The sequence below is a fragment of the Cupriavidus sp. 05T313 genome, from assembly GCF_056396665.1.
The window spans coordinates 1-55,687 of the sequence record NZ_JBFTLX010000038.1 but is presented as its reverse complement, the minus strand read 5'-3'; the positions used below and the strand labels follow the sequence as shown (position 1 = coordinate 55,687).

43 protein-coding genes, 2 tRNA genes and 3 pseudogenes are annotated in these 55,687 nt (G+C 67.5%); 20 read left to right on the top strand and 28 right to left on the bottom strand.

Annotation, left to right across the window (positions count from 1 at the left end):
- The first annotated feature begins 512 nt into the window (after positions 1-512).
- Positions 513-1,919 (top strand): class II fumarate hydratase, encoded by a 1,407-nt coding sequence (locus tag AC1DKD_RS11810; protein WP_441636579.1) that lies wholly within the window; start codon positions 513-515, stop codon positions 1,917-1,919.
- Positions 1,920-1,995: 76 nt separating this feature from the next.
- On the opposite strand, the gene AC1DKD_RS11805 is transcribed toward AC1DKD_RS11810, so the two are convergent.
- From AC1DKD_RS11805 to AC1DKD_RS11795, 3 genes and pseudogenes are all read right to left on the bottom strand, one after another.
- Complete coding sequence (locus AC1DKD_RS11805; RefSeq protein ID WP_441636581.1) at positions 1,996-2,286, bottom strand: hypothetical protein; 291 nt, start codon at positions 2,284-2,286, stop codon at positions 1,996-1,998.
- 318 nt (positions 2,287-2,604) lie between these two features.
- A complete protein-coding gene (locus tag AC1DKD_RS11800) occupies positions 2,605-2,994 on the bottom strand; it encodes a YfeK family protein (protein ID WP_441636583.1) in 390 nt (129 codons plus the stop codon).
- Between the two features lie 126 nt (positions 2,995-3,120).
- A pseudogene (locus tag AC1DKD_RS11795) lies at positions 3,121-3,660 on the bottom strand (SDR family oxidoreductase); the annotation flags it as partial.
- Positions 3,661-3,906: 246 nt separating this feature from the next.
- On the opposite strand from AC1DKD_RS11795, the gene AC1DKD_RS11790 reads away from it, so the two are divergent.
- Positions 3,907-4,842: a 2-hydroxyacid dehydrogenase gene (locus AC1DKD_RS11790; RefSeq protein WP_477143307.1), complete on the top strand. Its 936-nt coding sequence runs from the start codon at positions 3,907-3,909 to the stop codon at positions 4,840-4,842.
- 18 nt (positions 4,843-4,860) lie between these two features.
- On the opposite strand, the gene AC1DKD_RS11785 is transcribed toward AC1DKD_RS11790, so the two are convergent.
- From AC1DKD_RS11785 to AC1DKD_RS11760, 6 genes are all read right to left on the bottom strand, one after another.
- Positions 4,861-6,216, bottom strand: coding sequence for an ATP-binding protein (locus AC1DKD_RS11785; RefSeq protein WP_441636589.1), 1,356 nt, complete (start codon positions 6,214-6,216; stop codon positions 4,861-4,863).
- A complete protein-coding gene (locus AC1DKD_RS11780; RefSeq protein ID WP_477143306.1) occupies positions 6,216-6,926 on the bottom strand; it encodes a response regulator transcription factor in 711 nt (236 codons plus the stop codon). Before AC1DKD_RS11780 ends, AC1DKD_RS11785 begins: the two co-directional genes overlap by 1 nt.
- A gap of 22 nt (positions 6,927-6,948) precedes the next feature.
- The gene (gene glk, locus AC1DKD_RS11775; protein ID WP_477101778.1) at positions 6,949-7,962 is read right to left on the bottom strand and encodes a glucokinase; all 1,014 of its coding nucleotides are present in this window, start codon (positions 7,960-7,962) and stop codon (positions 6,949-6,951) included.
- A 4-nt stretch (positions 7,963-7,966) separates the two neighbouring features.
- Positions 7,967-8,647, bottom strand: coding sequence for a 6-phosphogluconolactonase (gene pgl, locus AC1DKD_RS11770; RefSeq protein ID WP_441636595.1), 681 nt, complete (start codon positions 8,645-8,647; stop codon positions 7,967-7,969).
- Positions 8,648-8,708: 61 nt separating this feature from the next.
- Complete coding sequence (gene zwf / locus AC1DKD_RS11765) at positions 8,709-10,157, bottom strand: glucose-6-phosphate dehydrogenase (protein WP_441636601.1); 1,449 nt, start codon at positions 10,155-10,157, stop codon at positions 8,709-8,711.
- A 201-nt stretch (positions 10,158-10,358) separates the two neighbouring features.
- The gene (locus tag AC1DKD_RS11760; RefSeq protein WP_441636597.1) at positions 10,359-11,156 is read right to left on the bottom strand and encodes a PaaX family transcriptional regulator; all 798 of its coding nucleotides are present in this window, start codon (positions 11,154-11,156) and stop codon (positions 10,359-10,361) included.
- A gap of 200 nt (positions 11,157-11,356) precedes the next feature.
- On the opposite strand from AC1DKD_RS11760, the gene AC1DKD_RS11755 reads away from it, so the two are divergent.
- A complete protein-coding gene (locus AC1DKD_RS11755; RefSeq protein WP_441636599.1) occupies positions 11,357-12,148 on the top strand; it encodes a crotonase/enoyl-CoA hydratase family protein in 792 nt (263 codons plus the stop codon).
- 360 nt (positions 12,149-12,508) lie between these two features.
- Here AC1DKD_RS11755 and AC1DKD_RS11750 read toward each other — a convergent pair whose 3' ends face one another.
- Positions 12,509-13,501: a helix-turn-helix domain-containing protein gene (locus AC1DKD_RS11750; protein ID WP_441635501.1), complete on the bottom strand. Its 993-nt coding sequence runs from the start codon at positions 13,499-13,501 to the stop codon at positions 12,509-12,511.
- 241 nt (positions 13,502-13,742) lie between these two features.
- Between AC1DKD_RS11750 and AC1DKD_RS11745 the strand changes: the two genes are divergently transcribed.
- Positions 13,743-13,955 carry a hypothetical protein gene (locus AC1DKD_RS11745; protein ID WP_477143305.1) on the top strand — a complete coding sequence of 71 codons (213 nt, stop codon included), beginning with the start codon at positions 13,743-13,745 and terminating at the stop codon, positions 13,953-13,955.
- Between the two features lie 17 nt (positions 13,956-13,972).
- Here the strand turns inward: AC1DKD_RS11745 and AC1DKD_RS11740 are convergent, their stop codons facing one another.
- From AC1DKD_RS11740 to AC1DKD_RS11695, 10 genes are all read right to left on the bottom strand, one after another.
- Positions 13,973-16,387 (bottom strand): CHASE2 domain-containing protein, encoded by a 2,415-nt coding sequence (locus AC1DKD_RS11740; protein WP_477143304.1) that lies wholly within the window; start codon positions 16,385-16,387, stop codon positions 13,973-13,975.
- On the bottom strand, positions 16,377-18,149 hold the full coding sequence (locus tag AC1DKD_RS11735; RefSeq protein ID WP_441635495.1) for a FecR family protein: 1,773 nt from the start codon (positions 18,147-18,149) through the stop codon (positions 16,377-16,379). Before AC1DKD_RS11735 ends, AC1DKD_RS11740 begins: the two co-directional genes overlap by 11 nt.
- Positions 18,150-18,234: 85 nt before the next feature.
- Positions 18,235-18,981, bottom strand: coding sequence for a response regulator transcription factor (locus tag AC1DKD_RS11730; protein ID WP_441635493.1), 747 nt, complete (start codon positions 18,979-18,981; stop codon positions 18,235-18,237).
- Between the two features lie 249 nt (positions 18,982-19,230).
- Complete coding sequence (gene pelG / locus AC1DKD_RS11725) at positions 19,231-20,601, bottom strand: exopolysaccharide Pel transporter PelG (RefSeq protein WP_035870095.1); 1,371 nt, start codon at positions 20,599-20,601, stop codon at positions 19,231-19,233.
- Between the two features lies 1 nt (position 20,602).
- Positions 20,603-22,204 (bottom strand): GT4 family glycosyltransferase PelF, encoded by a 1,602-nt coding sequence (gene pelF / locus AC1DKD_RS11720; RefSeq protein ID WP_477143303.1) that lies wholly within the window; start codon positions 22,202-22,204, stop codon positions 20,603-20,605.
- The gene (locus tag AC1DKD_RS11715; RefSeq protein WP_441635488.1) at positions 22,201-23,187 is read right to left on the bottom strand and encodes a tetratricopeptide repeat protein; all 987 of its coding nucleotides are present in this window, start codon (positions 23,185-23,187) and stop codon (positions 22,201-22,203) included. Before AC1DKD_RS11715 ends, pelF begins: the two co-directional genes overlap by 4 nt.
- On the bottom strand, positions 23,180-24,625 hold the full coding sequence (locus AC1DKD_RS11710; protein WP_441635486.1) for a PelD GGDEF domain-containing protein: 1,446 nt from the start codon (positions 24,623-24,625) through the stop codon (positions 23,180-23,182). The genes AC1DKD_RS11715 and AC1DKD_RS11710 overlap by 8 nt, the downstream gene beginning before the upstream one ends.
- 13 nt (positions 24,626-24,638) lie before the next feature.
- Positions 24,639-25,196 carry a penicillin-binding protein activator LpoB gene (locus AC1DKD_RS11705; protein ID WP_441635484.1) on the bottom strand — a complete coding sequence of 186 codons (558 nt, stop codon included), beginning with the start codon at positions 25,194-25,196 and terminating at the stop codon, positions 24,639-24,641.
- A 57-nt stretch (positions 25,197-25,253) separates the two neighbouring features.
- Complete coding sequence (locus AC1DKD_RS11700) at positions 25,254-29,417, bottom strand: tetratricopeptide repeat protein (protein ID WP_477103461.1); 4,164 nt, start codon at positions 29,415-29,417, stop codon at positions 25,254-25,256.
- Positions 29,380-32,244 (bottom strand): bifunctional glycoside hydrolase/polysaccharide deacetylase family protein, encoded by a 2,865-nt coding sequence (locus AC1DKD_RS11695; protein WP_477143302.1) that lies wholly within the window; start codon positions 32,242-32,244, stop codon positions 29,380-29,382. The genes AC1DKD_RS11700 and AC1DKD_RS11695 overlap by 38 nt, the downstream gene beginning before the upstream one ends.
- A 969-nt stretch (positions 32,245-33,213) precedes the next feature.
- Here AC1DKD_RS11695 and AC1DKD_RS11690 point away from each other — a divergent pair.
- From AC1DKD_RS11690 to AC1DKD_RS11680, 3 genes are all read left to right on the top strand, one after another.
- Positions 33,214-34,434, top strand: a complete 1,221-nt coding sequence (locus AC1DKD_RS11690; RefSeq protein ID WP_441636696.1) for a GGDEF domain-containing protein — start codon at positions 33,214-33,216, stop codon at positions 34,432-34,434.
- Positions 34,435-34,585: 151 nt separating this feature from the next.
- Positions 34,586-35,503 carry a cysteine synthase A gene (cysK, locus tag AC1DKD_RS11685; RefSeq protein WP_477143301.1) on the top strand — a complete coding sequence of 306 codons (918 nt, stop codon included), beginning with the start codon at positions 34,586-34,588 and terminating at the stop codon, positions 35,501-35,503.
- A 177-nt stretch (positions 35,504-35,680) separates the two neighbouring features.
- Positions 35,681-35,881 (top strand): hypothetical protein, encoded by a 201-nt coding sequence (locus AC1DKD_RS11680; protein ID WP_035871790.1) that lies wholly within the window; start codon positions 35,681-35,683, stop codon positions 35,879-35,881.
- A 72-nt stretch (positions 35,882-35,953) separates the two neighbouring features.
- Here the strand turns inward: AC1DKD_RS11680 and AC1DKD_RS11675 are convergent, their stop codons facing one another.
- Together AC1DKD_RS11675 and AC1DKD_RS11670 are read right to left on the bottom strand one after the other, a co-directional pair.
- Positions 35,954-37,699 carry a M14 family metallopeptidase gene (locus AC1DKD_RS11675; protein WP_441636699.1) on the bottom strand — a complete coding sequence of 582 codons (1,746 nt, stop codon included), beginning with the start codon at positions 37,697-37,699 and terminating at the stop codon, positions 35,954-35,956.
- Positions 37,647-39,251, bottom strand: a complete 1,605-nt coding sequence (locus AC1DKD_RS11670; protein ID WP_441636701.1) for a hypothetical protein — start codon at positions 39,249-39,251, stop codon at positions 37,647-37,649. Before AC1DKD_RS11670 ends, AC1DKD_RS11675 begins: the two co-directional genes overlap by 53 nt.
- Here AC1DKD_RS11670 and AC1DKD_RS11665 point away from each other — a divergent pair.
- Positions 39,250-39,537 (top strand): hypothetical protein, encoded by a 288-nt coding sequence (locus AC1DKD_RS11665; RefSeq protein WP_441636703.1) that lies wholly within the window; start codon positions 39,250-39,252, stop codon positions 39,535-39,537. The genes AC1DKD_RS11670 and AC1DKD_RS11665 overlap by 2 nt on opposite strands.
- A gap of 142 nt (positions 39,538-39,679) precedes the next feature.
- Positions 39,680-40,774, top strand: a pseudogene (locus tag AC1DKD_RS11660) (porin); the annotation flags it as partial.
- 66 nt (positions 40,775-40,840) lie between these two features.
- Here the strand turns inward: AC1DKD_RS11660 and AC1DKD_RS11655 are convergent.
- On the bottom strand, positions 40,841-41,470 hold the full coding sequence (locus AC1DKD_RS11655) for a response regulator (protein WP_441631686.1): 630 nt from the start codon (positions 41,468-41,470) through the stop codon (positions 40,841-40,843).
- 310 nt (positions 41,471-41,780) lie between these two features.
- Here AC1DKD_RS11655 and AC1DKD_RS11650 point away from each other — a divergent pair, with 310 nt between their 5' ends.
- From AC1DKD_RS11650 to AC1DKD_RS11630, 5 genes and pseudogenes are all read left to right on the top strand, one after another.
- Entirely contained in the window at positions 41,781-41,939 is a 159-nt protein-coding gene (locus AC1DKD_RS11650; protein ID WP_441631688.1) for a hypothetical protein, read from the top strand.
- A gap of 164 nt (positions 41,940-42,103) precedes the next feature.
- The gene (locus AC1DKD_RS11645) at positions 42,104-42,385 is read left to right on the top strand and encodes a hypothetical protein (protein WP_441631690.1); all 282 of its coding nucleotides are present in this window, start codon (positions 42,104-42,106) and stop codon (positions 42,383-42,385) included.
- A gap of 313 nt (positions 42,386-42,698) precedes the next feature.
- The gene (pobA, locus tag AC1DKD_RS11640; RefSeq protein ID WP_441631692.1) at positions 42,699-43,868 is read left to right on the top strand and encodes a 4-hydroxybenzoate 3-monooxygenase; all 1,170 of its coding nucleotides are present in this window, start codon (positions 42,699-42,701) and stop codon (positions 43,866-43,868) included.
- 88 nt (positions 43,869-43,956) lie between these two features.
- Positions 43,957-45,234, top strand: a pseudogene (locus tag AC1DKD_RS11635) (MFS transporter); the annotation flags it as partial.
- A 364-nt stretch (positions 45,235-45,598) separates the two neighbouring features.
- Positions 45,599-46,432, top strand: coding sequence for a hypothetical protein (locus AC1DKD_RS11630; RefSeq protein ID WP_477143300.1), 834 nt, complete (start codon positions 45,599-45,601; stop codon positions 46,430-46,432).
- Between the two features lie 173 nt (positions 46,433-46,605).
- Here the strand turns inward: AC1DKD_RS11630 and AC1DKD_RS11625 are convergent, their stop codons facing one another.
- Positions 46,606-47,133, bottom strand: coding sequence for a metal-dependent hydrolase (locus AC1DKD_RS11625; RefSeq protein ID WP_441631698.1), 528 nt, complete (start codon positions 47,131-47,133; stop codon positions 46,606-46,608).
- A 181-nt stretch (positions 47,134-47,314) separates the two neighbouring features.
- Here AC1DKD_RS11625 and AC1DKD_RS11620 point away from each other — a divergent pair, with 181 nt between their 5' ends.
- Complete coding sequence (locus AC1DKD_RS11620; protein ID WP_441631700.1) at positions 47,315-47,737, top strand: hypothetical protein; 423 nt, start codon at positions 47,315-47,317, stop codon at positions 47,735-47,737.
- Positions 47,738-47,752: 15 nt separating this feature from the next.
- Here AC1DKD_RS11620 and AC1DKD_RS11615 read toward each other — a convergent pair whose 3' ends face one another.
- A complete protein-coding gene (locus AC1DKD_RS11615) occupies positions 47,753-48,703 on the bottom strand; it encodes a DMT family transporter (protein WP_441631702.1) in 951 nt (316 codons plus the stop codon).
- Between the two features lie 196 nt (positions 48,704-48,899).
- Here AC1DKD_RS11615 and AC1DKD_RS11610 point away from each other — a divergent pair.
- Together AC1DKD_RS11610 and AC1DKD_RS11605 are read left to right on the top strand one after the other, a co-directional pair.
- A tRNA-Glu gene (locus AC1DKD_RS11610) sits at positions 48,900-48,975 on the top strand.
- Positions 48,976-49,052: 77 nt separating this feature from the next.
- Positions 49,053-49,129 (top strand) — tRNA-Asp (locus AC1DKD_RS11605).
- Positions 49,130-49,269: 140 nt separating this feature from the next.
- Here the strand turns inward: AC1DKD_RS11605 and AC1DKD_RS11600 are convergent.
- Positions 49,270-49,977 (bottom strand): GntR family transcriptional regulator, encoded by a 708-nt coding sequence (locus AC1DKD_RS11600; RefSeq protein ID WP_441631704.1) that lies wholly within the window; start codon positions 49,975-49,977, stop codon positions 49,270-49,272.
- Positions 49,974-51,002: an asparaginase gene (locus AC1DKD_RS11595; protein WP_441631706.1), complete on the bottom strand. Its 1,029-nt coding sequence runs from the start codon at positions 51,000-51,002 to the stop codon at positions 49,974-49,976. The genes AC1DKD_RS11600 and AC1DKD_RS11595 overlap by 4 nt, the downstream gene beginning before the upstream one ends.
- Before the next feature lie 108 nt (positions 51,003-51,110).
- On the opposite strand from AC1DKD_RS11595, the gene AC1DKD_RS11590 reads away from it, so the two are divergent.
- Entirely contained in the window at positions 51,111-52,451 is a 1,341-nt protein-coding gene (locus tag AC1DKD_RS11590; protein ID WP_441631708.1) for an MFS transporter, read from the top strand.
- A 9-nt stretch (positions 52,452-52,460) separates the two neighbouring features.
- Here AC1DKD_RS11590 and AC1DKD_RS11585 read toward each other — a convergent pair whose 3' ends face one another.
- Complete coding sequence (locus AC1DKD_RS11585) at positions 52,461-54,095, bottom strand: sensor histidine kinase (protein ID WP_441631710.1); 1,635 nt, start codon at positions 54,093-54,095, stop codon at positions 52,461-52,463.
- A gap of 101 nt (positions 54,096-54,196) precedes the next feature.
- Here AC1DKD_RS11585 and AC1DKD_RS11580 point away from each other — a divergent pair, with 101 nt between their 5' ends.
- A complete protein-coding gene (locus AC1DKD_RS11580; protein ID WP_441631712.1) occupies positions 54,197-54,802 on the top strand; it encodes a response regulator transcription factor in 606 nt (201 codons plus the stop codon).
- 347 nt (positions 54,803-55,149) lie between these two features.
- Positions 55,150-55,536: a hypothetical protein gene (locus AC1DKD_RS11575; protein WP_477111121.1), complete on the top strand. Its 387-nt coding sequence runs from the start codon at positions 55,150-55,152 to the stop codon at positions 55,534-55,536.
- The last annotated feature ends 151 nt before the right edge of the window (positions 55,537-55,687 follow it).

Sequence of the window (55,687 nt, the reverse complement as noted above, 5' to 3'; positions counted from 1 at the left end):
TTTCATCCGTGCAACATGCAGCTCCGTGAGCTCGCAAAAAAAGATGCCCTACGATCACACCATGCAGGTTGAAATGTGTTATCAGCCACTCCGCCCCAACAGACTGGCCGGCCGGGGCGGACGGGCGTCGACAGACTGACAGCTTCCGGCTTCGGCGTGAACCCTCCCCCTCCACAAGCGGGGATATGCGACAGCTTTCGCCGCGCCGGCCCGCGACGCAGGCCGGCAGGTCCGGGGCGCAACGCGAGTTGTCCCGACATTTAGCGTTTGCATGGAATTTATGCTTGCTTCTATAAAACAAGGAGCGAAATAAGCGGCTCCCTTGTGTATTTTTTCCCCGCATACGGGGATTGACATTCATGCCTGCGGACAACGAACCGCGGCGGCGCGGCGTATTCTAAAGGCCTGAGCCCGCAACCCGCCGCTGCGGCCAGGACGCATTGCACTTCCAGCCGGCGCGGCAAAGCCAGGATCTTTTTCGGAGCCGTCCGCCGACCGAACAGGAGAATGCCATGTCCGAGCGCAAGCCAGCCGCCACCCGGATCGAAAAGGACAGCCTTGGCGACGTGCCGGTGCCGGCCGGGCACCTGTGGGGGGCGCAGACCGAGCGTTCGCGCCAGAACTTCCGCATCGGCACCGAGAAAATGCCGCCGGCGCTGATCGAAGCTTTTGCCATCCTCAAGCTCTGCGCGGCCCGCGCCAACCGCGAACTGGGCGTGCTCAAGCCCGAACTGGCCCATGCCATCGAACAGGCGGCGCAGGAGGTCATCGCCGGCAAATGGCCGGACGAATTCCCGCTCTCGGTCTGGCAGACGGGTTCCGGCACCCAGACCAACATGAACCTGAACGAGGTGATTGCCAACCGTGCGATCCAGCTGCTCGGCGGCGAGCCGGGCTCAAGGAAGCCGGTGCATCCCAACGATCACGTCAACGCCAGCCAGTCTTCCAACGACAGCTTTCCCACCGCGATGCATATCGCCGCCGCCCGCACGATCCAGTTGCTGTTGCTGCCTGCGCTGGAGACCTTGCGGCAGGCTTTCGGGCGCAAGGTGGACGCCTTCGCCGACATCGTCAAAGTGGGCCGCACGCACTTGCAGGACGCCGTGCCGCTGACGCTCGGCCAGGAATTCTCCGGCTACGAGGCCCAGGTGGGCGATGCCCAGTCGCGCCTGCAGCATGCCATGCTGCGCGCCATGCCGGTGCCCCAGGGCGGCACGGCGGTGGGCACCGGACTCAATGCGCCGCATGGCTTTGCCGCCGTGTTCGCGCGCGCGCTGGCCGACTTCACCGGCCTGCCGTTCGAGCCCGCGCCCAACCGGTACGCGTTGCAGGCCTCGCACGATGCGCTGGCCGACCTGTCGGGCGCGCTCAACACCACGGCGTCGTCCTTCCTGAAGATCGCGCGCGATTTCATGCTGCTTGGGTCCGGCCCGCGCGCCGGTCTTGCCGAACTGGTGCTGCCGGCCAACGAACCGGGCTCCTCGATCATGCCGGGGAAGGTCAACCCGACCCAGGCCGAAGCGCTGGCCATGGTGTGCTGCCGGGTGATCGGCAACCATACCGCCATCACGCTGGCCAACGGGCTTGGCACGCTGGAGCTCAACGCCTACAAACCGGTGATTGCGTACAGCCTGCTGCAATCGGTCACGTTGCTGGCCGACGCCACCGCGAGCTTTGCCACGCACATGGTGGAAGGCGTGGAACCGGATCGCGAGCGCATCGCCGAACTGCTGGCGCGCTCGCTGATGCCAGTAACCGCGCTCAATCCGCACATCGGCTACGACCGCGCCGCCGAGATTGCCAGCCTGGCGGTCAGGCGGAACCTGTCGCTGCGCGAGGCGGCACTGGCGTCGGGCCATGTTACCGAGGCCCAGTTCGAAGCATGGATAGACCTGAGCGGGATGACGCAGGAAACCTGAGGTGCCACGCCGCCCATGCGCCCCGTCCGGTGCAAAGTGCCCGGCTATCGTGGCGAAATCAGGCCGGCCCGCCGGCTCAGCGCTGCCCCATTTCGCACACGGCGCAGACGGCCACGGCAGCGCCACAGGTGAACACCAGCATCACCAGGACCACCAAGGCGTCGACAAAGCTCATGCTGCCTGGCGAACCCACGCCGACCAGCCGCCAGCAGATCCAGGCAATCCAGCCCAGCGCCGCGAGGGCACTGCAGACCGCCACGGCCACGCCGGCCCGGTGCGTCAGCCGGCGCCAGGTGGCGGCCGGCACGCGACTGCTTTCGCTCTCGTTTTGGTTTTCGCTTTCGTGATGGGATATGACGGTCTGCATCCGGAGTCTCCTTAGCCAAACCTGCCGCCTGGATAAACCATGCCTGGACCGGCATCACATGCGCCTGAGAGGAACCCCGCGCGGCAGGTAGCGCGCCGGGCCTTGAGGACACATTGGCCGATACGCCTGGGGTACCGTCCGAGGGGAAGTATGGTGCGGCGAATGCCGAGCCGCCATAGGTAACTGTCTGACACAGCCGCACGATCCGGTCCGGCGTGCCGGAATGCAAAAGCGTACCCGTTTCTGCGCACCTGCAAACGCGCCCGCAAGCGCCGGAAAAGCGTCTTGCCGACGGTCGGCGCGCCGGTCCGGCCAGGCCTACTTGCCCGCCGCCTTCTGGCGATAGCGTGCGAGTTCGGCGCCCAGCCAGGGGCCGCTCTCCACCGGCTGCGCCTGGCCGCACTTCACCAGGTAGGGCTTGCCGCTGACGCTGCTCTTGCTAGCCCCCAGCTCGATGAAGCGTTCGCTAGTGGTGACGGCGCCCTTGTCGGCGAGGTAGTCGTATTTCTTCTTCAGGTGAGCGGCCGCGTCTGGCGCGGAATACCAGCTGCCGTTGCGGTTGAACTGGCAATTCGAGCCGGCGAGATAGGAGAACAGGTGGCTCACCTCAGCCTGCGTCGCAGGGGACGGCGCGGCCGCCGCCGCGGGGGCGGCCGGGATCGCCAGAGCAGTGGCTAACAACAAGGCAGACAGGAAGGCAGGTTTCATTGGGGGACCAGGAAGTCGCATCCGCCGCATTAGAACGGCATTCCTCAACCACTTCAAGTCATGCCGGGCCGTCCCGGCGGCAAAGCGTACCCGTTTCTGCGTGCGTTCGGCGCCTCGGTGCGAGGCTCAGCCGATGGCGCCGCCGCCATCCACCAGCACCGTCGAACCCGTCGCAAACCCCGTACCGGCCAGGTAGAGGATGGCCTGCGCCACATCCTCGGGCTGGCCGATGCGCTGCGCCGGCAGGCGCGCGGCCACGCTCTCGTACATGGCCTGGCGCGCGGCGCCGTCGAGCTTGTCCCACAACGGCGTGGCGATCAGGCCCGGAGACACGGTATTGACGCGCACCGGCGACAACTCCAGCGCCAGCCCGCGGCCCAGCGCGTCCAGCGCGGCATTGATCGCACCCTGCAGCACCGAGGCCTTGCTCGGGCGCACGCCCAGGAAGCCGGACACCATCGTCAGCGAGCCCCGCGCGCGAATCGGCACTGCGCGCGCCACGCGGTAGGCGCCCCAAAACTTGCTGTCCATCGCGGCATAAGCGTCGGCCAGCGGCAACTGGCGCACCGGGCCGGTCGGCGTTTGCGCGGCGGAGATCACCACGTGGTCCCACGGTTCGGCGGTGCTCATGAATTGCGCCACGCTGGCGTCGTCGGTGATGTCCAGCGACCGATGAGGGAGAAGGGAAGGCCTCCTCCGTTCCGGTCATTATGATCATGCGGCGCCGTCCGATCATCCACCCTGGATTGGAAGCACTCTTGGCGGAAATTTGATAATCGGCCCCCATCCGCCCCGCGCCGGCAAGCCTGGCGCAGCGCCGCTACAATGCCGCGGTGCAGCTTAGGCCCCGCCCCTGGAGCCAGCCGCCCTCTTTCCGCCCGTCGCCGGCGGTCCCAGAACATCCCGCCCAACATGAAGCCGCTCCTGCTCGTCCTCAGCCACGTCAGCACCGAACACCTTTCCTGGATTGCCGAACAATACGAGGTACGCTACGCGCCCRACAGCGCCAGCCGCACCACCCAGATCAAGGAGACCGGCGCCAGCGTACGCGCGGTGCTGACGATCGGCTCGGCGGGCCTAACCGCCGCCGAAATCGACGCCATGCCCGCGCTGGAGCTGGTGTGCGCGCTGGGCGCCGGCTACGAGAACATCGCCGTGGCCCATGCGCGGGCGCGCGGCATCACGGTCGCCAACGGCGCCGGCACCAACGACAGCTGCGTGGCGGACCACGCCATGGCGCTGCTGCTGGCCAGCGTGCGCGCCATACCGGTGCTGGACCAGGCCACCCGCGCCGGCAAGTGGCGCACCGCGTTGCCGCTGCGCCCCAATGTGTCGGGCAAGCGCCTGGGCATCCTTGGCCTGGGCACCATCGGGCGGCGCATCGCGCAGCGCGGGCTGGGCTTCGACCTGGAAGTGGGCTATCACAACCGCACGCCGCGCGGCGATGCGCCGTTCCGCTATTTCGATACGCCTGGCGCGCTGGCCGAATGGGCCGACTACCTGGTGATCGCAACGCCCGGCGGCTCCGGCACCCGGCACCTGGTCGACGCCGGGGTGCTGGCCCGGCTCGGCCCGGGCGGCTTCGTGGTCAATATCGCGCGCGGCAGCGTGCTCGACACCGCGGCACTGGCCGACGCCCTGCGCGCAGGCAAGCTCGGCGGCGCCGGGCTCGACGTGTACGAGACCGAGCCCGAGCCGCCGGCCGAATTGTTCGACTGCCCCAATGTGGTCCTGACCCCGCACATGGCGGGCTGGTCGCCGCAAGCCATCGCGGCATCGGTGCGGCAGTTCCTGGAGAACAGCCGGCTGCACTTTGCCGGGGAGCCGGTACTCACGCCGGTAGGCTGATACGGGAGGCGGCGYGATTCAGCCCGCGGGAAATTCCACCCGTACGCGCAGCCCCGGCGCCGCGTCTTCCAGCGCGACGCGCGCGCCGTGCGATTGCGCGATCTCCGCCACAATGGCCAGACCCAGCCCGCTGCCTCCGGTGGGGGCTTCCGGCACACGGTAGAAGCGGTCGAACACGCGCGCGCGCTCGGCGGCCGGAATCCCCGGACCGTCATCGCGCACCACGAGTTGCACCGTGTCCGCGGCCGCGCCGGCCGCCACGGCCTTCACGCGGCAGGCCTGCACATCGATCTTGCCGCCGGCCGGCACGTAGCGCAGCGCGTTGTCGACCAGGTTGGTCAGCAGGATGCGCAGCGCATCCGCATCGCCGCGCACGATAGCCGGCCCGGCATCCGCGCCGGCATCCAGCCCCAGGTCGATCTGGCGATCGAGCGCGGCCTGGGTCATCTCGGCCACCACGTCTTGCGCCAGCGCGCGCAGGTCCACCGGCTCATGCGGCGGCGCCGCGGCGCCTGGCTCCTGGCGCGCCAGCGTCAACAACTGGGCCACCAGATGCGTCAACCGCTCCAGCCCCTGACGCAGCTTGCGCACGGCCTCCTGGCGTGCCTCGGCCGTGTCGGCGCGCTCCACCAGCTGGGCTTGCAGTTGCAGCGCCGCAAGCGGCGTGCGCAGCGCGTGCGCGGCGTCGGCGACGAAGGCACGCTGGGTATCAATGGCGTGCGACAGCCGCGCCAGCAACTGGTTGAGCGCCTCGGTCAGGGGCGCTATCTCGTCGGGCATGCTGCTGACGGCCAGCGGCGCCAGAGCATTGATGTCGCGCTGTCGCACCCCGGCGGCGATCTCCCGCAAGGGCCGCAAGCCACGCCCCACGGCAAGCCAGACCACCCAGCCGATCAGCGGCAGCAGCAACAGCAACGGCGCCACAGTACGCAACGCCATGCGCGCGGCCACCTGGCTGCGCGCCGACATGGGCTGGGCGATCTGCACCACGGCAGGCCCGAGCTGCACGCTGTAGATGCGCCATTCGCCTTCGTCGGTCCTGACATTAGAGAAGCCCAGCTCGGCCCGCGGCGGCAGGGCCGGATGCGTGTGCGAGAGATAGAGGCTGCGCCCCGAGCCGTCCCAGATATGGATCACCACGTCCTCGTCCGCATGGAACAGGCTGCCGCCGGGCGGCTCCGGCGGCGTAAACAACGGCGTGACCGGATTGGCGAACTGGCTGGGCAGCGCGGCGGCTACCTGCTTCATCTGGTAATCGAACAGCGCATTGGCTTCTTGCCGGGCCTGGCCATAGATCAGCAAGGTGGCAATGGCAATGCCGGCCAGCAGGCCCAGCGCCAGCCACCACAGCAGGGTTCTCTGGATGGAACGCATCAGCCCGCGCTCCCGGACGAAGACGGCGCGCCGTCCTCCAGCTTCGGCACCACATAGCCCACGCCGCGGATATTGCGGATCAGCGCCGCGCCGAATTTCTTGCGCAGCGCGTGGATGTAGACCTCCACCGTGTTGCTGCCCACTTCGTCGCCCCAGCCGTACAGGCGCTCTTCGAGCTGCGCCACCGACCACACCTTGCCGGGCCGCGCCAGCAGCGCGGACAGCAAGCCGAACTCGCGCGCCGACAAGCGCACCGGCTCGCCGTCGAGCGTGACTTCGCGGGTGACGGGGTTGATCACGATGCCGCCATAGCGCAGCAGCGGCTCCGCGCGGCCTTCGGCGCGGCGCATCAGCGCATGCATGCGCGCGGCCAGTTCCTGCAGGTCGAAGGGCTTGACGAGGTAATCGTCGGCGCCGGCATTGAGGCCCGCGACGCGATCGGCCACCGCGTCGCGCGCGGTCAGGATCAGCACCGGCGTGTTCACGCCACGCGCGCGCAGCGCGGCCAGCACCTCCAGGCCGGAGCGGCGGGGCAGGCCGAGATCGAGCAGGATCAGCGCGTAGCAGGCTTCGCCGTCCGGTCCGCCCGACTGGGTGGCGGCGGCAAGGCCAGCCTCGCCATCCTGTACCCAGTCCACCGCGAAGCCTTCCTGGCGCAGCGCCAGCTTCACGCTATCGCCGATCATGGCGTCGTCTTCCACCAGCAGCACTCGCRTTGTCAGTTCTTCCGGTTCAGGCTGGCCTGGTTGGATTGGATTGTGCGTCGGGGAGTCCGTGAGCCATCGCCTCGGCCAGCGCCTGCGCCAGTCCTGGCAGGGCCGGGAAGCCGGCGGTGATCACGTAAACCGGCAGGTTTTCCAGGTAGGCGCGCATGCGGCCCTTCGCGGCAAACCGCGCGTTGAAGGCAGACGCCCGCAGCGCGGGCACGAAGCGCGGCAGGATGCCGCCGCCCAGGTAGACGCCGCCGCGCGCGCCGAGCACCAGCGCAATATCGGCCGTCACGGACCCCAGCAGGCCGCAGAACACGGCGAGCGCGCGCTCGCAGACCGGGTCGTGCCGGTGGAGCGCGCCTTCCGTTACCTGCGCCGGTGCGAGCTGCCGCGCCAGGGGCGTACCCGTTTCTGCGTGCAGCGCGGCGTGTGTCAGCGACAGTCCCATGCCCGACAAAAGACGTTCCGCGGAGACGCGCCCGAAGGCCTGGTGGGCCGCGCGCCAGGCGGTCCATTCGTCTTCGGTCTCCGGCATCAGCTCGATATGCCCGCCCTCGCCGGCCAGCGCCACGGCCGGGCCCGAGCGCGCCGGCACCAGTCCGGACACACCCAGGCCGGTGCCGGGCCCGACCAGCGCGCGCGGCGCGCCGGCCACGGCGGTGCCCGGGCGCAATAGCGTCAGGTCCTGCTCGCCGAGGTGTTGCAGACCCAGCGCCAGCGCGGTGAAGTCGTTGATCGCGAGCAGCAGGTCGAAGCCGAGCGAGCGCTGCATCTCAGAAATGGAAAACGCCCAGGCGTGATTGGTCAGCTTGACGCGATCGCCGGTCACGGGATTGGCAAGGCCGACCGCCGCGTAGCGCGGCCTGGCGCTGCCGGGCGGCAGCCCGCCGAGGTAGTGCAGCATGGCAGCCTCAAGCGAGGGGAAATCCGCCACCTTGAGCGCGGTCACGGGGCCGATGCGCTGCGGCGCGGTCTCCAGCGCGAAGCGCACATTGGTGCCGCCGACATCGCCCAGCAAGCGCGGATAGCCTTGCATGGCGTCAGGCCGAGAAGACATCGGTGCCGTGGCGATGCCGGCTCAGCACCAGGCTGACGGGCAGCGCCGGCGTGGGCCCCTTGCAGGCGCTGGCGAACACGGCTGCCTTGGCCGGCCCCGCGAACGACAGGAAAACGCGGTCGGCCGCCAGCAACGCCGCCAGGTTCAGCGTGATGCGCGCGTGCGGCGCCTCGCGCGGATGCGTCACCAGGTAGCCCGGCTGCGTGTCGGCCAGCGCCTGCTGCAGTTCGGGCGCCTCGGGAAACAGCGAGGCGGTGTGGCCGTCCTCGCCCATGCCCAGCACCACCACGTCGGGCTGCCGCCAGGCCGCATTCAGGCGCGCCACCGCGCTCGCCGGATCGGCCACCTCGGCGGCATCGGCCACCAGCGGCACGAAGGCCGCCTTGCCCGCGGCCTCGCGCAGCAGGTGGCGGCGCACCAGCGCGCCATTGCTGTCGTCATGGTCCGGCGGCACCACGCGCTCGTCGACCAGCGTGACAGTGACAGCGTCCCAGCGGATCGTGCGGTGGCGCAGGCGCTCGAACAGCGGCACCGGCGAGCGGCCGCCCGATACCGCCAGCACCGCCCAGCCGTTTACGCCGATGGCAGTCTCCAGCGCGTGGGCCACCGAGATCGCCATCGCTTCGGCCAGGTCCGCCTCGGAAGTATGTTCGTAGCGTCGCATGGTTTCTCCTGTTCGAGTGATGGTTGGCAAGGCTTGCAAGAACCTGCAAACAAAGCCGCGGCTAGACCTCTTCGTGCCAGAGCGAGCCGTCGCGCGACATCAGCGCGGACGAAGCGGCCGGCCCCCAGGTGCCGGCGGTATACGGCTTGGGCGGCACGGTGCTGTCCGCCCAGGTATCGAGGATGGGTTCGACCCAGCGCCAGGCCTGCGCCTGCTCGTCGCGCCGCACGAACAAACCCAGCCGCCCGCGGATGACATCGAGCAGCAGGCGCTCGTAGGCGCCGGCGCGCCGCACCTTGAAGGAGTTGGCGAAGTCCAGGTCAAGCGAGGTCCCGGTGAGCGCCACGGTATCGCCGGGCTGCTTGACCAGGAAATACAGGCGAATGCTCTCCTCGGGCTGCAGCCGGATCACCAGCCGGTTCTGCGGCGACAGGGTCAGCGGACGCGGGAAGATCGCATGCGGCACATCGCGGAAGTGGATCACGATCTCCGCCACGCGCGACTGCATGCGCTTGCCGGTACGCAGGTAGAACGGCACGCCGGACCAGCGCCAGTTGGCGATCTCGGCCTTGATGGCGACGAAGGTCTCGGTATGGCTGTCGGGCGCGATGCCCTTCTCGTCCAGGTAGCCCACCACCGGCTTGCCGCCCACCGCGCCGGCGCGATACTGCCCGCGCACGGTCTTCTCGGCCACGTCCTGCGGCGTGATGGGCTTGAGTGCCTTGAGTATCTTGATCTTCTCGTCGCGGATAGCATCTTCGGACAGGCTGGTGGGCGGCTCCATCGCCACCATGCACAGCAATTGCAGCAGGTGGTTCTGCACCATGTCGCGCAGCGCGCCGGTACTGTCGTAGAAGTCACCGCGCGTTTCCACGCCAAGCTCCTCGGCGATGGTGATCTGCACGTCCTGCACCCATTCGCGGCGCCATAGGGGCTCGAACAGCGCATTGCCGAAGCGGATCGCCATCAGGTTCTGCACCGACTCCTTGCCGAGATAGTGGTCGATGCGATAGATCTGGTCTTCGGCGAAGAACCGCGCCACCGCCGAGTTGATCGCATCGGAAGAATGCAGGTCGTGCCCGAGCGGCTTCTCCAGCACGATGCGGACATTGGAATGATTGAGCCCCGTACGCGCCAGTTGCTCGCAGATGGGCACAAAGATGTGCGGGCCCGTGGCGAGATAGCACACCACCACTTCGGGCGCGCGCTGGAGGACCTTCTGCGCCAGCGCATCGAAGTGCGCCGGCTCGCGGGCATCCGCCTGCACGTAGCTGATGCGGGCCAGGAAACTGGCCCAGGTTTCCGGGGGCGCATGCTCAAGGCCGGGCCGCACGCTTTGCTCCAGCGAGCCGACATAGTCCTCGGTGGTCAGGGGATGGCTGCCGGTGGCAAGGATGCGCGCGTTCGGGTGCAGCAGACCCGCCCGGTGCGCATCGAACAGCGCCGGCAGCAGCTTGCGCCGCGCCAGGTCTCCGGTGCCGCCGAACAGCACCATGTCGAAATCGGGCATGCTCACCCTGTACTCCTTGTCTTGGCCAGCGTAGATGCGGCGCAAGCACCTGGCGGGGCCCGTGAGGTCCCGGCAACGCCAGTGCGCGTCACTTGACTGAGTGACACGATGCGCCGCATAAGTTCCGGCCAGTTTACGTGAGTCGCCGCCGCTTGGCGAGGCATGGTGCGCATACGCCTCCCGGCGGGCACCGGGCCGCGATCAGCCGTCCAGCAGCGTCACCCACAGGCCGCGCGCCTGTAACTGGTAGGCGCGGGTGGCCTCGATCAGGGCGCGGCGGGGCGCCGGGTCCATGATGGCCTCGGGCAGCAGCGGATCGCGCACGATGGCGCGGATGATGGCGCGGCCCACCAGCATGGTCTCGCGCGCGGCGGCGTCGGGCGCCATGCGCGCCAGCTTGGACTGGCTGCGCTCCAGCTGCGCCAGCGCGCGGCGGTAGGCCGATTGCAGCGCCGGCACGTCCCACAGTTGTTCCATGCGCGCTTCGGCATCGGCGTCGAACTCGCGGCCGACGAAGAGCAGGCTGGCACCGGCCATGCCCAGCCGGGTCAGCGCCGAGCGCGTCGCCACGGCGCCGCCGGCGAGATTGTCGGGGCGCACATTGATGCCGGCCGCCAGTGTGCGGAAGCCGCACAGCGCCAGCGCGCGCGCATGATGCCGCCACGCGGTCTTCTCGCTGCGCGCGACTGCGGCGTCCTGCACCACCAGCCAGTCGCCCGCCCAGTGTTCCAGCCGGCTTTCCTTTTCAAACCAGTGCTCGACCTCGTCATAGACCGGATTGCCCTCCGGCAGCACCGCGTAGCAGCCGCGCTCCGTCTTGACGATGCGGCCCTGGCGCTGCAGCCGCGTCAGCGCCACGCGCACGCTGGGCGTGCCGATGCCCATCACCTCGGCGCCGCGCGCCAGCGCCTGCACCGGCAGGGTTCGTTCCGGGTGGCCGAAGAGCAGGTCCAGCACCAGGTCGGTGGCGGAGGGCTCGCGGATCTCTATTTCATGCATGAGCGGCAGCGGGGGCAATAAGGGCGGCAAGAAGTGCAGTGTCGGCAGCGTGAACGGTGAAGGGTAAACCACAAATATTTCTTCTAATTCCACATATATATCATTCTATGAAATATTTTGGTATTTGGAAAAACACCTAACCAACACCCCATCGCCACTTGATAAGCACGTTAACAATCCCAGGCACCGAGGACGCGAGCATGGATATTAAGCCCAACCCGTATGTCAGGACCGAAAGCGACGGCCCGGTCTTCACCATCATTCTGGATCGCGCCGACAAGCGCAACGCCGTGGACGGTCCCATGGCGCTGGCGCTGCGCGAGTCCTTCGCGCACTTCGAGTCCGACCCGGCCCTGCGCGTGGCGGTGCTGTGGGGCGCGGGCGGCCATTTCTGCGGCGGTGCCGACCTGTCGGCGGTGGGCGACCCCGCACGGCGCCACGAACTCGATCCGCAAGGCGGCGGCGCGGGCCCGATGGGCCCGAGCCGGCTGGCCCTGTCCAAGCCGCTGATCGCGGCGGTCAGCGGCTATGCGGTGGCGGGCGGGCTGGAACTGGCGCTGCTGGCGGACTTGCGCGTGGCCGAGCGCGGCGCTGTCTTCGGCGTGTTCTGCCGGCGCTGGGGCGTGCCGCTGATCGACGGCGGCACGGTACGGCTGCCGCGCATCGTCGGCATGGGCCGCGCGCTCGACTTGATCCTCACCGGCCGCGCCGTGCCCGCCGAGGAAGCGCTGGCCATGGGACTGGCCAACCGCCTCGTAGAGCCGGGCCAGGCCCGCGCCGCCGCCGAAGCGCTGGCGCACGAACTGGCCGCCTTTCCCCAAAGCTGCATGCTGACGGACCGCGCCTCCGCCTATGGGCAATGGGACCTGCCGCTGGCCGACGCCCTGCGAGCCGAAGGCGCCAGTGGCGCGCCGATCGTCTTCCAGGAAGGCATCCAGGGCGCCGCCCGCTTTGTCGGCGGCGCCGGGCGGCACGGCGATTTCACCGGCTGACACACGCACCGATACACGCGCGAATCCGGGATAAACGCAGCCCGGACGACCAAAGCGTACCCGTTTCTGCGTAAGCAATAAGACAGCCAGATGGCCCAGATCTCACTCGCGCGAGTTCCCCAACCTTCAATATCCGAGGACCACAACAAGAGCGCCGCACCCAGACAACGATTCGGTGCAGCCGTGTGGAGCGCCCCCAAGGGCGGTCCACACCCCAGCGCGATGCGAAGCGAGCCGTCAAGGTGTACCAGGCCGTATGGGGCGCCTTCTTTGCCTACTTTCTTGGCAAGACAAGAAAGTAGGTCGCCCCCCGCAGGGGGGTGAAACCGCCTTTGACTTTGCAGTTAAGCAGTTAAGCAGTTAAGCCTTTGACGTTGACCTAGAAACAGTCACCGACGGCAACTCCCCAAAAAACGCCCGATACTGCGCCGCAAACCGCGGCAAATGCGTAAACCCCCACCGCGCCGCCACAGCCCCCACCCCCTCCAACTCCGCCGCCTGCCGCCCCCGCAACGCCTGCCGCACCCCATTCATCCTCACCGCCCGCACAAACTCCAACGGAGCCAGCCCGGTAACCTCGTTAAAGCTGTATTGCAACGTCCGCCGGGAAACCCCGAGCCGCTCGCACAGCGCCAGCACGCTCCAGGGCGCCTCCGGCGCAGCCCGCACCATCTCATAGGCCTGCGCAACCAGCCGCCGCCGCGCCGGCGGCGTAGGCAGCAAGGCATCACCGCTGTCATGCGCAAGGGTGGAAACCACCGCCATCAGCAAAGCATCCCGCATCGCGCTTTCAACAAACCGTTGATTGAACAAGTCGCTCTGCACCGCTGCCGCGGCCAGCACCGCCAGCATCGCCGCGCGGAACTCTTCCGAAGCGGCACGCCGCACCTCGGTAGCCGGCTGCAAGCGCATCAGCAGACCGGCCTCCCCCTCGCGTTCCAGCACGCGCTCCAGCGCAGGCAAGGGCAAGGTCACGCCAAGCAGGTCCAGCCCCGGTGGCGTGCGCATGGCCAGCGGCTTGCCATTGCCTGCCTGCAGCACGGTATCGCCGCTCATGCGGTAGCCGGCGAACCAGCCGTCCTGGCACTCGCGGTGCGGCAGGGCAATGGAGAGATAGCCGCGCCGCGCCTCGCCCTCTTCCAGCAAGGCCTGGTTGGTCTGTTCGCGGAATACGTGGACGTCGCCGTAGGTAGCCTGCTGCACTTCGGCAAGGAAACGCCCCGGCGTGAGTTGCTGGTAGCGCTGCTGCCAGCCGTCGAGACCGCCTGCCGCCATGGTTGCCTCGGTGGCTACCAGGTGGCGTACCGGGCGCGCGCCGGCGCCTGTGTCGAGGGGCTCTGTGTTGCTGGGCATGGGCGGCAGCCTGTGGGGGCCAATCAACACCATCGGCGCCGGCCTGGCATGGCCACGCGCGCCAAGGCTTTCAGGTGCGGGACTGCGCAACGATTGTATAGCTGGCCCGGGCCGCCGTCGATGCACGGCGCAACAAGCCGGCGCCACGGCAGGGTTTGCCCGGAAACCACCTTTGCATTTGTTGACAATAACCGCGGCGAAGGCCGCCTAGAATGCGGCGCTATTCAAAGCGGGCATCGATATGGGATCCAATYGCAACAAGTTGCTGGGCTACGTCGCGCTTTGCATGGTGGGGTTCGCGCTGATCACCGTGCTGTGCGTCACACTGCAGGACGACAACGAGCAGCGCGCTGCGCGCAAGGTCCGGCAGATGGATAGCCGCGCCATCGCTACCGCCACCGTGCCCGCCGCCAGCCACGCTGGGCAGCATACGGCCGCGAACACGCCGCGCTGAGCGCCGGCGCACCCTGCTCAACAGGGCAGGATGATGGTAAAGGTGGCGCCGGCGCCCGTGGCGCTGACCAGCCTGATCTCTCCGCCGTGGCGCTCCACCACCGTCTTGACGAACACCAGGCCAAGCCCGCTGCCGGCGGGCGCGTCGCGGCCGGTGCCGTGCAGACGCGCGAAGGGCTGGAACAGTCGCCCCTGGTCTTCCTCGGCAATGCCCCTGCCCTGGTCCGCCACATCGATCGCCAGCCCCTTGGGCACGCGGTACAGGCGCACCGTCACGGTGCTCTGCGGCGGGCTGAACTTGATCGCATTGCTGACGAGGTTGGCAATGGCCCGGACCAGCAGCACCGGCTCGGCCACCACCTGCGTCTGTTCCTCTTCCAACTCGATCTTTAGCGCGATGCGCGCGGCGCTGGCCAGCGCCCATAGTTCGTCGGTGGCGTCCAGCACCACGCCGGCCAGGTCGACTTCGACGAAGCTCAGGTGCGGCGCCTCTGCGCGGGCCAGCCGGATAAAGTCGTCGGCCAGGTCCAGCGTGCGGCTGGCGTGCTCGCCGATGCGGGCCAGCAGGGTCGCCTCGGGCAGCGCCCGGCCGGGCTCGTTCTGCAGGTCGATCAGGGCGAGGATGGAGGACTGCGGGGATCGCATGTCATGCGAGATAAAGCGCAGGGACTCCTCGCGCCGCCGCTCGGCCACGCGCACCTGGGTGATATCGATGACGCTGACGATCAGGCCGGCCACGCCGCCGGTGTCACTGCGCAGCGGTGCGCCGCGCAGCAGCATGGGACGTTCGCCGCGGGCTTCGAGTTCCACGCCGGGCGGGGCCTGCGCCGGCTCCGCGTGGACGGCCTCGCCGTCGGCAAAAGCGCTGCGCAACTGGTCCCAATAGTCCAGCCCTGCCTTGGGCTGGGCGAATACTTCGTCGATCATTTCGCGAATGCCGGGGCGCGGCGCGCTCATGTCGGCCAGCGGCCCGAGCGTGCGCGGCGCCAGCAGCAGGCCACGCCGGTTGGCCAGCAGCACGCGCCCCGACGGATCGCAGATCACGGTGGCTTCCGGCAGGCCTTCCAGCCCGTCCGACAGGAACTGGCGCAGGTCGCGCAAGCGGGTGGTCATGCGGTACACCGCGCGCATGCGGGTATCCAGATTGCGGCCGGATTCGCCCTCGCCGGCGGGCATGGCCAGCAGGCCCGGCTCCTGCTCCAGCTGCGCCAGCTCATCCGTGAGGAACTTCAGCGCCGCTTCCTGGCGCCGCCAGCTCCACAGCGGGTAGAACAGGCTGCAACCCAGCAGGGCGCTGGCCGGCGCGAACCAGAGGTGCCCGAGCACCACCAGCAGCAGGCTGGCGGCCAGCGAGCCAATCAGGAGCACCGCAGTGACCAGCAGCGCGTTGCGCGGCGTCGTCGCCAGCGAGGCGAGGCTCGCCAGCAGTACCGGCAGCAGGGTGCATAGCCAGAACCACGGCGCGGGCAAGGTGACGATGGCGCTGTCGTTCTGCAGCGTCTGCATGGCGTTGGCGATGATTTCCACGCCACTCATGCCATGCCCGCTGCGGGATACCGGCGTGGGAAACACGTCGCCCAGCCCGCTCGCGGTCGCACCGATCAGCACTGACTTGCCGCGGAAGAAATCCGCGGGCAGCGCGCCGCCCAGCACATCGAGCACCGRAACCAGGCGGAACGTGCCGGGCGGCCCGGCAAATGGAATGCGCAACCGGTAGTTGCGCATCCAGCCATCGGCGCCCAGGTCATTTGCCTGGTCGTCGTGCCGGTAGCTGGACACCGGCCGCGGCGGCTCGCCGAAACCGACCATCGCGACCGAGAAATGATTGAGTTGCCGGCCCGGCAACCCTTCCTGCAGGAAGACCTGGCGGGCGATACCGTCGAGGTCCACCGCGATATTGATGTGCCCCACCCCGGCGCCCAGGCCGGTCAGCGGATAGCGCACCATCAGGCCATCCTGCCCCGCTTCGGCCAGCGCGGGCAACACCACGTTGCCCGCGCGCGCCATGCTGCCTGCCAGCGCGCGGTCGTCCTCGGGATGCAACTGGTCGGGCTCGGAGAGGATCACGTCGACGCCGATCACGCGTGGGGCATCGGCCGCGATGCGCCCGATCAGGTCGGCCAGCACCCAGCGGCGCCAGGGCCAGCGGCCAATGGCGGAGATGCTGGGATCGTCGATGGTGACGATCACGATGTCGTCACTGGGGGCGTGATGCTGGGCCGCGACAGACAGGTCGTAGACCGCCGTGTCGGCGCGCTCGCTCCAGCCGAATGCGGCGCAAGCCACCACCAGCGCCAGCACCGCGGCCGTCAGCACGGCCCACTCGATCAGCGTGCGGCGCTGATAGCCAGCCAGGATGCGCGCCAACACACGGCGCACGGAGTGCGCGCGCGAGCCGGCGCGCGCGGCCAGCCGGGCCAGGCTAGTTGGCACGATTGAGCAGACGCCCGCCAGCGCTCACGGGCTGGCCCTGCGCATCGCGCACATACTGCTTCACCTCGATGCGTTGGGGCGCGGAGAAGTGCGGCCGCGCTGCCGGGCTAACGGTAGCGGCATTGGTTGCGGCATTGGTTGCGGCAGCCGCTGCGCCCTCACGCCCCACCCGCACGAAATACGTGCCGCTGCCAGGACGGGGCAAGCGGCCTTCGTTCGTTTCCGTGCGCACGTCCGCCACGATCTGCGTAAAGGCTTCGTCGGACGCCATCTGCAGCCGGTAGGCTTGCGCAGCGCCGGCGGCGCCGGCTGCCGGCCAGGCGATGCGCAGCGTGTCGCCGCCATCGTCCTCCAGGCGCGGCTGCGGCGGCGACGGTTCCAGCGCGAACGCCCCCGGCTCGCTCCAGGGACCGGGCTGGCCACCGGCGTCAAGCGAGCGTACCCGCCACCACCAGCGGCCCGGCGCGAGCGCCTGGCTGGCCGACGGCGCGGCGCTTCGCGCCTGCATGGCGCCCTGCCTGAAGTCCGCGTCGGCCGCCACTTCGAATTCGTATTGCGCCGCGCTGGCGACCTCGGCCCAGCCGAACGTGACCGTCTCGCCGTACGCAGTGCCGTTGCGCTCGGGCTCCAGCGTAAAAGGCGGGGGCGGGTTGAGCCGTACCGCGAACGGCAGCACCACGCCCGCGCCGCCGAGGTGCGTGGCATCCAGCGCGCTTACGCCCAGGTAGAGCTCGCCTTCGGGCAAGTCCTCAAGCGCGGCTTGCTCGGCGCTGACGGTCTGGGAGGACAGCAGCTCGGTCTGGGCCGCATCGCGCGAGACCACCACGCGGTAGCCGGCGGCTTTCGCCACCGGCGACCAGCTCACCGTGGCGCGGCTGGCCAGCAGGGGCTGGGGCAGCGGCGCCAGCACCGGCGCGGGCAACAGCGCGGCCGGCCGCGCCAGCACGCCCGTTGGCGATACGCTGACGCCATAGCCGGCGCCCACCACCGCCTGCTGGCCACGGCGCGAGCGTGCCTGCACTTGCCCTTCGAGCACGGCGCTCTGGCTGGCGCCAGCCTCGGTGCCAACGCGAAAGCGCGTGCCGCGCACGCCAGTCACCAGCGAAGGGGTACGGATTTCGAAGCGCCCGACGCCCGTGCCGCGCGGCGCCACGCGGGATTCCACCTCGCCCTGACCGACGCCGAACACGGCGTCGGTCAGGCCCGAGCGGGCGAAGGCCCGCAGCCTGCTGACTTCCATCCTGGAGGCGGGCGGCAGCGTGACGCGGGAGCCGTCGCCCAGTTCCATGGTGACGGTGCCGCCTGCGCCGGTTTCAATGCGGGCGCCTTCGGCGAGTTCCATGCCAGCCTGCAGCTCGCGGCCATCCGCGCTGGCCGGCCCTGTCACAAACACCACGCGGGCGGTGCCGTTGGTGACCGGAATGTGGACCAGCGGGATGCGCAGGCGCATGCCGGGCGGCAGGCGGTAGGGGTCCGCCACCTTGTTCAGTGCCTGCAACTCGCGCCAGCGGGCGGGTTGCGCCATGAAACGGTCGGCCACGCCGATGAGCGTGTCGCCCGGGCGAACCAGATAGATAAAGTTGGCGCCCTCTGTGCCCGCTGCCTGCGCGGCGGCGTCGAGCGGCCACGCGGCCCCCAGCACACCAATCCATCCGGCCACGCCGATTGCGCCGATTGCATCGATTGCGCCCTTCGCACCCGCCTCGCCAGATCGCACTGCGATGCCGCGCTTCCTGCCTGCCGCCATTTCGAACCACTTCATAAACTCAGTCTTCCTGCTTATCCTGCAAACCCTGCGAATCCCACAAATCCGTCAACCCCTGCAAGTCGTGCAAGTCCTGCAAACCCTACAAGTCCGGCTTGCCCAAAGCGTCCGGGGTATTCTGGTGCTCCTGCTTGTCACCGTCTCCCGCGGCTTCGAAACGGTAGCCGTGCGAATACACGGAGGTCAGGCGCACGCCGTTCTCGGGCCGCAGCGCCAATTTGATCCGCAAGCGCGAGATATGCGTGTCGAGCGTGCGCGAGCCCGCCCCGATGTCACGGCCCCAGACAGCTTGTTCCATCACCTCGCGCGACACCAGGCGGCCAAGGTTGCGGAACAGGAACAGGGCCAGGTCGAACTCGCGCGGCGAGATCTCCGCCTTGTTCTCGCCGCAGGTCACGGTGCGCGCTTGCGGATCCACACGGTAGTTGCCCACCCGGATCACCGCGCTGTCCTGCTGCGCCTGCGGATAGGTGCGGCGAAGCAAGGCGGAAACACGCGCCACCAGCTCGGCGCGCCGGATCGGCTTGATCATGTAGTCGTCGGCGCCGGCGCCCAACCCGGCGACGATGTCTTCCTCCATCGCGCGGCTGGTCAGGAACAGGATGGGCGGATTGGGACCGGAGTTCTGCCGTACCCAAGTCACCACCTCGAGACCGCTCGTATCGGGCAATTGCCAGTCCACGACAAGAAGGTCGAACGCCTGCTCGCGCAGCGCCCGCAGGAACGTGCTGCCATTGGCGAAGCACTCGCACTCATGGCCTGCCGAGACCAGGATCTGCTGGATCAGCTCGGACTGGCTCTTGTCGTCTTCCACCGAAGCTATTCTCATACTTACCTCTTCCTTGCCGCCATGTTCCGCCCCGCACTTCCTGCGCACTTCTTGCGCAACTCCTGCGCAACTCCTGCGCAACTGCTGCGTTCATCCCGCGTTTTCCGTCAGGGAGAAAGCGCGAGCGCGAGCAGGCCAGGCCAGGCGCGTAGGGGGGAATGGTACAGAATCGGGCGTCGCCACGCCAAGACTGGCGTGGGGGGGGTACCGCGCACCCGCATCGCCCCCGCCCCCCGGGGCGTAGCACCATTATTGCAGCATGTAGGTTTCGTACTCGAGGCGATCGAGCTTGCGGTCGAGCATGTAAACAGCCAGCGCCACCACGACCAGCAGCGAGATCGCGAAACCGTAGCCGTACCAGGCCGGGCCCAGTTGCAGCGTCACCGCGGTGAGCGCCAGGTTGAGGATCACAAACAGCCCGGTGAGCAGCAGCACTTCGCGCCGGCGGTCGAGGTAGAAGTAGATATTGAGCACCCCGAGCAGCACCACCTGCAGGCTGGCGCCGATCACGTCCACATACAGCAGCGGCAGGTAAAGCTCCGAGATGCCCAGCGCCCCCAGCACCCAGCTGCCCACCACGAACAGCAGCAGCGCCGCGATGGCCTGCACCTTGACGATCTCGTACAGCCCCAGGCGGATCGTCTGCACCATGGTGTTGCGCATATCCTCGATATGCTCAAGCGAGCTGCCGCCGCGCACGGCGTTGTAGAAGGCGTCGTAGTACTCGACGAAGTCCGTCTCGATGCGCACCAGGAACACCGCCATGCCGGGGATGATCGCCAGGTAGGCCAGGAACACCGGGATGTCGTAGATGATCGATGCGTGCAACGGTCCGATCACTTGCTGTCCGGTGGACGGCGAATACCAGAACATGAACTTGTCGAGCCAGATGCCAAGGTTGTACAGCAGCCCGATCGCCATCAGGCTCGGGTAGGCATAGCGCCGCTGGAACACCTCGAACGACATGAAGCGCTGGCTGGTGTAGTTGCGGTAGATCAGCACCACCATCGCCGTCAGCAAGCTCAACTGCCCGGCCACGAAACCCAGGAGCAGGCCTTCAAGGCCATAGCCGCGCAATGCCAGCGCCGCCGCCACCGTCAGCGTATAGCCAAGCAGGAAGGTCCAGACGATAGCCTTGTACTGCTTCATGCCCGTCAGGAAGATCACCGCGATCCAGATATTGCTCATGACCACGAAGCCCGCGGTCATCAGCAGCCGGTAGAGCACCGACTGGCCCTGGAAGGCGAAGAGCGCGCAGCCGATGCCGGCCGCGCCCGCCAGCACCGTGACCAGCAGGGCCACCGCGTGGTAGTTCGACAGCACCAGGCCATCGCGCTTCTCGAACAGCCGGTCCGATGTGAAGCGGGTAAACGAGAGCTGCATCGGCCCGGTCAGGATCAGGCTGACCGCGATCAGGTAGGTCACCGACACCTGGAACTGTGTCACCAGGCTGCCCGGCACCACGAAGGGCAGGCTCAGCAGGCCGATCAGCAGGATGCCGACAATCGACAGGACCCACGGCCCGGAGCTGATGATGCCGGCATAGGCGTACGCGCCGAGCATGCCCGACAGGCTGTCCCGCCGCAGCATCTTGCGTAGTTCGAAACCAATCCCCGCCATTTCAGCGCCCTCCCTTCATGGGGCAGCCCGCGGCCTGGGCCGCCCTGGCGGGCGACGCGCCCGCAGAGGACGCCACCCGTGGCTGCGCCATCAGGCGCGTGTACAGTTCGCGGTAGCTGCCCACCATCATCTCCTGCGTGTAGTACCGCTCCACGCGCTGGATGCCGGCTTGCTGCGCGGCATGCCAGGCGCGCGGGGAACCTAGCAGGCCGATCGCCTTCTCGGCCAGCGCGGCCGGGTCGGCGATGCGCACCACGTCGCCGGCGGCGCCCAGTGCGGCATCCTCGCCGGGCAGGCCGAAGATCAGTTGCCGGCACGAGCCCACGTCGGTGGTCACGCACGGCACGCCAGCGGCGAAGCCTTCCAGCACCGCCAGCGGCAAGGCCTCGCTGATGGAGCTGAGTACCAGCACGCCCACCTTGGGCAGCAGGTCGTCGATGCGCTGGAAACCCAGGAATTTGACCTTCCCGGCGAGGCCCAGGCTCTCGGCCAGGCTGCGGCATTCCCGCGCGTATTCGGGATCCTCGTCCTCGGGTCCCGCGATCCAGCCCTCGGCATCCGGGAACTGCCGCACCACGGTCAGCATGGCGCGGATAAAGGTCTTGATGTCCTTGATCGGCACGACCCGCCCGATCAGGCACAGCACGGGCGGCACGCCGGACGCGCGCCGGGTGCGCAGCGCGGCCAGCCGCGGCAGGTTGATGCCGTTGGGAATATTGCGGGTGCGCTCGGCCCTGGCGCCGTCGGTCACCTGGCGCTGGCGGTTGCCCTCGTAGAGCGCGACGATGGTGTCGCCGGCGTCGTAGCACACGCGGCCCAGCGTTTCGAAGAAGCGCACCCACAGCTCGCGGAAATAGCTGATCTGCGAGATATCGCGCTCGAACACGTTGCGGTTGTCGCGGATCCACTGGCTCTGGAACAGGTCGATCTTGCGTTCCTTGGTGTAGATGCCGTGCTCGGACACCAGCAAGGGCCGGCCCGTGCGGTAGTGCAGCATGGCGCCGAGGAAGCCGGCATAGCCGGTGGAAACCGTGTGGTAGACCCTGGCCGGGATCAGCCCCTCGGCAATGCGCGCCAGCTGCCACAAGGGCTTGTGCATGATGCGCACGGTCCAGAAGTAATCGGTGAAGGACGGATCGGTGCAGTACTGGCGATATTGCTCGGTGATGGTGCGCCAGGCATTGCGGCTGTACAGGAATGCATCTTCCGACAGGTTGCCGCCGTCATTGAGCTCGGGCATCAGCTCGCGGATCAGTTCGCCGGCCTCCTGCTCGCGACCGGGCTGGCGCAGCACCTSGTGCAGTTGCGCCGAGGCGGCGAAGGTATCCGGATCGCCGTCGCTGCCGTGCACCAGCGGCGGCGGCGCGAAGTCGTAGAGGAAATGGGTCTCCAGGTGCACGACATTGTCCGGCAACGCATAGACCATATCGCCGTAGTCTTCGCGGCGGCTGCCGATAAAGACGATGGCGAAGCGGATTTCCGGGAACGCCCGGATCATCTGGTTGACCCAGCTCGACACCCCGCCGCTCACATACGGAAAGGTGCCCTCAAGCAGCAGGGCCACATCGGCCGAGTCGGCGCGGGGCGAAGGGGTATTGCTCATGATTGCCAGTAACGCAGCAGGGGCCGTACCAGTGGCAACGGCGATGGGCTGTCGAACAACAGCAGGATGGTGCGCACGGCGGCGTAGTCGCGCTCCAGGTAGGCGGCTTCGGCCAGCAGCGGCAGCGTGCGCTCTCGCGCAAAACCCAGCGCCTCGGCCCGCTCCAGCCACTCGCGCGCTTGCGCGGGCTCGTGGCGGTTCAGGGCCAGGCGGCCACGCATGTACCACAGCCCGGCCTGTTCAGGGTCCACCTCCAGCGCGGCGCGGGCGTAGCGCTCGACCTGGTCCGCGGTGTAGCGGTAGACGTCGCCTTGCACCAGGTTCTGGTAGATCAGCTCCCAGTGCAGGTCGGCCAGGCGCTTGTTGATCTCGCCGCGCTCGCTCGCGTCGAGGGCCTCTTCAAGACGCGGCAGCTCGGCCATGATCTGCTGGGTCAGTTGCTTCTCGGCGCCGTCCAGCATGCCGTAGGCCAGCAGGCGCACGTCGTCGGCGCTATCGGCCAGCAGTTCGCGCAACACCGGGCTGGATGTGCGCGCCGGCATCGATTGCATGGCCACCAGCGCGGTCATGCGCTCGGGCAGCGGCGCGCGCGTATTGCCAAGCTGCGCGCGCAAGCGGGCGCCTCCGCCATGGGTCACGCGCGAGATCAGGTGAGTGACGAACACCGGCAGTCCGACCAGGCCAATGCCGGCCGTCTGGCGCGGGCCCGGGAACAGGCGCGCGATCAGCAAGCTGCCGAGGCAGACGATGGCACCCGCCATCGGCACCAGGAAGCAGAACGCGAACAGATAGCCGTAGCTCCACGCGAACGGCACGCGGAAGCGCCGAGGCAGCAGGCGCCACAGCACTATCGCGATCATCGCGGCGGCAATCCCCTGCGACAGCAGGAAAGCCAGCAGCAACGGCGTGCTGGTACCGGCGCGCGCCAGCAGCGCCAGGGCTGCGATTTGTGCGGTGAGGCCGCCGACGCCGAGCTTACCCACGGGCAGCCTCGCCCAGTGCCACGGGCACCGGTACCGGCGCCGGGTGTACATCCACATGACAACGGTGCAGCAGCCGGATCAGCGGCTCCACCGGTGCGCTGGCTGGCACGGCCAGCATATGCACGCCGATGCGCGCGGCTTCGAAATCCGTGCCGAACTGGGCTCGCAACATGTCCTCGATCCGCACCAGGTAGGCCGAGGCCGCCTCGTTGTCGGACAGCGGCATCAGGGTCAGCAGCGCGCGCTGGTGCACACTGGTAAGCGGCCATGCCACGTCGAGCGCGCGGCGGCTGCGGATGACCTGCTCGAACAGCGCATCGCGGGACTCGTCCAGGTCGAACACCAGCGCAACGATCGTGCTTTCGATGCCGCTATCGCGGCGCAGCCGGGACAAGCGGGCGTAGTCCAGCGCGAAGTCGTACGGGCAGCCTGGCACGGCCGCCTCGATGGCTCGGGTGGACGCGGCATGCTCGACGCCATCGGCGTAGTAGCCCATCAGCACCATCAGAAGTTGCAGGTTCTCGTAGCTGAGCGACAGGAACGGCATGCGCTCGACCACCAGCAGGCCAACCAGCTTGTCGGCCCCGGACAGCACCGGTGCCACCGCCACATAGCGGGTCTGCGGATGATCCGGCGACTGGCGCGACAGCCCGCCGGCCTGCAGGTGCGCCAGCTGGCGCGTCTCCAGGCAATGGCGCACCAGCGCATCGTTGGCGTCGAACTCGAATGCCGGGCCAACTTGCGCCGAGGCCTCGTCCGCCACCTTGTCGCCAACGACCGCGTACAGCGCTGCCCCTTCCACCTGGCAGGCCTGCGCCACCACTTGCAGCATGGGGCGCGCGCCAACCAGCGCACTGCCGGACGCGCTATCTTCCAGCGTCACGGCACGCATTTGCGACAGCGTATCGCGCAGCGTGGTGGGCCTGGCCAGCAGGTCGTTCTCCAGCCGCGCGTGGGATACGCGCAGCAGGTAGTGGTTCTTGGTCAGCGCGGCAAGGCGCTCTTCCAGGTAGCGATTGACGGCGCGCGCGCGCGCCAGCCGCGTGCCCCACACATCGCCGAACTGCCCGGCCACCAGCACCGTCAGCAGCCCTCCCAGGAAGAACAGGCGCGGAAATGCCCCCGGCTGCGCTCCGACCTGGTGGAAAAAGAACCAGCCAGCCAGCATCATCAGCACGCTACCCACGCCAATCAGCGTGCCATAGCGCAGCGCCAGTATGATCGGCAGCAGCCATGCCCAGGGGAAACCCAGCCCGAGCAGCAGGGGGTTGTCGGGCAGGACCGCGTATCCCAGTGCCATCGCCAGGGCCATCGTCACCACCAGCTCGACCGCAGAGACCGGTCCGCTCGTGGCGGGCGCGAGCAACCGCAAATAGCGGCCGCCCGCGCCGATGCCTTGTCCTTCCCGTATCTTGTCGGCTGTATTGGCCACGATCACGCTCTCCCGCGACTCAACCCTGGCGCAGCGGCGCCAGCAGGCGGCGCAGCAGCTTCTGCGCGGTACCGGACAGCGATTCGCGGCTCCAGCCACTGTCGCTGCCGGTGGCGGTCCACACCACCTCGCCGGTGCTCACGTCGAGCAGCTGCAGGGAAATGCCCACCGCCGGCTCGCCATCCACGCCGACCTTGTAGCGCCATTCCTGCACCGCGCCGGTGAGGGCATAGCGCACCTTCTGGGTACGCGCCCATTCCAGCGCCTTGCCCACCGATTCCCGCTCGGCCGGCTCGAACAGCGTTTCCGGGTTCAGGCTGGCCGGATAGCGCTTGACGTTGGCAATGCCGCCGGTCTTCAGCAAGCTCTCCGCAATCGCCTCGGCGCGCAGGCCCGCTTGCGGCGTCTCGGTGTAGTTGACGATCGGCAAGACCGCCAGCGATTCGCCGGCAGGCAGCGCGGGGGCGCGGCCCACGTCGGTCACCGCGCATCCGGCCAGCCAAAGGGCCGCGCCCAGCGCACCGCACCAGCCCAGCAGTCGTGCCGCGCGGTTCTGCTTCGTGCTAGTTTTCTCCATGACTCACTCCCCTTCTCGATTGCGTACGGTGAACCGGCACTGGTGTGCCCGCCCGGATTAAAAAAGCCATTTGTAGCGAACACCCGCTTCGGTCAGCGGCGTGCCGCCATTGCGTGCCGCGGTTTCGTGCTGCACATACATGGACAGGTGATCGTTTCCGAACACCTTGCCGGCCACGCCAAGCTGGGCCCGGAAGTTCTGCCCGGCACGGGTGTCGTGCAACAGGCCGATCTCGGCGAAAGGCCGCCACTTGCGCGTGTAGTCGTCGAGCAGCTCGGTACCGAAACCGAAAGTCACGCCCGCCTGCGTGAAGCCCTGCGGCATGTAGAACCCGGGCGTGGCTTCGTCGTCGGCGGGTACCAGCGTCGCCAGCTTGCTGCTGAGCGTGCCGCCGCGCGTGCTGTAGGTAGCGTGGGTGCCGACCAGGCGCACGGTGTAGTCCGGGTAAGCGGTACGGATGCGATAACCCAGCTCCAGGTCGTACACCAGGCCGTGACCCAGTTGTGAGCCGTCCTGGCCACGGAAACGGTCGTACTCGATACGCGCGCCCGCGAATTCGCGCAGGCTGAAGTTGTAGGTCGCGCCCAGTCCGAGCACGTCCTTGACGCCGCCGACCCGCAGCGCCGCCGACTCGTCGGCTTGCTGGTTGAGGCCGGCCAGCGTGGTGAGGTTCAGCCGGGTACCCTCGCGCCACTCGCCGGTAAATCGCGCGGTGGTCACGCTATCCAGGCCGTCGCGCCGTCCCACGCCGAAGCGCCAGCGCAGGTGCTGGTCGCGGTAGCCGAGCGACAGCTCGCCACGCTTGTCGGACGAAGGCACGCCGGTAAGCTGCGTCTGGTCCACGCTGTGCTGGGTGCGCCAGGCACCGCGCAGGTTCAGGTCATAGCCATCCCACAGGCGCACGCCGCCGGCCAGGCCGTAGTCGAAATAACTCAGCGGGCTCTGGCGCTGGTATGTCATGCGCGGCTCGATGGCCTGCGCATTGAACAGCAGCGTGTCCTGCAGGGTCTCCTGCAGCGCGTCGTCGGTACGGGTGGTTTCCTGCGTCTCGTAGGCCAGCGTCTGCGCGGCGCCGAGCCGGTCGAGCTGCACGTTGGCTTCGATCTGGTTGTCCACCGGAATGCGGCCGGCCTGGCGCTCCAGCACGCGGTCGAGCGCGGCCAGATCCTGGTTCGCCAGCGCCAGCGTGATCTCGGCATAGGCCGGGCGCAGCAACTGGCGCGCATACTGGCGTGCCAGCCAGGCACGCGCCAGTTCATTGGATTCGTTCGACAGCGCCCACGCCAGCGCCACTTCCTTGGCGGCGGACGAGACCACCGCCTGCTGGCGCGCTTCGCGCTGGGCCATGCCCGCCGGCACACTGGCGTCCAGCGGCGGCAAGCCGGGTATCTCACCCAGGCGCGAAGCCGGATTGGCCGGCCCGGTCCAGTTGGCGGCGTTGGCACCCGCCATCACGGTGCGGTCGCCGCGCAGCATCTCGATCACCAGGCGCTGCGAGACATCCCCCGACGCAAAGATCTGGCCAAGCGCCACTGTCTGGCGGCGCAGTTCGGCAGGCGCGGGGCCGCCTTGCGCATCTTCCTCCTCGGCTGCCGGATCCATGCTGCGGGGATCCGAGGCACGGCGCCCGCTTGCGGTACGGTCGCCATGCAGGTCAACCCAGGCCTGGCGGCGCAGGCGCCAGGCAGTGCTGGTCTGCCCGATGGCGTCGTAGGCATCCGCGGCAAGCCCGAGCCAGAGCGGATCGGCGTTCTTGCCGTCGGCCATCTTGCGCAGGTAATGCAGCGCGGTGCGGCCGTCCTGGAAGCGCATGCTGCCAGCGGCAAAGGCGCCCCACAGATCCGGGTTGCCCTCGGCCTCGCTCTTCAGGCGCAGCATCATGGCGCGCACTTCGGTATCCGAGCCGAGATCGACCAGCGCCCACATCAGCGCGGCCAGCGTCTCGCTGCCAGCATCGGGCAGGCTGGCGGCACGGCGCAGGTCGGCCAGGGCCAGCTCGCGCTCGCCGCGGGCGCGCTGGTACTCGGCGCGCATGGCCAGGAAACGGCTGGATTGCTCGGCCTGCTTCAGCTGCCCGGGGGTCATGCCCTGCAGCAAGGCGGCGACGCGGCCGTAGGCCCGTGCGCGGGTGTAGTAGTTGATGGCGAGTTCTAGCGACACGAGCTTGCCGCCCTTGCGCCAGCTGGCCTCGGCAATGCGCCCTGCATCAATGGGCGAACTGTCGTAGAAATCCATCAGGTTCGAGAAATCCGATTCCTCGATATCGCGCACTTCGGCCAGGCAGTCGTTGCGGCCGGCGCCCGGCGGCATGGCCATGCAGTGATCGTCATGCGACTCGGCCATGGCCAGCATCAGTTGCCGGTAGCCTTGTTCGAGCAAGTCGCCACGCTGGTTCAGGCGTGCCAGTTCGGTCAGGGTGCGCCAGTACTCGATATCGGTGGAGCGCGCGGTGCGCATGGACGGCACCATGGCCTGCAGCGCCTCGGCCAGCTTGCCGCGCACGTAAAGCAGGTTGGCCTGCTTGAGCGCGTACTGGGGACGTGGGCCAAAGCGCTGCTGCAGCTCCGTGTAGAGCTCGTAGGCGCGGGCATCCTTGCCGGCGCGCTCTGCCAGTTCCGCCTGGCGCTCCATGATCTGGCGCGCGTTGGGGCCGTGGCTCAGGCTTTGCAGGAAAGCCAGCCCTTGCTCTGGCTCTCCCAGCCGTTCGTAGGTGGCGACCACCTGGTCGATGGTGGCGAGGTCGCCGCTGCCGGCGCGATGGCGCAGCGCGGCCAGGTAGGCGCGATCGTCGCTCAGTCCCGGGGCCAGGCGCAGCACCGCCTTCCAGGCGGTCTCGTCGTTGGTGGCCTGGGCATATTCGAGCCAGCTCCTGAGCGCTACCGCGGGCTGGCGATTCCATTCCGCGACCTGCGCCAGGCGTTCGCGCCAGCGCTGCGCGCCGGGCTGGCGCCGCACGGCGGTCTCGGCGACGCGCTGGGCGTCGTCGAGCTTGCCGGCGGCCAGGAAGACCTGGAAGGCCAGTTCGTAGTCATCGGCGTTGAACGCGCGCTCGGCCGCGGGCGGGGCGCCGCTGTGCGCCACCGCAGGTGCGGCCGGCGCAGCCACTGCGGCAGGCTTGCCCGCGCCGGCGGAATCCGCCACTCGGCGCAGGTGCGGCATCGCGGCGTCGCCCATTGCGCGGCGCAGGGCCAGCCCGCGCGGACCGTCCAGGAAAATGACGCCCTGCGCGGCCCAGGGCTGGGCGGCGGCAACCCGGCGCACTTCGGCGCGTTGCAGCGATGCTCCCAGCGGGGCAGGCTGCATGCTCGGCGGCAGGCGCAGCAACCGCTGCGCATAGTGCGCCGCCTGCTCGGGCCGGTTGGCGGCCAGCGCCAGTTTGGTCAGGTAGCGCAGGACCTCGGCATTTTCCAGCAGCTTGCCGCCGTGTTGCTCGGCCTGCGCCAGCGCCTTGTCGAGTTCGTTGCCGGACTGCAGCGTCTTGAGCGCGGCCAGGAACAGCCGGCGCTGCTCGGTCGGATCGGTGGCGTGTGCCTGCGCGGCGAACAGCGCGTCGGCCGCTTGCTGGTAATCACCGCCAGCCAGCGCCGCCGATGCCGCCTGCGCACTCCACAGCTCGGCGCGGGCGGGATCGCTCTTGGCCAGCGCGCGGTAGAAATGCTGCGCCGGCTTGAGCGCGTTGATCGAGCGCGCGGCGGTCGCGAGCTCTTCCAGATCGGTACGCCCCCATTGCATCGGCAATGCCTGGTCGAGCAACCCGGCGAGCCGTTCGATGTACTGCTTGCGCTCCGGCGTGTCCGGCAACGCGGCAAACGCGCGCTGCTGCGTGATCTCGATACGGGTGCGCAGGATCTGGTTGGGTAGTTCGGCGTCGGCGGCGGCGCGCGCGCGCACTGGCCCTTGCCGGCTGGCGGCATGGCGCGCTTCCAGCCGGGCCAGCATGGCTTCGGCCTCGTCCAGGCGGCCGGTACGCGCATATTGCTCGGCCAGCACCGCCATGAAACCGTTGTCTTCCGGCGCGGCACGCCACCAGGCTTCCAGGTAGGCCATGCTCAGGCCGTCAACCGCGCGGCCTTCACCCAGCAGGCGTTCGCGCAAGGTTTCGCGCGGGAACATCAGCGCCAGGCCGATCCCCACCATGGCGGTGAAGGTCAGCACGAACGCTGGCTGCAACAACCGCTCGCGCTCAGGCGGCGCAGGTGATTTCGACGCTTTGCTTGGCATTGTCGGGATGGGAAACGGGTGTGGTATCGAAGCGCAGCGTGCCGCGCTCCCGCACGCCCTGCACCGGCTTGCCATCGATGGCAACCCGGCAGCGGTCCGCCCCTGCGAGACGGAAGAAAGGCTTGGTGTAGCCGCTGAACTCAAAACGGATCTGCTGTGCGCTGCCCTGGCCGGCGCGCTGCCAGTTCCGCACGAAGCCGCTGGCCTCGGCGACCTCGGGGCCGGCGGGCGCGGCGGCGCCGGGCCCGCGCATCACGATGCGCGAGGCGCCATCGGCCAGGTGCACGTAGACACCGCCGCCGGGCGCCGGCGAAGTGCCGGTCACGCCTTGCGAGGCCGCCACGTCGGTCACGCCCGCGCCGGTCCAGCGCACGTTGCGCAGATTGCCGTCGCCGCGCACGATCCACGCGCCGGGCTGCTTGCCGTCGCCGCCGGTTTCGCGCGCCACCGCCATGCCTTGCCAGTCGATCACCTTGCGCACGTAGTCGGTGGCATGCACCGGCAGCAGCGGTTGGCTCTGCACGTAGTCGTAGACCTTGCGCAGCGCCTTGAGCGAGGCTGCCTTGGTGCCCGAGTAATTGTGATAGTAGATGTTGACCGACTTGAAGCGGTACGGATGGTCGGTCAGCTCGTAGGTTTCAATCACGCGCTCGAAACCGTAGAACGGGCCATGCCAGAGATTGGTGTAGACGTTCTCGTTCTGGTTCGGGGCGAACACCTGGAAGGTGCCGTCGGCCTTGTTGATGCCAAGCGGGGAAATCGCGGTCCAGGTCGGGTTGCTGCGCGTGATCAGCGTATCGCCGCCGTTCATGTTGAGCACGCCGGCCTGGTCGGTCAGCCTGATCGCCTCGGCGGGTGGCTGGCAGTCGCCCGACCACAGCAGCATGCTGACGGGCTTGCCGGCGGGCGCGAGCGTACGGTTGATGTAGTCGATGGAGCCGCCGACCTCGCGCTTGAGGTCCATGGTGTAGCCCGGAATCGCCAGGTGGAAATCTGCGTCGCCTTCGGTGGCGTTCTCCGAATGCGCGCCACCGGGCACCGTGCGGCCCCACTCGAAGGGATGCGAGAAGGTGTGGCTGGCCACCTCCACATAGGGCTGCGCGAAGATCTTGCGTGCGATCGGCTCCAGCTGCGCGGTCAGCTTGGGATACATGCCATCGCTGGCCACTTCGCCCTGGATGATCGACATCGTCATCGGCAGGCGGTAGCGGTCCCAAATCTCGCGGAACAGCACTTCGCCGGAGAAGCCGCCGCCAGGGATCTCGGCGCGCGAGGCAAAACCGTCTCCGTCCACATGGATGGTCAGCAGGCGCCGGCCGTTCTCGGTGGTGACATCCGGTACCGGCATGTCGGGCAGACGCAGCGCTTCGCGCAGGAAAGCGAGCGGCTGGACGACCCAGCGGTCCTGGTCGTTGGCGCTTTGCCGCACGGCATAGGGGCCCAGCACATAGCCGCCCCAGGGAGTAATCGCGGYGGCGTCGTAGGTCAGCGTGCCCGAATTCAGGCGCAGCAGGGAGCGATAGCCAGGGCCATCGCCGACCTGCACGAGCGCCGCCTGGGTGCGGTCCGGCGCCACCGGCATCTCGAAGCCCATCATCGGGTCCTTGGATACCACATCCGCCTTGACGCCGACCTTGCCCTTGACCGGGTTGAGCTGCAGGCTCGAGGCGAGCGAGCCGTTCATGCGCGCGCCGAAGTCATTCAGGAACACCACCGGCACGCCCTGGTCGATATTGCGCTGTACCCAGCTGAAGAAGCGGCCGGGCTGATCGCGCACATTGCCGGCCATCCACACCACCACGCCCGCGTAGCGGTCCGGGCCGATCTCGGGCAGCGGTTGGCTGGCTTCGGCGAAGTCGACGCGATAGCCCAGGTAGTTCAGCGGCATGGAAACGAAGCGCACGCCGGCGGAGTCGTCGATCGACACGCCGGGCTCGCGGTCCTGCACCACCAGCACGCGGCGCGGCATCACCTCGATGCTGCCGATGCCAACCGTCTGCAGGCCAGGGTCGGCCACGTAGGGGATGATGTCCAGCGCGCGGATCCGCGCGGCGGTGTCGCGCGCGCACTTGCGGTCGGTGGGCGGGCAGTAGTCGATCGAGATCACCGGCAAGCGGTACTGCTCCCGGATCGTGCGGGCCTGGCCCAGCAGCCAGTTGCGGTCGGCCTCGCTGACTTCGGTGTAGCGCTTGCCCGCCTGGTCCCAGCCGCGGTAGAGCGACTCGAACGCGACCGCGTACGCCAGCTGGCTGACTTGCGGCAGGATCTCGAAGCCGCGATTGAAGATCAGCCTGGCGTCGGGATAGCGGGCCTTGATGGCGCGGATCACCGCCACCATGCCTGCTTCCTGGCGGGCACGTTCGGCATCGGTCTTGGCAACGAGCTGGTAGGAATCAAGCGTGTCGAGGAAGAAGCCGCGAAAGCCGCGCTGCCACAGCGGCGTGATGACCTTGTCCACATAGAAGGCAGGCCAGCCCTCGGCGGCCTGGTCGACCACGCGGGCGCCCCAGGCGTCGTTATTGCCGGTCAGCCAGGCCTTGGGGATGTCCTTCAGGTAGGGGCGCGAAGGATAGACCTCGCCAATGCTGACGTAGGAGAACCATTGCGTATTGGGCGTGGCGGCGGTGCGCGGGTCGAAGCCGCTGTCGGGTTCGACCACCGCGATATCGAAGGCTTGCAAGGAGTCCACCGGCGGCTTGCTGCCGTAGTGGAAGGCAATGTTGGGGGCGCGTACACCTGCGGGTGTCGCGGTCTGCGCCTGCGCCTGTGCCGGGCATAGCCAGGCAGCAATCACGGCCAGCAGCGCGCCAAGCCAGGCTCTTGTCATCGGCGTACCCCGGCTTGCTTGGCGCAAGCCAGCCACGCGGCGCATGACACCGTCCATTCGCAACAAATTCACTTGTTGGCCCCCTGTTTTCTTCATTTTTATGTCCCGCTCCGGAAGAGCTCGCTTTGCTTGCCTGCCAACGCGCTCTCGCGCCTGGTGCCGCGTGACGATGCATTCCGGGTATGGCTGTTCCCATCTACGGCTTCCCACGCTGCCCGAAATACCGGGCAGTCCCCCGCGGGATATTTATCAAAGTGCCTGATCAGGCACTATGGCGGGGGGGGAATTCTGAGGCATGCGGGTAAGCCTGCCTATAAGCATTTCGGACTAGGGATGAAGCACTCGGGCAAATGCGGGAAGGTGCAACAGTTGCCTGATAGTGCCGGATTCCTGGCTCCGACCGCTTCGATTGGCGCACTGACGGAATCCGCCAAGCCTGGCCGCTCCTGGGTGTTGCCAACGGCAGCACGCTTAGGCGGAGYCGCCGCGCCAGGGTGCCCACCGCGCCCGGTGAAGATTATTACAAAGTGGATATTTAGGGCATTTTTGGCATTTTCTGCAAAGAAAACATATCGCAGTACGTGCCGGAAATTCGGCGCTGACGAGTCAGCGGTGACCAATAGCCACGCGTCGCGCCGCCATGGCCAGGGCCGTAATACAACGCATACCGCCCGTCCGGCGCAACCGCCAAGGGAATCTTAGATCACGCGCCTCGGGGCCAATGTTAACAATTGTCACACGCGGTGAAAACAAGGCATTTGCGGCGCTTCGCTGTGTAGAATTTTTTCAAACAGAAGAACATATTCACCTCGGCAAGACCACACCGGACATGCGCCGGCGGCACGCCGCATTCGGGAATGTCGCAACCCAGCCAGGGCGCACAGACGGGCTCCACGCAACACGCGCGAACCCACCTTCGAAGGCAAACTCCGGCGCATCGACCGCGCGCCGAACTCGATGGGGATTCTCATGCAGTCAGATGAGGGCACTGCCGTGATGGCATTGCTTGTCCTGTTCACCGCCACGCAATGCATCCTCGCGGCCCTGATGATGGCCCTGCGCCAGAGCGCGGCCGGCCGCGCCTGGGGTGCGGGACAGGTGTTCGCCTGCGCCGCGGGCCTGCTGGTCATCGATGCCCGCGGCGGGCCTGCCTGGTTCCTGCTGCTGGCGCCGCTGTTTGGCGTGGCCGCCCAGCTGCTGATCCATCGCGGCGTGTTGCTGGCCGATGGCCGCCAATCGGCGGACTCCCGCCCGCTCACTGCCGGTGCGCTCGCCATCGTCGCCGTGCTCGCTGCCGCCGCGCTGGGCAACGGCAGCCGCCTGGCCGAAATCACTGGCTACGCGGTGGCTGCCGTCACCGCCTGCTTCACGCTCGCTTACCTGTTGCAACGGCCGCAAGCACTGACCCGCCGCAGCCGTCCGCTGGTGCTGACGGCGTGCGGCCTGCAATGGCTGGCGCAGTGCTGCGGCCTGTATGCGGTACTCAAGGCGGGCGCCCCGGCGTCCAGCCTGGATGCCGAGGTCCTGTTCCAGCTGCGCCTGCTGCCTGCCTTCGTGGCAATCCTCGCCGGCCTGGCTGGCTTTACGCTAATGACCATGGAGGGGATGCTGGCCGAACAGGAAAAGCAGGCGCGCCTCGATCCGTTGACCGGGCTGTTGAACCGCGGCGCCATGGATGACGCCGCCCGGGTGCTGTCCGCCGAATTCACGCGCCGCGGTCATCCGCTGAGCTGCCTGGTGATCGACATCGATCGCTTCAAGCACATCAATGACAGCAGCGGACACCGGGCGGGCGACCGCATCCTGCAGCAGATCGGCAAGGTCCTGAAGGAAACGCACCGCGCCACGGACCTGGCGGGCCGTTATGGCGGGGAAGAATTCTGCGTGCTTTGCCCGCATACCACCGAAGCCGATGCCATCCTGCTGGCCAACCGCATCCTGCGAGGCATCCGCGCCATCGCGTTGCCGCACGAGCTTGGCGGATTCGCCAGCGCCAGCATCGGCGTGGCGCAGATCCGCGACGGCCAGGGCGGCGGGACAGCCACCTGGGACAAGCTCTTTGGTGGCGCCGACCGCGCGCTGTATGAGGCCAAGCGGCGCGGCCGCAGCCGCGTCGTCCTCGCCTCGGAACTGGAATCGCTGCCCGCGCGCGAACTCTGCCTGCCTGCGCAAACCGAAGCCTGCCACTGAGCGCCGGGCAGCCGCGCGCCCGCCAGCGCTTGCCCGTGCCGATATGACGGGAAAATCGCATCGCCATCCGCTGCCCGGCTAGAATCCCCCAGCGCATGCTAGTCCGGACGCACTCGCGAGTCCGGTTAGAAAACATCCCTGGAGATTCCGAATGAAGGTCGACAACATCCTGCAGACCATTGGCAATACGCCGCATATCCGCGTCCAGCGGCTCTTTGGCGATACGCATCAGGTCTGGATCAAGTCCGAGCGCTCCAACCCCGGAGGTTCCATCAAGGACCGGATCGCCCTGTCGATGGTCGAGGCAGCCGAGCAGTCCGGCCTGCTCAAGCCCGGCGGCACCATCATCGAGCCCACCTCGGGCAATACCGGGATCGGCCTGGCCATGGTGGCCGCGGYCAAGGGCTACAAGCTGGTGCTGGTGATGCCTGACAGCATGTCGGTGGAACGCCGCCGCCTGATGCTGGCCTACGGCGCCACCTTCGACCTGACCCCGCGCGAAAAAGGCATGAAGGGCGCGATCGCCCGTGCCGAGGAACTGGTGGCGGCCACGCCCGGCGCATGGATGCCGCAGCAGTTCGAGAATCCCGCCAATATCGAAGCACATGTCCGGGCCACTGCGCTGGAGATCCTGGCGGACTTCCCGCAGGGCATCGACGCCCTGATTACCGGCGTGGGCACGGGCGGCCATATCACCGGCTGCGCCCGCGTACTGAAACAGAAGTGGCCCGCGCTGAAGGTATTCGCGGTCGAGCCCGTGGCCTCGCCGGTCATTTCCGGCGGCGCGCCCGCACCGCACCCGATCCAGGGCATCGGCGCCGGCTTCATCCCCAGGAACCTGGATACCGAACTGCTGGACGGCGTCATCCAGGTCGACGCCGAGCCGGCACGCGAGATGGCGCGCCGCGCCGCACGCGAAGAGGGCATGCTGGTGGGTATCTCGTCCGGCGCCACCCTTGCCGCCATTGCCCAGAAACTGCCCGACCTGCCGGCCGGTGCCACCGTGCTGGGCTTCAATTACGACACCGGCGAGCGCTATCTCACTGTGGAAGGCTTCCTGCCAGCATAAGGCCGCGTGCCGCCGGGGGATTCTCTTCAGGCAGCGCGGCCCGCGGTGAACCATACTGGAGATTGACAGGTGCCGGCGCAAGAGCGCGCCGGCTGCCGATTTTGCCGATCTGGCGCACCACAGGTCCCGCTGCCCCGCGCGGCGGGGCCCGGTAAAGCGTTGACACAAGGAGTTGAGATGAGCATCCCAAGTTATGAAGTCGCACGACTGGCATCCCTGGCGGTGCGTCTTGCGCTATCGTCCGGTCTGTCGCATGAAGAGATGCAGGCTGCGCTCAGCCTCGCGGCCACCATGATCGAGCAAGACGAAGGCGCCACGCCCGAAAGCACGGCAGCGACAACGGTGCCGCACGTCAAGGTGACACGCACGATCCATTGAAGCCATCTGGCCGGGGCCCTTGCCCTGCCCCGCCACGCACCCATCGGCATGCGGCCCCTGAGCCGCCTGGCCTCAGTTCAGCAGCCCCGCCCAGTACAGTTCCGCCGCGGCCAGCACGGTCCGCATCTGCGTCGTATGCGCCAGGCGGAAGGCGTCACCATAGATGGTCTGGTCCGGGAATTCGGTGACCAGGGTGAAGGGCACGGTTGAACGATGATCCTCGACGATCATGCAGGGAATCCCGTTAAGCACCGGGAATGGCACCTCGCCGGCATGGCCGCCCCAGGTGGCGAGTTGCCGGGCGTTGAATCCGGCCAGTTCCGGCGAGGCCGCGAGTTGCGCAGTCAGCGCCTGCATGAATGCCGTGCCGTCGCGCCCCGCGTGGTGGCGCAGGATCAGGAAGAAGCCCTTGGGAATGGTCCAGGTCTCGAAGCCCGGCGGCACATAGCCGGTAAGCGGGCGCGTCCATTCGTGGGCGGGATAGCCATGCAGGCTCATGTGCAGCCCCGCGCCGGTACGCTCGATCGCCTCCAGGCGCGCCGCCTTCTCCCCGAACGGCGGCGCCGTGCGTGCCTCGAGGTCGTCGCCTAATGCCGTGTAGCGCGCGGCATGCGACATATGGCGGGGGTTGTCCTCGCGCAAATGCACATGCAAGGCCGCACCGTCGGGATTTTCCAGCGCGATCAGGGCGAAGTGCGCATGCGGGCGCTGCTTCAGCGCGTGTGCCGCGCGCAGCGCACCCACCACGCCAGAGGTTTCGTTGGCATGCTGACCACCGGAAATCACCAGCCCCGGCAGCGAGCCTTCGATGTGGGTGGCGTGGACCACGCGCCCCTGCGTGGACAGGACGCTGAAGCGCTTGCCGCCAAGCGCTTGCATCTCGACGGCGGCTTCATCCGGCGTCAGCGGCCGGGAGAGCCCGGCGAGCGCGTCGGCGGAAAGCGCCGTCCCGGCAGCGTCGGCGGCCACTACGCGCGGATGCGGCAGCAATTCCACGCGCACCCGTGTAGCGCCATCGGTGCCATCCGCGCTGCGCACGTCCGGCACGATCTGGCCGGGTTGCAAGGTACGATCGCCGCGCGGCAAGCCGGCGCGATCCTGGAAGAACTCCAGGATGGAGAAATACAGGTCTTCGTGCAGGGCTTCGCGCGTACTGATGCACTCGTCCTGACAGGACAGCCGGCGCTCGATGCCGCCTGTGCCGATGCCAATGCGCAGGACATCGAAACAGGGCGCCTGCACCCCCCAGCCATGGCTGCGGATCGCGTTCATGGCGGCGGCGAATGCCAGTTCGAACTCGGTCGCCAGCGGCCCATCCTCCAGGCAGGTGTCACCCTGCCACACACGCAGCCACCCGCACGGCGCGCCCGACGCCGCTAGCGGCACGAATACGCGATGGGCGATGCCGCCATCGAGCTGGACGGCATAGTGCCCCGGGTCGTCGCCCTCGTCCAGGCGCAGCCTGCCCCCAGGCAGCATGCCGGCGAGCGGATAGGCTTCCAGCCGGAAACGCTGTGCCGTTGTTGCCGCCGTTGCCGTCGTGGCGGCAGGCAGGCGCACGGCGATGTCGCGCGCGCCGGCAAGCGGGCCGTGATCGGTTTCCAGGCCCAGTTCATCGAGGAAGAAATGCAGCAGCGGCTTGTAGGCGCTGCGGATGACCGCCGCCACACCCGCTGCGGCCAGGCGATGCTCTGCGGCGCGGCGCGCGGCGGCATCCTCGAACACCCAGGCTTCCACGCGCGTGCCGGGCAGGGAGGCAAGGCGCTCAGTCAGGCCATCCAGAGTGCGTGAAATGGAGGTATCGAGCAGGATCGTCATGGCTGGCCTTGGCGCCGCGCGCGGCGGACTGGGAATCGGATCCGGCATTATAGGCAGGCTCCCGATCCTGCGTGCGGCCACACCCAGGCCCGCTGGCTGCCGCGCCGGGCAGCACCTTCCGCAGCCTCGGCCGGGCCAGTTCCAGCAGCAGGTCGAGGCGGGCCAGGCGATCGTCTTCACCGCCTTCATCGCCCTCGCCGCCCTCTCCGCCAGCCTTCGGTCCGCCCCTGAACAGCGTGCAGGCCTCGGCAAGTACGCGCTGCTGCAGCGCGCTGTCCAGCAGGATCAGTCGCGGCCTGGCGCGAGAGCAGGCGGCAGACACGTCGACGGCGAGACAGTGCCCGTGCCGGGCCTGCAGCGGATCCAGCCACATCATCTCGTTGCGCTCCAGCCCGAACGCCTGCGCCAGCCGCACCCGCATGCCCATGAGCCGCAGGGGGCCGCTCAGGGGCATGCGCATGACGTAGCGCGCCGCCTGGTCCCACTGGCGCTGCGAGGCGGGGCGTGCGGGTTCGATCAGGCGGCGCAGCATGTCATCGGCCTGAGTCACGCCATTGCGTCCGCTCAGCCATAGCCAGGCACTGGCTTCCAGCCGGCTGGCCAGGTCCACGCCGCGCCTGCGCCACAAGCGCCGGCCTAGCTGGTATTGGGCCTCGGCATGGCCAAGCGCCGCGGCCTTGCCAAGCGCCTCGTCTGCAAGCCCCACGCTGTAGCGCGTGAAGTGGCGGTTGCGGTAGAGGCAGGCCAGCGCATAGCTTGCTTCGGCATGTCCCTGCGCCGCGGCACGCGACAGCCAGCGTTGGGCCTCGGTATGGCTGGCCTTGCCAATGCGGTCACCGGCGTCGAGCGTGGCGCCCTGGCGATCCATCTGGCCATGCCAGAGCCCCAGCCGGAACTGGGCCTCGGCCGAACCGGTGCGCGCCGCGCGTTCGAGCAGCTGGCGCCCGAACCGGATCACGTCGGGATGCCTGTCGGCATGGTCAAGCAGCGCCTCGGCCTGCGCCAGCATGCCAGGCGGATCGGCCGCCTCGGTGCCGCCAGCGGCTGGCCCGGCTCCGCCGGCCGGCGGGACCGCCGCGAGCCGCGCCAGCCGCGCCAGTTCGTCCGCATGCGTTGGCTGGGCAGGCTGCGCCCGCAGCCATGCCAACAGCCTGAAAGCCGCCTCGGCATGACCCTCGTCGGCAAGCTCGCGCAACCATGCCAGCGCCAGCGCGCGATCGGATTGCGGCCGGGCGTCCGGAGCCAGCGCCCATTGCGCGTAGCGCCAACGTGCCACGCTCGAACCGGCCCGGCCGCCTTCCGCGTAGCAGGCCAGCGCCAGATCGGCTTGCACTGAGCGGCGCGCCACGTCCAGCGCGATGTCTTCCCAGATCATCCGCCGCACCCAGGCCGCGCCGCCCTGCTCCGCACGCGCCAGCCAGAACAAAGCGCTGTGCTGGTTCGCGGCGGCACCGTCATGCCCATAGAGATAGGCCTTGCCAAGCGCGATCTGCGCGGCGACATCGCCGCATCGGGCTCGCTGCATGGCGGCGAGGAAAGGGCGAGACGCCATGGCGCGGCAAACCTCCTGCAAGGTTGAGTTGGATTGGATCGAGCCAGGTAACAGGCCAGGGGGAAAGAGACCACCGCGCGGCGCGTTGCTGTTCTTGCGGAAAGGCATGGCGAACGGCTGGAAGTGGCTCCGGCTGATGTTATGGCAATCGCCTATTCACAACATCTTTATATTGGAACTAAAAAAATACAATAAATTGAAAAAACGAATTTACAACCAAATTGAACTAGGATTACTTTCCATTAAAAATCATTTACATCAACATAAATTCAAATCAAGCCTTTGATTTAAAAGAAGAAATAATTAGTCAAAAACAAGTTTCCTAATTACAACACCAACCGAGCATCCGCTTCTTATCCCCGCGCATCGCCTCACATAATTCCTCTCGAACGGTGGACGTTCCCCGATTAACTCATCAAGGAAAACCCATGAAAATCAAGCTGTTCGCAGTCGCCGCAGCCACCCTCTTCGCCRCCAGCGCCCAGGCGCAATCGAGCGTGACGCTGTATGGCGTGGTAGACGTCGGCATCGAGTACCTTTCCAATGCCAATGGCGCCACCAAGGCAAATAACAGCAATAGCCGCGTGGCCATGCAGTCGGGCAATATGTCCGGCTCGCGCTGGGGCCTGCGCGGCGTGGAAGACCTGGGCGGCGGGTTGAAGGCGCTGTTCCAGCTGGAAAGCGGCTTCTCCGTCGACGACGGCGCCGGCAGCACGGATGGTTTGTTCAACCGGGCTGCAACGGTTGGCCTGCAAGGCCAGTTCGGCACGCTGACCCTGGGCCGCCAGACTACGCCGATGTATGACTTCGGCCTGCGCTATGACCCGATGTCCATCTCGGCGCGCTACTCGGTTACCTCGCTCGACGCCGGCTTCATGAGCCGCGCCAACAACTCGGTGAAGTACGTGGGCAATTTCAACGGCGTCACCGCCGCCGCCATGTACAGCTTTGCCTACGATGGCAAGGAAACCGCCGGCCAGGGCGGCAAGAACCGCGAGTACGGCGCCAGCCTGGCCTACGCCAGCGGCCCGTTCGATGTGGGTGTCATGTACGAGCAGCGCAATACCACGCTGTCCAATAGCGATGAAATCAACGCGCGCAGCGCCTCGATCGCCGGTGGATATGCCTTCGGCCCGGCCAAGGCCTTCCTGGGCTATCGCTATGCGCGCGGCGGCAACTGGGTGGTGGGAAACAGCGAGGGCCAAATCACCACCTCCACGGCCAAGGTCAGCTCCAACCTGATGTGGGCCGGCATGGCTTACAACGTGACGCCGGCCCTGAAGCTCACCGGCGCCGCCTACTATGAAGACGCCCGCCGCGTCTCGGCAGATCCGTGGCTGTTCGTGGTGTCGAGCGACTATTCGCTGTCCAAGCGCACCGACGTCTACCTGAACCTGGCCTACGCCCGCAACCGTGACGGTTCCGGACTGGGCCTGAACGGTAAGAGTGGCCCCCTGACCGGCGTTGCCGTCACCAATACGAAGGCCGACGCCAACCCGGGCAACAGGAACCAGTTCCATGCCGGCAAGGCATGCGCGCTCCTGTTTCGTGATGCCCTCGCACATCAACGCTTCCGCCAATCGCCCGGATCAACTGGCTTGCGGCAAGCGCGGCGTGGCGTCGCCGGGCCGTCCCAGCTTCCTGGCAACCCGGTGCTTGAAGGTGGCCACGGTCTTTGGCGAAATCCCCAGCCGCGTCGCTATTTCCAGGTTGTCGTACCCATCAGACAGCAACTGGTGCACGCGCGACTCGCGCGGTGTGAGCCGCGTGGCATTGGCCGCGGCTTCGCCATCGAGGCCCGCGTTGCAGATGGATTCGGGAAAGACGGCATACCCCTGCTGCACCATATCGAGTGCCGCCGCCAGCAAGTGAAAGGGATGCGACTTGCTCACATAGGCACTCGCGCCAGCCCAGCGCGCCAGTTGCGCATCGCGTTCGGGATCGCCGCCCGACAGCACCACGATCCGGGTCGGCGGCTCCATCGCGCGAACGCGGCGCACCACTTCCAGCCCGTCCAGGCCTGGCAGGTTGATATCGACCACTGCCAGCGCTGGACGCAATTGCCGTAGCACGTTCAGCCCCTCCACCCCGTCCGCCGCGACGGCCACCAGCGCGTATCGGCCGTGCCTGTGCAAGTTGGCGCGGATCGACTCGAGGATAAACGGATGGTCGTCCACAGCCACCACGGATAACGGTTCTTCCACTTCGACTTGGTCCATATCAGCCCCTGTTAGCTAGCGTGCGATTTTGGCTGAAACTCTCCCGAACAGGCTCTAGGAATTTTCTGCTATGAGGCGTGAATTATCTCAATGCATCGACGAAACCAAGCGAACTCTCAAGGTAACCGGGATGAGCCATGGCGAGGCTGGTGCACTTTTGTCCCGTGCACATTTCCTTACAACCCGGACACACACCCGCGTCACTGGGGCGCTAAGCTGCCCCCTTGTGCAAGCCGTGTCTTGCCTAGCCAAGGAAAGTAAGCATGAGCCGCTCCCGTCCGAAGTTACTGCCACTGCCCGCCACGCTGCCATGCGCCACCAGCATCACGCCACGCATATCGAACGTGGCGGCCGCGCGGCAGTCCCGGTGAAGTGGTCGACCATCGCGCTGGTGGTGCTTGGCTGGCTTGGCGCCTGCACCGGCATCGGATGGTTGCTGATGGCGTGGTCCGGCCTGGCCGGGCAGTGAGTTTCCGACGCCCGGAAACATACCTCGCGCCACCGGCCCATCCTCCCTCCGGTCCCAAGGGCCATCATCAACGCGCCATTTGGTAACGGCGTATTTCAGCCGCGCCACGGAATCCCGCTGCGCCCCCAATCCAAACCGCCCCATTCCCAAGGCAAGGAGAGACCATGTACGATCGCGCCGCCCTGCCGCGACAGATCCACCGCGCCATCACCGCCGGTGTCACGCAAGACACGCCCGCGCCACGCACCAAACCTGCTTGCCACGCCGGCGCCAAGCGGGCAACCGCCGATCTCCTGATGTCCGATATCGGTCCGCTGAAACTGTGCCGGCATTGTGGCGAGCACTGGCCCGCCGACGGCGAGTTCTTCGCGCGCGATGCGCGGCGCCAGGATGGCCTTGAACACGTCTGCAAGGCTTGCCGCAAAGAGCAGCGACTGGTTCGCTGACGGCCCCCGGCCTGAAGCGTGCCGCAAGCGCCACCATCGACGCTCGCATGTATGGAATGTGAAGGCTATCTCGCCCTGGCGACGTGCCTGCCGGTACTCCCCCGCGCAGGAACCGATCTCACAATCCCGGCTTATTTCAGGCAAACAACCTAGGGTTATCCCTCGTTTCCGCAGGATATTCCACCTGGCGTGGCGACAAACCTGGATGTTCGTTTTGTCCTGTTGATGGTTCGTTCCGTCTATTCCCTCCCGTGCCCGGCGCCGTTATTGTTGCGTTCAACAACAATCTGCTTACCGCACCAGGAGACACGCGATGCGTACACAAGTCGCCATCATCGGCGCCGGCCCCTCGGGCCTGCTGCTGGGGCAATTGCTCGCCAAGGCCGGCATCGATGCGGTCATCATCGAACAGCGCAGCCCCGACTACATCCTCGGCCGTATCCGCGCCGGCATCCTTGAAAGCGTGACCGCCGATGCGCTCGAACGCGCCGGCGTGGCGCAGCGCCTGCATCACGACGGCCTGGTTCACCACGGCATCGAACTGTCTTACGGCGGCGCGCGCCACCGCATCGACTTCCAGGCACTGATCGGCCGTTCCGTGACCGTCTACGGACAGACCGAGGTCACCCGCGACCTGATGGCCGCGCGCGAAGCCGGCAACGCCGTCACCATCTATGACGCCGAAGACGTGAGCGTGCACGATTTCGATACGGCCACGCCCATCGTGCGCTATCGCAAGGACGGCCAACCGCAGGAACTGCGCTGCGATTTCATTGCCGGCTGCGACGGCTTTCATGGCGTCACGCGGCGCAGCGTGCCGGCGCCGTCCAAGCGCATCTTCGAGCGGGTCTATCCCTTCGGCTGGCTCGGCGTGCTCACCGATACGCCGCCGGTAGCGGATGAACTGATCTATGCCAGCCACGAGCGCGGCTTCGCGCTATGCAGCATGCGCTCGCTCACGCGCAGCCGCTATTACGTCCAGGTGGCCGCTGACGAACGGGTCGAGGACTGGTCCGACCAACGTTTCTGGGACGAACTGCGCAGCCGGCTGGACGCGCCCGCCGCCGAAACGCTGGCGACCGGCGCGAGCATCGAGAAGAGCATCGCGCCGCTGCGCAGTTTCGTGTGCGAACCGATGCGCTTCGGCAACCTGTTCCTGGCTGGCGACGCCGCGCATATCGTGCCGCCCACCGGCGCCAAGGGCCTGAACCTGGCCGCCAGCGATGTGCTTTACCTGGCCGACGGCCTGATCGCACGCTACCTGCACGACGATGCCAGCGAGCTTGACGCTTACTCGCAGAAATGCCTGCGCCGGGTATGGAAGGCGGAGCGCTTCTCATGGTGGATGACATCGCTGCTGCACCGCTTCCCCGATGCCGACGACTTCGCGCTGCGCATCCAGCAAGCCGAACTGGACTACCTGACCGGCTCGCACGCCGCGCAGATGTCACTGGCCGAGAACTACGTCGGCCTGCCTTACTGAAGCCTCGCGCCAGGCCTTCAGCAATACCGAGAGTCCGCCGCCAACGAGCGGCCTAGCAGGAGACCCGCATCATGACGCCCCCGAACAGCTCGCCGCCGACGGCTTCGATACCGCGGCGATCGGCTTCATCGCGCCGGTGCTGGCCAAGGAATGGGGCGTCAGCCGCGCCCATCTCGGGCCGGTGATGAGCGCCGCCCTCTTCGGCCTGGCCGCGGGCGCCCTGGTGGCCGGGCCGCTGGCCGACCGCCTTGGCCGCAAGAGCGTGCTGGTGGGCTCGGTGCTGTGCTTCGGCGGCTGGAGCGTGGTCTCGGCCTTCTCGACTTCGCTCGAAGCGCTCACGGCGCTACGCTTCCTGACCGGCCTCGGCCTCGGTGCGGCCATGCCCAACGCGGTCACGCTGATGTCGGAGTACGCGCCCACGCGACGCCGCTCACTGGCGGTCAACGCCATGTTCTGCGGCTTCACGCTGGGCTCATCGGCCGGGGGCTTTGCCGCGGCCTGGCTGATTCCCCACTACGGCTGGCATTCCGTGCTGCTGGTTGGCGGTATCGCGCCGCTGGCGCTGGCCGTGCTGCTGGTCTTCTGCCTGCCGGAATCGGTGCGGTTCATGGTGGCGCGCAAGGCGCCGGCCGCGCGCATCGCCGCCGCGCTGTCGAGAATCCGCCCCGGTGCGCTGCGCGGCGACGAACGCTTCCATGTCCAGGAGGCCGCACCCGCGGATGCCGCGCCCTCGGCAACGTCATCGCTGCGCGCCATCCTGATGCCACGGTTTCTCTCCGGCACCGTGCTGCTATGGACCACGTACTTCATGGGCTTGCTGATCTTCTACCTGTTGACGAGCTGGCTGCCGACGCTGTTCGCCGACGCCGGCTACCCGATCGAGAAGGCCGCGCTCATCACCGCGCTGTTCCCGCTGGGCGGTGGCATCGGTACCCYGACGGTAGGCTGGCTGATGGACCGCGGCCATCCCTGGCGCATTGTCGCCGGCACCTATGCGCTGACGGGCGCGCTGGTCTATGCGGTAGGCCACGGTGCCGGCGATCTCTTCCTGCTGGGCGTGCTGGTGTTCGCCGCGGGTACCTGCATGAACGGCGCGCAATCTTCCATGCCCACGCTGGCCGCCGGCTTCTATCCCACGCAATGCCGGGCCACCGGCGTGGCCTGGATGCTCGGCATCGGCCGCTTTGGCGGCATCGTCGGCGCGCTGCTGGGCGCGCAGATCCTGGGCCTGGGATGGAGCTTTGGGAAGATCTTCGGTCTGCTCTCGCTGCCGGCCTTCGTTGCTACCGCCGCGTTGCTGATCGCCTCGGCGCGGCCGGGGACAGCGGCGCGCCAGGCCTTTGGCCAGCACGACGCCGCGCATTGACGACACGCGCATCGCCGGCGAGATGCGGGCACGCGGCGTGCGCAAGCACTGATCGGGGCCGCATTTTCGCCGGACGCGACCTGATGGATATCTGAAGGCCGAGGCGGCATGGCCCGGTGCACCGCCCGGTCGTCCATGCCTGCAATCCACCGATTCCCCACATCACCGCATCGCGTCCATCCATCATCAGGATGAGCACAGCGGCGCGATTGGTTCGCTGTCCCACACAGCATGTGTGGCCGCAGGCAGGAAACAGCACCGCCCGCTTTGCCTGCGGCACTGCCGCGGCCTAACATGCAAGGAAAGCTAAGCCCGGTTACAGGGCCGATGTACCAGAGAGAAATCGTGGTAAGGCGGGGACACCTTGGCGAATTACCTGGAAGAGTACTGCGCACGGATCAGGCGCGGGTCGGCGACGGCTGTCATCGACAAACCGGTGCTGGTTGATCGCGACGGCATCTACACGATGTCCTACGTGCCATTCGAACACAGTCATGCGAACGCGCGGCTGGTGTTGGTGAGCACCACACCGGGACACACGCACGTCACGCTGGCAGCCGAACTGACCGAGAGCCTGATGCAACGGCATGCGCCCGGACGCACCATCCAGCGCGAGAACAAGCGCCAGGTGGAGCTGGGGGGGCGGCTGGTGCGGCCCAACCTGATTCGCATGCTGGATCATTTCCGCATCGCGCAGCTGATCGGCCTGCCCGGCGCGGCGGCGCTCTGGGACAAAGGCTTCGAGCAGTTGCAGCCGCTGGCATTGCTGCCGTATGCCACCACCCGGCGCGGCCTCGCCTTCGATGGCGACCTGGAGGAACTGATGGCCGTGCCGATGCTGCGCACGGTGTTCGAGGCAATCTTCCTCGGCGCGCTTGCGCATACCCATGACGAGGCACTCTTCGTCGCGCTGGGGCGCACGGCGTGGGCCGCGCTGGGCCATGCGGCCGATCGCGGCCTGCTGCAGCRATGGCAGTTGCTGGGCATGATGCCCGTGCCCGCCCGCGCGGGCAGCATGGTGAAGTATTTTCTGCGGGAGGTCGCCGCCGGCGAACTTTCGCCGCGAGATCCCGTGCGCCACCGCACCGTCTGGCTCGACGCCGCGCATGCCGAACTGATGGCGGCAGTGCGCAGGCAAGGCCGGCGAGACTCGGAGTCGGGCCTGCCGGGCATGGCGGATACCTGCCTGGAGGCATGACGCCGCGGCGCCACTCCTCTCCCACCGCGGATTGATATGCCGAAGACAGCACCCCACCTCGGTGGGGTTCATCTGGCACTTTTGGCCGCCGATAGCCTTCAGTGAGGGAATTGCCTCCCTCACCATTCCCGATCGGCGGCCCCTTGTGGCCGCCTCTTTTTTTGCGCGCGCCCTCAAGCCCGCAGATGCCAGGCCCGCAGGTAGTGCAGCAGGTCCAGGCCATGCGTCCCGTGGAACCACACATGGCGCGACAGCGCCAGCGCGCCGATCCACGAGGCGGCCACCACCATCAGGTCGCAGCGGCCACTCTTCCACCAGTTCAGCGAGTGCCGTCCCAGAATCCACGGCACGCCAAGCGGATTCGGCCAGTCGGCCAGCAAGTGCATCAGGCCGCCGCAGGCAAAGCCAAACGCCGGCGCAGCCAGCCAGTGCAAGCCCAGCGAGCGATGCGCCACCGCCAGCAGGGCCAGCCAGGCGATGCCCCAATGCGTCCAGGTGCGATGAGTGATCCACAAGCGGCGGGATTTTGACCACCAGGCCACCTCCAGCCAGTCGGGCGCACCGCCGCCGGCCACGCCCGCCAGGAAGGCAAGCCCGGCGGCGAAATGGAAGGTGCCGCCGGCGCCTGCCCTGGTCACCACCGCGGCGGCGATCAGGCCGGCCGCCCATCCGGTGGCATGGTGTGCTTTGCTGGAAGCCATTGTCGTGCGCTCTGCGGTCGTCGTGAAATCGAGGGCCGCAATGGTGGCAGATCGGGCTGCAAAAGGACAGCGTTGACGGGCCGCATCGTCAAGGCCGTGGGCCAGCCTTGCGTGCAACCGCGACGCACACTAAGTTGGAAGCAGCCTGCGGCTACCCTGCCGCTGCCCCCTGGGAACGATCATGAGACGGTACATTGCCCGGCAAGCCCGCGTCATCCTGCCGGCGATCCCGCTGCTGGCGGCGGCCCTGTGGCTGGCGCCGGCAGTCCACGGCCAGCCGGCGGAAACCGGCCCCCTCACCATTGGCGGTTCGCTGGTGGTGGAAGGACCGCTCACCGTGCATGGCTCGCTTACCGTGGACGGCAGCATCCTTGCGCACGGCCCGCTGAGCGCGGCGTGGTTTGCCACCCTGCCGCCAACCTATGCGCCGCCGCCGGGGGCTGGCCGGCAAAAGGTCTTTCATGGCCCGCTCACCGTGCACGGGCCGCTGGTGGTGCAAGGCAACGTACAGGTCAACGGGCCCGTGAACATCGACGGGCCGCTAAGCGCGGGCGGCAGCATCGACGCAGATGGCCCCATGCGCGAGCGGCGGCGCGGCCGCTGAGGCACGCAGTAGGGCTCAGGCGGAGCGGGGCAACGCCGGCGGACGCGGGACCATCATGGCGAGCGCCGCGCCGCCGACGATCAGCGCCGCCGCGCACGCCAGGGTCCACGTCAGCATGGCAAATCCGAACCACACCAGCAGCAGCGTAGCCACCAGGGGCGTGCCGTAGGAAAGTACCCCCAGCAGTGCCAGGCGGCCATGTTTGGTGCCGTGGTCCCATGCCACGAAGGCGATGCCGGTGGGCCCCGCGCCAAGCAGCAGCACCGCCAGCCATTCGCCGGCATCCGGCATCACCGTGGTTTCCAGCGCGAAGTGGCACAAGGCACCGCACAAGGCCACCGCGCCGCACACGCTCACCATCGTGGTGCTAGGCACCTCGCCATGGCGCCGGTTGGCCACCGAGTATCCCGACCAGATCAACGCGCACGGCAGCGCCGCCAGGTAGCCCAGCACCACGGCGGCCTGCCCGCCCGCCGGCGACGACGAAGGCGACCCCTGGGGGGCGCCGCCGACGATCAGCAAGGTGCCCAGGAAGCCCAGCACCGCTGCGGCGATCTGCCGCCTGCCCAGGCTGCCGCCGGGGGCCAGCGCGGAGAACAGCACCATCAGCAGCGGCCAGAGATAGGCGAGCAGGCCAGCCTCGGCTGGCGGGATCACCGCGAAGGCGTAAAAGTACAGCGCGTGATAGAGAAAGATGGCGCCGAAGGCGAGCAGCCATGCCCGCCCCCGGCTGTCCGGTTGCCGGCCGGCTGGCGCGGCACGCGTTGGCAGCACCAGCCATGGCAGGCCCATCAGGAACGCCACGCCGAAGCTCAGTGCCAGCAACTCGAATGGCGGCAGGCGGCGGGCCTGGGCGGTCAGCAGCGGCAGCGTTGCCCACAGCAACAGGGCGAAGGCGCCAATCGCAGTCGGGCTGATCATGCGCCTGCCCGGGGAAGGGCTGGCAGGCTGGGAGCGGGTCGGCATGGCAGTGGCATATCCTGGTTCGGCGCGGGGACATGCCCCGCATGCCCTGCATCCTGGCAGTGGCTTTGCCGCCAGTCTTGGCAAAAACGGCTGTTCCGGCGCGGCGCGGCCTATCCCCCTTCCCATATTCGCCAAAGGGCGCTACAATCGCGCCCCTCGCGACACGAAATTCACATGACGTAGCGAGCAAGTCTAAGTCCCCTTCGTCTAGAGGCCTAGGACATCACCCTTTCACGGTGAGTACAGGGGTTCGAATCCCCTAGGGGACGCCAGTTCAGAGAGCACGCCATATAGGCGGTCTCTTACAAGAGCGTCGGAAATCGCTCTAAGCGATTTCCACAGCCACTGCGGAGTGGTAGTTCAGTTGGTTAGAATACCGGCCTGTCACGCCGGGGGTCGCGGGTTCGAGTCCCGTCCACTCCGCCAGCATTGCCTGAATACCGCGCGAAGATCGCGCTGCCAGGAAAAATATAGCCCGCCATCAAGGTGGGCTATTTTTTTGCCTTCAATCATCCCCACCGTTATCTCGGCAGCCTCCTGCCAACTTGCTGGCAAACGTGCGCCAGCTATGCGCCACCGCCGTCCGCGGCCCCTGAGCTATCGATCGCGCGCACGATGATCTCCAGGGTGTCATCCAGGTGATGGATGGTCTGCCGCTTGGCGGTTTCGGCATCGCGTTGCCTGTACTGGGACAGGATTTCCGCATGCTCGGCATTACTCTGCGCGATGTGCTCCGGGCTCATGTAGAGCGACAGCGAGATGTACGGCGCCGCCGAATCGCGCAGCGTCTTGACCAGGTGGGCCAGCCTGCTTTGTTCCTGGGAGGCCCACAGCGCCGCGTGAAACTCCAGGTTCAGCTCGGTCCACCGCGTGACGTCTTGTGTCTGCAGCATCTCTTCATGCAAGCCCTCGGCCCGGGCAATATCCCCGGCGGTGATGCCGCGCATTGCCTCTTCGACCATCATGGGCTCGAGCACCTTCCTGAGCCGGTAGATTTCCCGCACATCGTCGAGCGTCAGGCCGCGCACCACCGCGCCGCGATGCGCGTCGAAGAACACCAGCCCCTCGGAGATCAGCGTGCGCAAGGCTTCGCGCACGGGCGTCGTGCTCATCTCCAGCCGCTTGGCCAGGTCATCCTGGCGCAAGCGCTCGCCCGCCGTCATGCGGCCTTGCAGGATGTCGGCGCGCAAGGTCTGCACCGCATACTGATAGGCGGTAAGCCGGCGCGAAGGCGAGGCTTGCACTTTGGAGGCGGGAATCGGCGAAGTCTTCAAGGCGCTGGCTGCTGGTTGGTGAGCGAATGGCGTGGCAGTGTACCCCACTTCGCGAGCGCCTCCGGGATCTGCCCGCGCGGTGTCCCGGCGGCCAGCAGCGCGCCCAGCAGCAGCCGCGCCTTCAAGGGATGGAGCCACTTCGCAAGCATGGCGCCGCGCCGTGCCAGGTCGACTTCGGAACCGGCGAAGCCATAGGTTCGGGAGGCCGTGGCCCCGGCCCCCGTGCGGCTGGCGATCACCACGGGCACCACTTTGGCCAGGCGCTCGATGTGCCCGGCGAAGCCAGACGAGACGTGCCCCGCCCCGAACCCCGCGACCACGATCGCTTCGTAGCCGAGATCGAGCGCGGCGGCGGCCAGGTCGCCATCGTCACCCAGGAGCGCCGGCACCACCGCCACCTTTGGAAAGGCCCGCACAGCCGGACTCACCAGCGGCCTGCCAACCGGCGGATGGAAATACTCGGGCTGACCCTCCACCACCCGTCCCGCGGGCCCGCCATCGGGCGACGCGAAGGTCTGGACCGACAGGGAATCCGACTTGCAGACCCACCGCGCCCTGTGCACGGTGTCGTTCATGACCACCAGCACGCCGCGCCCGCGGCTCTGGTCGTCCATGGCCACCTGCACGGCGGCCAGCAGGTTGGCGGGGCCATCCGCCCCCGCGGACAGCGGCGTGCGCATCGCTCCGGTTATGACCAGGGGCTCGGGGTGGCGCCAATACAGATCCAGGAAAAACGCGGTCTCCTCGATCGTGTCCGTGCCCTGGGTCAGGACCACGCCTCGCGCCCCTCCGGCGATCTTGCCCTCGGCCCACGCCAGGCAGGCCAGCAACTGCTCGGTGCCCAGCGAAGCGCTTGGCAACTGGAACAGCGGCTCGGCGGAGAGATCGGCCAGTTCCCCCAGCCCCGGCACGGCCGCAACCAGTTGGGCGGCATCCAGCCTGGGGACCACACCGCCGGCGGCATCCGACGGCGTCATGCTGATGGTGCCCCCAAGGGAGGCGATGGCAACTGATGGGCGCGACATATGGTTTTCCCGTAGCGTTGAAGTATGCATTGTGCATTATATATACTATACAATTTGCAAAACAATTGCAGATCCCCTCACCCCGCTCAACCGTTACGGAGACGCCCGATGCACCAACACCCGCCGCCAAGCAGGTACCGCTTCACCATCTTCTTCCTGATCGTCGTGATTGCCCTGGTCAACTACATCGACCGCGGCGCCATTGCGTATTCCGCCGGGCAGATCATCGGCGAGTACGGCTTCGACCGCGCCGGCTGGGGCGCCGTGCTGGGCTACTTCGGCTATGGCTATATGTTTGGCGCGCTGATCGGCGGCGCGCTGGCGGACCGTCTCGGCGCGAAGCGGGTGTGGGTGATCGCGGGCGTGGCGTGGTCGCTGTTTGCCATCTGCATGGTCTGGGCCGGCGACATCGGCCTTGCGGTTTTCGGCGGCTCGGCGCTGAGCGGGTTCGCCATGGTGCGCATCCTCTTTGGCTTCTCCGAGGGACCCGCGTACTCCATCATCAACAAGACCATGTCGGCATGGGCATCGCCGGCGGAGCGCGGCTTCGCGGTGTCCATCGGCCTGTTGAGCACGCCGCTGGGCGCGCTGCTCACCGCCCCGGTAGCGGTCGGCCTGCTGCTGCTCACCGATAGCTGGCGCGCCATGTATGTGGTGCTTGGCGTCCTGGGCCTGGTCCTGATTGCCCTGTTCTCGCGCGTGTACACCAACCGGCCCGAGGATCATCCGAAGGTGAATGCGGCGGAACTCGCCCTGATCCAGGCGGGCCGCGGAGCCGCCCCCAAGGAGACCGCGAACGCCAGTGCCGCATTGCCGTGGTGGGCGTTCTTCAAAAGCCGGACGCTGGTATTCAACGCCATCGGCTACTTCTCCTTTATTTACGTCAACTTCATGCTGCTGACGTGGACACCGAAATACCTTCACGACGAGTTCAACTTCACGCTCTCCTCGCTCTGGTACATCGGGATGATTCCCTGGGTTGGCGCGTGCTTTACGGTACTGCTTGGCGGCCGCATCTCGGACTGGCTGCTCAAGCGCACGGGCAAACTGGTGATTGCCAGGAGCTGGTTTGCCGCCGGCTCGCTGTTGCTGACGACGCTGTGCTTCCTGATGGTGTCGCAGGCGCATAGCGTGTGGACCGTCATTGCGCTGATGACGCTGGGCAATGCACTGAACGCGCTGCCGAACTCTGTCTACTGGGCCGTGGTGATCGATACCGCGCCGTCGCGCGTCGGCACCTTCAGCGGCATCATGCATTTCATCGCCAACATCGCGGCGGTGCTGGCGCCCACGCTGGCCGGCATCCTGTCGGCACGCTACGGCTACTCGTCGATGTTCATCGCCACTTCGGTCGCGACCGCGCTGGGCGTGTTCGCCATGCTCCAGGTCCGCCCAGGGGTCGGTCCCCGCGTCGAAAGCGATGCGGGTGCCATGGCGGCGGCGGAATAAGCGCTGCCTTCAGCCCGCGGCGGCGCGCGGCAGGCGGACCGCGAAGCACGAGCCCTGCCCCTCCTTGCTGGTAACCACCACCTCGCCACCGTGCAGGTCGACCGCCAGCTTGACCAGGTACAGGCCAACGCCCGCGCCTGCCGTGCCGGCGACGTTGCCGCCGCGCACAAAGCGCTCGAAGATCTGGGCGCGGTCCTTGTCGGGAATGCCCATGCCGCGATCGGACACGGAGACGCTGATCGCCTCCGTGTCCGCGGATAGCCGCACGGCAACCGGGACGCCCGCCGGCGAGTACTTGATCGCGTTGCCGACCAGGTTGCTGATTGCCTGGAACAGCAGCTTGGCGTCGCCGTGGAAAATCTCGCCAACGCCGGGTTCGATGGTTTCCTCGATCACGGCCGCGGGAGAGCTCTCCCGGTGCATCTCGCACACCTCATGCACCAGCAGCGCCAACGAAAAATCAACGCCCTGCAGCGTGGCAAGGCGCCCGCCATCGAGCAACTGCGAGGAGTCGAGCAAGTGGTCGATGAGATTGGTCATGCGTCGCACGGCCACGCGGATGCGCCCGCAGCGCTCGGCGAGAACGTCGGCGGAGGGCGCATCCTTCATGCGCATGAGCCGCTGCGCGTGGCCATCGATCACGTTTAGCGGCGTGCGGAACTCATGCGAGGCCATGGAGACGAAATTGCGCTGCAGCACCGCCAGGCGCCGCTCGTTCTCCAGCGTGTCCCGCAGCATCGTGGTCTGAGCGGCCAGCGCCGCCTTGCTGCGCTCCAGCTCGATCGTATTGTCCCGGAAGCGCACCACCGCGCGGGCAATCTCGCCAATCTCGTCCTTGCGCCCGGCACCCGGGATATCGACGTGCGGATCGTTGTCGGTGATGCGGTGCATGCGCTCGACAAGCGCCGCGATGGGATTGGATACCGCCCGCACCAGATAGGCCACGGCCGCGATCACCAGGAAGCCCGACACCAGGATGGCGCCGGCGATCAGCCGGCGGGCCTCGTGGTAGGCATCGGCTTCACGCGCGGTGGCCTGCGCGGCGCCGACGACATTGCGCTCCGTCAGCACGCCCAGCGTGCCGTTGGCCTGCTCGAAAGCGTGGCGCGACTCGCCGCGGTAGAGCGCCACGGCTTGCGTCGTGTCCTTCTGGTGGGCCAGCGACACCACGCGGTCGACCAGTTGACGGTAAGCGGACCACTGCGCCATGAACTGCTGGTAGAGCTCCAGCTCCGCCGGCTCATGCTCGATCTTGCCGTAGCGGGCCTCGACCTCCTTGATCACATCGTCCAGCTTGCCGATCTGCCCTTCGGCCGCGCGCAGGTCAGCGCGCGAAGTCGCGATCAGCGCATCGCCTTCGAAGGCGCGGTAGTCGGAAATATAATTATTAAGGTCGCCCAGGATGCGGTTGCTCTGCAGCCAGCGGCCGCTGATCTGCGCGGACACGCTATGAAAGTTGCTCAGCCGGTTGATGCCGAACAGCCCCACGCCCACCACCAGGAGCAGGAACAACACGAAGACGAGCGACAGCCGCACGCGGATCGGCCTGAGCATCGGCACCGAATCAGGCAGCCCGACCAGGCGCCGCCCCAAACCGCGGCGCACCCGCCGGCTGGCGGGCGCCGGGCGAATTGAGTGATTCATAAGACTTTTATCCTGAATTTCGCTACGCTGTGCGCGGGGCGTGCCGTGCGTCCCGACGGCCTGCCGGAAGTCCCTCCCCGCCGGCGCTACCAAGGACCACCATGAACGATGCCCGCCGGAAGATCCTCTGCATCGAGGACGATGCCGAAACGGCCGCCCTGATTGCCGAAGAACTGATCGAACGGGGCTTTGCCGTCAGCACCGCGCACGACGGCCAACAAGGCCTTGCCGCCATCCTGCGGGACACGCCGGATCTCGTCCTTTGCGACGTGAGTATGCCAGTGATGACGGGCTTCGAACTGCTCGAAAAGATCACTTCGCTGGCGCCGCGCTTCGCCGACATGCCCTTTGTGTTCCTCACGGCGCTGGCCCAGCGCGAAGCCGAACTCAAGGGCCGCAGGCTCGGGGCCGACGACTATGTGACCAAGCCGGTCGATTTCGACATCCTGACGAGCATCGTCGAAGCCCGCCTTGCCCGGGTGGCGCGCACGCGGCCGGGCTTGCCGGCCGTGCAGCTCAGCGAGCGGGAAGTGGAGGCACTGGTGTGGTCCGCACGCGGCAAGACCTCGGGAGAGATCGCCACCATCCTGGGCCTGTCCAAACGCACGGTGGACTTCCATATCGACAATGCGCGCCAGAAACTGGGCGTCGCCACCCGCATCGAAGCTGTCGTCAAAGCCGCGTCCGCCGGCATCATCAAGCCATAGCGCGCCCGCGCCGGCTGCACTCCGGCCAGCCGGGCAGCCCCGGCCCGGCCGCTGCCCGAGCCACTTCCGCCATCGTTCCACGCTGAATGCCGGCGCGCCGCAGGAGTCCGCATCCGGAACCATCGACGAGGATCGTGCCACCGTTTGCGCAATCGGAACTGGCAAGAACCCGATCGCGAGACGGGCACACCAGAAGCAATACCGGATGAATCCGCAACAGATTCCGAAATTTCCCAAACGAAGCTGGGTACGGGCTTGATACGCTGCCGCCATCCAAAGTCATCGCTGATTTCTTTGGATGCTCCCTGGCGGACTCTTCAACCCGCAGGGCTACAACACTGTCGTCGGTGTACGCGGCAGTCTGCTCTCGGGCGGCCAGCGCGCCCGCAGCCATTGCCAGGGCGCTGGCCACCAATCCGCGCCTGCTCCTGCTCGATGAGGCGACCGCCAGCCTCGGCTACGAATCCGAGCGAGTCATTCACGACAACCCGGAGAAGATCTGTGCCGGTCGCACCGTGTTCATCGTTGCGCACCGGCTCTCCACGCTGCGGCTGGCGGATCGCATCCTGGTGCTGGGTAACGGGCAACTGGTCGAGCAAGGGCACCACACCGAACTGATTACCAACCCGGGCGGCAAATACCGCGCGCTGTTTGACGCCTTCCGTGTCCTGGAAACACCGATCGTCAAAGCGAAAGCGCCTATTCAAACGGTCGGTGACACACGGCCGCGCTGATGCGGAACTGGTACCGGAAGAATGAGAACAAGGAACTGAGATGCTAAAGAAAATGCTGGTGACCCTGAGTGCCTGGGCGCTCGTTGGTTGCGCTCCGCTCGATCTCTCGCGGAAGGCCCCGCTGGAATTGAATTCCGACGAAACACTGGTG

Excerpts from the sequence above, each read along its gene's own strand:
- AC1DKD_RS11810 (WP_441636579.1), top strand. The coding sequence starts at position 513 with ATGTCCGAGCGCAAGCCAGCCGCCACCCGGATCGAAAAGGACAGCCTT.
- AC1DKD_RS11805 (WP_441636581.1), bottom strand. The coding sequence starts at position 2,286 with ATGCAGACCGTCATATCCCATCACGAAAGCGAAAACCAAAACGAGAGC.
- AC1DKD_RS11800 (WP_441636583.1), bottom strand. The coding sequence starts at position 2,994 with ATGAAACCTGCCTTCCTGTCTGCCTTGTTGTTAGCCACTGCTCTGGCG.
- AC1DKD_RS11785 (WP_441636589.1), bottom strand. The coding sequence starts at position 6,216 with ATGCGTTCCATCCAGAGAACCCTGCTGTGGTGGCTGGCGCTGGGCCTG.
- glk (WP_477101778.1), bottom strand. The coding sequence starts at position 7,962 with ATGCAAGGCTATCCGCGCTTGCTGGGCGATGTCGGCGGCACCAATGTG.
- pgl (WP_441636595.1), bottom strand. The coding sequence starts at position 8,647 with ATGCGACGCTACGAACATACTTCCGAGGCGGACCTGGCCGAAGCGATG.
- zwf (WP_441636601.1), bottom strand. The coding sequence starts at position 10,157 with ATGCCCGATTTCGACATGGTGCTGTTCGGCGGCACCGGAGACCTGGCG.
- AC1DKD_RS11760 (WP_441636597.1), bottom strand. The coding sequence starts at position 11,156 with ATGCATGAAATAGAGATCCGCGAGCCCTCCGCCACCGACCTGGTGCTG.
- AC1DKD_RS11755 (WP_441636599.1), top strand. The coding sequence starts at position 11,357 with ATGGATATTAAGCCCAACCCGTATGTCAGGACCGAAAGCGACGGCCCG.
- AC1DKD_RS11750 (WP_441635501.1), bottom strand. The coding sequence starts at position 13,501 with ATGCCCAGCAACACAGAGCCCCTCGACACAGGCGCCGGCGCGCGCCCG.
- AC1DKD_RS11735 (WP_441635495.1), bottom strand. The coding sequence starts at position 18,149 with ATGAAGTGGTTCGAAATGGCGGCAGGCAGGAAGCGCGGCATCGCAGTG.
- AC1DKD_RS11730 (WP_441635493.1), bottom strand. The coding sequence starts at position 18,981 with ATGAGAATAGCTTCGGTGGAAGACGACAAGAGCCAGTCCGAGCTGATC.
- pelG (WP_035870095.1), bottom strand. The coding sequence starts at position 20,601 with ATGGCGGGGATTGGTTTCGAACTACGCAAGATGCTGCGGCGGGACAGC.
- AC1DKD_RS11705 (WP_441635484.1), bottom strand. The coding sequence starts at position 25,196 with ATGGAGAAAACTAGCACGAAGCAGAACCGCGCGGCACGACTGCTGGGC.
- AC1DKD_RS11700 (WP_477103461.1), bottom strand. The coding sequence starts at position 29,417 with ATGCCAAGCAAAGCGTCGAAATCACCTGCGCCGCCTGAGCGCGAGCGG.
- AC1DKD_RS11690 (WP_441636696.1), top strand. The coding sequence starts at position 33,214 with ATGCAGTCAGATGAGGGCACTGCCGTGATGGCATTGCTTGTCCTGTTC.
- AC1DKD_RS11680 (WP_035871790.1), top strand. The coding sequence starts at position 35,681 with ATGAGCATCCCAAGTTATGAAGTCGCACGACTGGCATCCCTGGCGGTG.
- AC1DKD_RS11675 (WP_441636699.1), bottom strand. The coding sequence starts at position 37,699 with ATGACGATCCTGCTCGATACCTCCATTTCACGCACTCTGGATGGCCTG.
- AC1DKD_RS11665 (WP_441636703.1), top strand. The coding sequence starts at position 39,250 with ATGGCGCGGCAAACCTCCTGCAAGGTTGAGTTGGATTGGATCGAGCCA.
- AC1DKD_RS11670 (WP_441636701.1), bottom strand. The coding sequence starts at position 39,251 with ATGGCGTCTCGCCCTTTCCTCGCCGCCATGCAGCGAGCCCGATGCGGC.
- AC1DKD_RS11655 (WP_441631686.1), bottom strand. The coding sequence starts at position 41,470 with ATGGACCAAGTCGAAGTGGAAGAACCGTTATCCGTGGTGGCTGTGGAC.
- AC1DKD_RS11650 (WP_441631688.1), top strand. The coding sequence starts at position 41,781 with ATGCGCCACCAGCATCACGCCACGCATATCGAACGTGGCGGCCGCGCG.
- AC1DKD_RS11645 (WP_441631690.1), top strand. The coding sequence starts at position 42,104 with ATGTACGATCGCGCCGCCCTGCCGCGACAGATCCACCGCGCCATCACC.
- pobA (WP_441631692.1), top strand. The coding sequence starts at position 42,699 with ATGCGTACACAAGTCGCCATCATCGGCGCCGGCCCCTCGGGCCTGCTG.
- AC1DKD_RS11625 (WP_441631698.1), bottom strand. The coding sequence starts at position 47,133 with ATGGCTTCCAGCAAAGCACACCATGCCACCGGATGGGCGGCCGGCCTG.
- AC1DKD_RS11620 (WP_441631700.1), top strand. The coding sequence starts at position 47,315 with ATGAGACGGTACATTGCCCGGCAAGCCCGCGTCATCCTGCCGGCGATC.
- AC1DKD_RS11615 (WP_441631702.1), bottom strand. The coding sequence starts at position 48,703 with ATGCCGACCCGCTCCCAGCCTGCCAGCCCTTCCCCGGGCAGGCGCATG.
- AC1DKD_RS11595 (WP_441631706.1), bottom strand. The coding sequence starts at position 51,002 with ATGTCGCGCCCATCAGTTGCCATCGCCTCCCTTGGGGGCACCATCAGC.
- AC1DKD_RS11590 (WP_441631708.1), top strand. The coding sequence starts at position 51,111 with ATGCACCAACACCCGCCGCCAAGCAGGTACCGCTTCACCATCTTCTTC.
- AC1DKD_RS11585 (WP_441631710.1), bottom strand. The coding sequence starts at position 54,095 with ATGAATCACTCAATTCGCCCGGCGCCCGCCAGCCGGCGGGTGCGCCGC.
- AC1DKD_RS11580 (WP_441631712.1), top strand. The coding sequence starts at position 54,197 with ATGAACGATGCCCGCCGGAAGATCCTCTGCATCGAGGACGATGCCGAA.